General features: G+C 73.0%; 47 protein-coding genes, 1 tRNA gene and 3 pseudogenes (2 of these 51 only partly in view). 14 read left to right on the top strand and 37 right to left on the bottom strand.

Translation table 11 applies throughout. The annotated features are described in order from the left end of the window. The 5 genes from ACIQGZ_RS03070 to ACIQGZ_RS03050 all read right to left on the bottom strand — a co-directional run. On the bottom strand, window positions 1-921 hold the 5' portion of the coding sequence (locus ACIQGZ_RS03070) for an SbcC/MukB-like Walker B domain-containing protein (protein ID WP_402598967.1). The gene continues 18 nt to the left of window position 1, outside the view; 921 of the gene's 939 nt are visible here — the first part of the coding sequence; its start codon is at window positions 919-921; the stop codon falls past the left edge of the window. Window positions 922-957: 36 nt separating this feature from the next. Then, window positions 958-1149 (bottom strand): hypothetical protein, encoded by a 192-nt coding sequence (locus tag ACIQGZ_RS03065; protein ID WP_402598965.1) that lies wholly within the window; start codon window positions 1147-1149, stop codon window positions 958-960. Beyond that, complete coding sequence (locus ACIQGZ_RS03060; RefSeq protein WP_402598964.1) at window positions 1146-1724, bottom strand: hypothetical protein; 579 nt, start codon at window positions 1722-1724, stop codon at window positions 1146-1148. The genes ACIQGZ_RS03065 and ACIQGZ_RS03060 overlap by 4 nt, the downstream gene beginning before the upstream one ends. A 547-nt stretch (window positions 1725-2271) precedes the next feature. Continuing rightward, on the bottom strand, window positions 2272-3234 hold the full coding sequence (locus tag ACIQGZ_RS03055) for an ATP-binding protein (RefSeq protein ID WP_402599957.1): 963 nt from the start codon (window positions 3232-3234) through the stop codon (window positions 2272-2274). Between the two features lie 117 nt (window positions 3235-3351). Continuing rightward, window positions 3352-4932 (bottom strand): IS1182 family transposase, encoded by a 1581-nt coding sequence (locus ACIQGZ_RS03050; protein ID WP_402599956.1) that lies wholly within the window; start codon window positions 4930-4932, stop codon window positions 3352-3354. 109 nt (window positions 4933-5041) lie between these two features. Between ACIQGZ_RS03050 and ACIQGZ_RS03045 the strand changes: the two genes are divergently transcribed. After that, window positions 5042-5901, top strand: a protein-coding gene (locus ACIQGZ_RS03045; protein ID WP_402598963.1) for an IS5 family transposase whose coding sequence is annotated in 2 segments (ribosomal slippage) — window positions 5042-5402 and window positions 5402-5901 — 861 coding nt in all. Because the reading frame shifts where the segments join, the coding sequence is not laid out codon by codon here. Window positions 5902-5939: 38 nt separating this feature from the next. On the opposite strand, the pseudogene ACIQGZ_RS03040 reads toward ACIQGZ_RS03045, so the two are convergent. The 13 genes and pseudogenes from ACIQGZ_RS03040 to ACIQGZ_RS02980 form a co-directional block, all read right to left on the bottom strand. Next, window positions 5940-6919: pseudogene (locus ACIQGZ_RS03040) on the bottom strand (IS5 family transposase). Between the two features lie 185 nt (window positions 6920-7104). Continuing rightward, on the bottom strand, window positions 7105-7257 hold the full coding sequence (locus tag ACIQGZ_RS03035; protein ID WP_402598962.1) for a hypothetical protein: 153 nt from the start codon (window positions 7255-7257) through the stop codon (window positions 7105-7107). Next, a complete protein-coding gene (locus ACIQGZ_RS03030; RefSeq protein ID WP_402598961.1) occupies window positions 7248-7562 on the bottom strand; it encodes a DUF4194 domain-containing protein in 315 nt (104 codons plus the stop codon). Before ACIQGZ_RS03030 ends, ACIQGZ_RS03035 begins: the two co-directional genes overlap by 10 nt. Further along, a pseudogene (locus tag ACIQGZ_RS03025) lies at window positions 7559-9152 on the bottom strand (DUF3375 domain-containing protein). Before ACIQGZ_RS03025 ends, ACIQGZ_RS03030 begins: the two are co-directional and overlap by 4 nt. A gap of 394 nt (window positions 9153-9546) precedes the next feature. Further along, window positions 9547-9623: transfer RNA gene (locus tag ACIQGZ_RS03020), tRNA-Thr, on the bottom strand. A gap of 101 nt (window positions 9624-9724) precedes the next feature. Continuing rightward, window positions 9725-11365: an alpha/beta hydrolase gene (locus tag ACIQGZ_RS03015; protein WP_402598960.1), complete on the bottom strand. Its 1641-nt coding sequence runs from the start codon at window positions 11363-11365 to the stop codon at window positions 9725-9727. A gap of 105 nt (window positions 11366-11470) precedes the next feature. After that, window positions 11471-12601, bottom strand: a complete 1131-nt coding sequence (locus ACIQGZ_RS03010) for a hypothetical protein (protein WP_402598959.1) — start codon at window positions 12599-12601, stop codon at window positions 11471-11473. Between the two features lie 180 nt (window positions 12602-12781). Further along, window positions 12782-13996, bottom strand: a complete 1215-nt coding sequence (locus tag ACIQGZ_RS03005; RefSeq protein WP_402598958.1) for a DNA polymerase III subunit delta' — start codon at window positions 13994-13996, stop codon at window positions 12782-12784. A 508-nt stretch (window positions 13997-14504) separates the two neighbouring features. After that, window positions 14505-17660: a dTMP kinase gene (gene tmk / locus ACIQGZ_RS03000; protein WP_402598957.1), complete on the bottom strand. Its 3156-nt coding sequence runs from the start codon at window positions 17658-17660 to the stop codon at window positions 14505-14507. 153 nt (window positions 17661-17813) lie between these two features. Further along, complete coding sequence (gene topA / locus ACIQGZ_RS02995) at window positions 17814-20678, bottom strand: type I DNA topoisomerase (protein ID WP_402598956.1); 2865 nt, start codon at window positions 20676-20678, stop codon at window positions 17814-17816. A gap of 590 nt (window positions 20679-21268) precedes the next feature. After that, window positions 21269-22858, bottom strand: a complete 1590-nt coding sequence (locus tag ACIQGZ_RS02990; RefSeq protein WP_402598955.1) for a methyltransferase — start codon at window positions 22856-22858, stop codon at window positions 21269-21271. A 73-nt stretch (window positions 22859-22931) separates the two neighbouring features. Continuing rightward, complete coding sequence (locus tag ACIQGZ_RS02985) at window positions 22932-23621, bottom strand: small secreted protein (protein WP_402598953.1); 690 nt, start codon at window positions 23619-23621, stop codon at window positions 22932-22934. Between the two features lie 67 nt (window positions 23622-23688). Then, the gene (locus tag ACIQGZ_RS02980) at window positions 23689-24144 is read right to left on the bottom strand and encodes a GbsR/MarR family transcriptional regulator (protein WP_402598952.1); all 456 of its coding nucleotides are present in this window, start codon (window positions 24142-24144) and stop codon (window positions 23689-23691) included. Window positions 24145-24232: 88 nt separating this feature from the next. On the opposite strand from ACIQGZ_RS02980, the gene ACIQGZ_RS02975 reads away from it, so the two are divergent. Beyond that, the gene (locus ACIQGZ_RS02975) at window positions 24233-25165 is read left to right on the top strand and encodes an ABC transporter ATP-binding protein (RefSeq protein WP_402598951.1); all 933 of its coding nucleotides are present in this window, start codon (window positions 24233-24235) and stop codon (window positions 25163-25165) included. Then, complete coding sequence (locus ACIQGZ_RS02970; protein WP_402598950.1) at window positions 25146-25976, top strand: ABC transporter permease subunit; 831 nt, start codon at window positions 25146-25148, stop codon at window positions 25974-25976. Before ACIQGZ_RS02975 ends, ACIQGZ_RS02970 begins: the two co-directional genes overlap by 20 nt. A gap of 15 nt (window positions 25977-25991) precedes the next feature. Here the strand turns inward: ACIQGZ_RS02970 and ACIQGZ_RS02965 are convergent, their stop codons facing one another. The 3 genes from ACIQGZ_RS02965 to ACIQGZ_RS02955 form a co-directional block, all read right to left on the bottom strand. Next, window positions 25992-28496, bottom strand: a complete 2505-nt coding sequence (locus ACIQGZ_RS02965; protein ID WP_402598949.1) for a sodium-translocating pyrophosphatase — start codon at window positions 28494-28496, stop codon at window positions 25992-25994. Window positions 28497-28963: 467 nt separating this feature from the next. Continuing rightward, the gene (locus ACIQGZ_RS02960) at window positions 28964-29389 is read right to left on the bottom strand and encodes an ATP-binding protein (protein WP_402598948.1); all 426 of its coding nucleotides are present in this window, start codon (window positions 29387-29389) and stop codon (window positions 28964-28966) included. A 92-nt stretch (window positions 29390-29481) separates the two neighbouring features. Then, on the bottom strand, window positions 29482-29823 hold the full coding sequence (locus ACIQGZ_RS02955; protein WP_055586761.1) for an STAS domain-containing protein: 342 nt from the start codon (window positions 29821-29823) through the stop codon (window positions 29482-29484). A 70-nt stretch (window positions 29824-29893) separates the two neighbouring features. On the opposite strand from ACIQGZ_RS02955, the gene ACIQGZ_RS02950 reads away from it, so the two are divergent. Next, a complete protein-coding gene (locus ACIQGZ_RS02950; RefSeq protein ID WP_402598947.1) occupies window positions 29894-32296 on the top strand; it encodes a DEAD/DEAH box helicase in 2403 nt (800 codons plus the stop codon). 174 nt (window positions 32297-32470) lie between these two features. Here ACIQGZ_RS02950 and ACIQGZ_RS02945 read toward each other — a convergent pair. The 7 genes and pseudogenes from ACIQGZ_RS02945 to ssd all read right to left on the bottom strand — a co-directional run. After that, a pseudogene (locus ACIQGZ_RS02945) lies at window positions 32471-32842 on the bottom strand (Rv3654c family TadE-like protein); the annotation flags it as partial. Continuing rightward, complete coding sequence (locus tag ACIQGZ_RS02940) at window positions 32842-33264, bottom strand: TadE family type IV pilus minor pilin (protein WP_402598946.1); 423 nt, start codon at window positions 33262-33264, stop codon at window positions 32842-32844. The pseudogene ACIQGZ_RS02945 and the gene ACIQGZ_RS02940, both read right to left, overlap by 1 nt. Continuing rightward, window positions 33251-33427 (bottom strand): DUF4244 domain-containing protein, encoded by a 177-nt coding sequence (locus tag ACIQGZ_RS02935; RefSeq protein ID WP_402599955.1) that lies wholly within the window; start codon window positions 33425-33427, stop codon window positions 33251-33253. The genes ACIQGZ_RS02940 and ACIQGZ_RS02935 overlap by 14 nt, the downstream gene beginning before the upstream one ends. A 243-nt stretch (window positions 33428-33670) precedes the next feature. Beyond that, window positions 33671-34261 carry a type II secretion system F family protein gene (locus ACIQGZ_RS02930; RefSeq protein ID WP_402598945.1) on the bottom strand — a complete coding sequence of 197 codons (591 nt, stop codon included), beginning with the start codon at window positions 34259-34261 and terminating at the stop codon, window positions 33671-33673. 393 nt (window positions 34262-34654) lie between these two features. Next, on the bottom strand, window positions 34655-35563 hold the full coding sequence (locus ACIQGZ_RS02925; RefSeq protein ID WP_402598943.1) for a type II secretion system F family protein: 909 nt from the start codon (window positions 35561-35563) through the stop codon (window positions 34655-34657). Beyond that, window positions 35560-36840: a TadA family conjugal transfer-associated ATPase gene (locus ACIQGZ_RS02920; RefSeq protein ID WP_402598942.1), complete on the bottom strand. Its 1281-nt coding sequence runs from the start codon at window positions 36838-36840 to the stop codon at window positions 35560-35562. The genes ACIQGZ_RS02925 and ACIQGZ_RS02920 overlap by 4 nt, the downstream gene beginning before the upstream one ends. Beyond that, on the bottom strand, window positions 36837-37949 hold the full coding sequence (gene ssd, locus ACIQGZ_RS02915; protein ID WP_402598941.1) for a septum site-determining protein Ssd: 1113 nt from the start codon (window positions 37947-37949) through the stop codon (window positions 36837-36839). Before ssd ends, ACIQGZ_RS02920 begins: the two co-directional genes overlap by 4 nt. A 625-nt stretch (window positions 37950-38574) precedes the next feature. On the opposite strand from ssd, the gene ACIQGZ_RS02910 reads away from it, so the two are divergent. After that, on the top strand, window positions 38575-39447 hold the full coding sequence (locus ACIQGZ_RS02910; RefSeq protein ID WP_402599954.1) for an HAD family hydrolase: 873 nt from the start codon (window positions 38575-38577) through the stop codon (window positions 39445-39447). A 412-nt stretch (window positions 39448-39859) separates the two neighbouring features. Here the strand turns inward: ACIQGZ_RS02910 and ACIQGZ_RS02905 are convergent, their stop codons facing one another. Beyond that, window positions 39860-40804 (bottom strand): oxidoreductase, encoded by a 945-nt coding sequence (locus tag ACIQGZ_RS02905; protein ID WP_402598939.1) that lies wholly within the window; start codon window positions 40802-40804, stop codon window positions 39860-39862. 263 nt (window positions 40805-41067) lie between these two features. Here ACIQGZ_RS02905 and ACIQGZ_RS02900 point away from each other — a divergent pair, with 263 nt between their 5' ends. From ACIQGZ_RS02900 to ACIQGZ_RS02875, 6 genes are all read left to right on the top strand, one after another. Further along, the gene (locus ACIQGZ_RS02900; RefSeq protein ID WP_402598938.1) at window positions 41068-42063 is read left to right on the top strand and encodes an ATP-binding protein; all 996 of its coding nucleotides are present in this window, start codon (window positions 41068-41070) and stop codon (window positions 42061-42063) included. 376 nt (window positions 42064-42439) lie between these two features. After that, window positions 42440-44395 (top strand): acetate--CoA ligase, encoded by a 1956-nt coding sequence (gene acs, locus ACIQGZ_RS02895; RefSeq protein ID WP_402598937.1) that lies wholly within the window; start codon window positions 42440-42442, stop codon window positions 44393-44395. 186 nt (window positions 44396-44581) lie between these two features. Beyond that, a complete protein-coding gene (gene nhaA, locus ACIQGZ_RS02890; protein ID WP_402598936.1) occupies window positions 44582-45916 on the top strand; it encodes a Na+/H+ antiporter NhaA in 1335 nt (444 codons plus the stop codon). 166 nt (window positions 45917-46082) lie between these two features. Then, window positions 46083-46583, top strand: coding sequence for a phage holin family protein (locus ACIQGZ_RS02885; RefSeq protein WP_402598934.1), 501 nt, complete (start codon window positions 46083-46085; stop codon window positions 46581-46583). A 57-nt stretch (window positions 46584-46640) separates the two neighbouring features. After that, complete coding sequence (locus tag ACIQGZ_RS02880) at window positions 46641-47588, top strand: alpha/beta fold hydrolase (protein WP_402598932.1); 948 nt, start codon at window positions 46641-46643, stop codon at window positions 47586-47588. 90 nt (window positions 47589-47678) lie between these two features. Continuing rightward, a complete protein-coding gene (locus ACIQGZ_RS02875; RefSeq protein WP_402598930.1) occupies window positions 47679-47885 on the top strand; it encodes a hypothetical protein in 207 nt (68 codons plus the stop codon). A gap of 80 nt (window positions 47886-47965) precedes the next feature. Here the strand turns inward: ACIQGZ_RS02875 and ACIQGZ_RS02870 are convergent, their stop codons facing one another. After that, window positions 47966-48667, bottom strand: coding sequence for a metal-dependent hydrolase (locus ACIQGZ_RS02870; RefSeq protein WP_402598929.1), 702 nt, complete (start codon window positions 48665-48667; stop codon window positions 47966-47968). 115 nt (window positions 48668-48782) lie between these two features. Next, on the bottom strand, window positions 48783-49967 hold the full coding sequence (locus tag ACIQGZ_RS02865; protein ID WP_402598928.1) for a MarP family serine protease: 1185 nt from the start codon (window positions 49965-49967) through the stop codon (window positions 48783-48785). Window positions 49968-50128: 161 nt separating this feature from the next. On the opposite strand from ACIQGZ_RS02865, the gene ACIQGZ_RS02860 reads away from it, so the two are divergent. After that, window positions 50129-51688, top strand: a complete 1560-nt coding sequence (locus tag ACIQGZ_RS02860) for an MDR family MFS transporter (RefSeq protein WP_402598927.1) — start codon at window positions 50129-50131, stop codon at window positions 51686-51688. 42 nt (window positions 51689-51730) lie between these two features. Here ACIQGZ_RS02860 and ACIQGZ_RS02855 read toward each other — a convergent pair whose 3' ends face one another. Beyond that, a complete protein-coding gene (locus ACIQGZ_RS02855) occupies window positions 51731-52483 on the bottom strand; it encodes an NUDIX hydrolase (RefSeq protein WP_402598926.1) in 753 nt (250 codons plus the stop codon). Window positions 52484-52485: 2 nt separating this feature from the next. Next, on the bottom strand, window positions 52486-53310 hold the full coding sequence (gene nth, locus ACIQGZ_RS02850) for an endonuclease III (RefSeq protein ID WP_402598925.1): 825 nt from the start codon (window positions 53308-53310) through the stop codon (window positions 52486-52488). A gap of 244 nt (window positions 53311-53554) precedes the next feature. On the opposite strand from nth, the gene ACIQGZ_RS02845 reads away from it, so the two are divergent. After that, entirely contained in the window at window positions 53555-54229 is a 675-nt protein-coding gene (locus tag ACIQGZ_RS02845; protein ID WP_055586256.1) for a Crp/Fnr family transcriptional regulator, read from the top strand. A 70-nt stretch (window positions 54230-54299) separates the two neighbouring features. Here the strand turns inward: ACIQGZ_RS02845 and ACIQGZ_RS02840 are convergent, their stop codons facing one another. The 4 genes from ACIQGZ_RS02840 to ACIQGZ_RS02825 all read right to left on the bottom strand — a co-directional run bounded on the left by ACIQGZ_RS02840 (window position 54300) and on the right by ACIQGZ_RS02825 (window position 56703). Next, window positions 54300-55094 carry an MBL fold metallo-hydrolase gene (locus ACIQGZ_RS02840; RefSeq protein WP_402599953.1) on the bottom strand — a complete coding sequence of 265 codons (795 nt, stop codon included), beginning with the start codon at window positions 55092-55094 and terminating at the stop codon, window positions 54300-54302. Window positions 55095-55117: 23 nt separating this feature from the next. Further along, entirely contained in the window at window positions 55118-55999 is an 882-nt protein-coding gene (locus tag ACIQGZ_RS02835) for an NUDIX hydrolase (protein ID WP_402598924.1), read from the bottom strand. Between the two features lie 81 nt (window positions 56000-56080). Further along, window positions 56081-56548, bottom strand: coding sequence for a RidA family protein (locus ACIQGZ_RS02830; protein ID WP_402598923.1), 468 nt, complete (start codon window positions 56546-56548; stop codon window positions 56081-56083). Further along, complete coding sequence (locus ACIQGZ_RS02825; protein ID WP_402598921.1) at window positions 56545-56703, bottom strand: DUF4177 domain-containing protein; 159 nt, start codon at window positions 56701-56703, stop codon at window positions 56545-56547. Before ACIQGZ_RS02825 ends, ACIQGZ_RS02830 begins: the two co-directional genes overlap by 4 nt. A gap of 215 nt (window positions 56704-56918) precedes the next feature. On the opposite strand from ACIQGZ_RS02825, the gene ACIQGZ_RS02820 reads away from it, so the two are divergent. Beyond that, window positions 56919-57117, top strand: the 5' portion of a protein-coding gene (locus ACIQGZ_RS02820) for an ArsA-related P-loop ATPase (RefSeq protein ID WP_402598919.1). 866 nt of this gene lie beyond the right edge of the window; only the first 199 of its 1065 coding nucleotides appear in the window; it begins with the start codon at window positions 56919-56921; the stop codon falls past the right edge of the window.

Raw genomic sequence — 57117 nt, 5'->3', positions numbered from 1 at the left:
CTGCGCAGCCGGCTGGTGAATCGCTGCCTTCTGCTGGCGGTACTCTTCGATGGTGAGGGTGGTCATCCGGGAGTGGATCTCGTCGGGCTTGTAGACGTAGCCGACGCGGCTGACGTGGGGTTCGATCACGTGGAGCTTCTGCAGCGGGGTGACGACGAGGAGTTGGAGCCCGAGCCTGTGGAACAGTCCGAGGCCGAAGTGGGCGGCGCCGTCGTCGCCGCGTCCGAAGGCTTCGTCGATGACGACGAAGCGGAACGTCTTGTCGTTCTTCGCCTCGGGGTTGATGCGGAACTGGTAGGCCAGGGAGGCCGCCAGGATGGTGTAGGCGAGCTTCTCCTTCTGACCGCCGGACTTGCCGCTGGAGTCCGAGTAGACCTCGTGCTCGGTGTGGTCGGCGCTGCTGTACTCGCTGGCAGAGAAGGTGAACCACCGGCGGACGTCGGTGACGCGGGCGGTCCACTCGGCGTCCCTCTCGGCCTCGCCGGAGCGACCCTTGAATCGGTCGAGCAAGCGCTTGACCTGCAGGAACTTCTCCTCCGTGTAGGCACCGTCGGTCTCGGTGACGAGCGTGTCGGAGGTGCATTCGAGCAGGTCGCGGCGGAAGTCCCGGATCTCGACGTTGGCGGTGGGCACGGCGTTGAGGCACATGTACCGGCCCGGGGCGTAGTCGATCTCCTCCAGGGAGGCGTTGATGACGCCGATGCGTTCGCGGATCTCCTGTTCCTGGGCGCGCAGGCGGGCCTGGAAGGAGGCGAGGTCGCGGATGACGTTCGTGCGCAGGTACTGCTGGAACTTCTCCTGGAACCTGGGCAGGTCGTCGCCGACCAGCTGAGTGTGAAGCGCGCGGTAGTTCTTGGCCGAGCCTAGGGTGTTGTCGAGGTCGTTCGCGTCCTGCGGGTAGGCGGCACGGAAGGACGTCATCTTGGCGGTGGCGTCGCTGGCGGCGCTCTGCAGGGCCTACTGCTGGGTCTCGACGGTACGGCTGAGCTTGGCGACGGCCTGGGTCTCCGCCGTCTGCAGCTGCTCCAGGTACCGATCCCCCACAGCTGTAGCCGGCAGGAATGCTGCCAGGGCGTCGGTGTGGCCGGCCAGGGCGGCGAGGTCGGACTGTTCGAGGACTGCGGATGTCGCGGCGAGCTTGGCCGTCACTTTGCCGTGTTCGTTGCGGATGCCGCCGAGCTTCTCGCCGCCGGTACAGACAGCTGCTCGGCCGCGCTCGATCTCGGTGTTCGTGCGGGCGAGTTCCGCGGTGAGCTTGTCGAGCCGACCTCGGCGACGAGGTCCTTCTTCTGCTGCTCGACTTGCTCCAGCTCGGCGACCGAGGCGTGCCGGTCGGTGTAGGAGGAGACGGTTCCAAGGAGCGTCAGTGCCTCACCGACGCTGGCGCGCTTCTTCTGCTGCAGTGTGATCTCGCGGGTTCGCCCGGTGATGGCCGCGCTCTCCTTGGTGAGTTGGGTTGCCTTGGCGAGGAGCGCGTCCAGCTTCGCCTGGTTGGTCCAGCCGAGCACCCAGGAGCTGCGGTCGTCGATGCGGGATGTGTCGTTCTTCTCGTGCCGGCCGCCGCCGCCCTTGATCAGGCCCTGCTTCGTCACTGCAGGCCGGGCGGAGCGGGTGAAGGCGTCGAGGTCGGCCGCGCACACGTAGTCGGCGCGGGTCTTCGACTGTGCGGCGAGCCAGTCGTACGCCCAGGTGTCGTGCCGGACTTCGAGCTTGCCCGTCAACACGTCCCGGTCCTTGCGGCAGCTCTGCGGCCAGCACGTGGGCAGGCACCTTGTAGTAGACCAGCCGCAGTCCGAGGTGGCGTCCGTTCACCCACTCCGAGACCCGGGTGTAGTGGGCTTCGGGTACCAGGAGGGACAGTGCGAAGCCGCGAAGGACTCGTTCGGCTGCTCCGGCCCACACGGCTTCGTCGTCGCGGACCTGGATCAGTTCTCCTGCGAAGGGAAGGTCGTCGACGGAGACTTCTGTGGCGGCGGCGAGGTTCTGCCGCAATTCGAGGAGCTTGGCGGGGATGCTGGAGCGCTGGCTCTGCAGGCTGGTGATCTCGTGCTGGACCTCGCCGGTCTCTTTGGTGTTGTTGTGGCGGCCGACGGCCAGGGCGTCGAGTTCCTCGCGCTCCTGCTGTTCGAGCTGCTCGGCGTGCGCGCGGGCCTCGGCGATCTGGTGAGCGCGTTCACGGAACGACACCTTGTCGCCGACCGGCCAGACCGGCCGTGCCGAGCCAGCCCGCGTAGTCGCTGGCTCGGCTGCGGCGCCGGTCACGCTCGCCGCTCAGTTCGCCGATCCTTGCGTCCAGCCGGACCAGCTTTTCCCCGCCCGCGCCGTCGATCTGGCGCTGGAGGGTATCGGCACTCTGGCGGAGCTGTTCCAGGTCCGCCTCGCGCTGTTCCTGCTGCGCGGCGAGGTATTTGATGCGCTCCTCCAGTTCGGTGCTTTGCCGGCCCAGGGCGCGTCATGCCGGTGCTGGGCGAAGAAGGCGGGGAGCACGTCGCGTCGCTGCTTGAGCGTGTCGATGTCGCGCTGGATCTCATCGCACCTGTCGCACGCCTGCACGATTGGCCCGAGTGCGTCGATCACCGCCTTCGCCCGGACGACCTCGTCGTGGCTGGCGGTCAGCGCGGTGAAATGCGCGACGATCTTGGCGACCTCGGTCTTGGCGTCGAACGGTTCGAGCATCCGCTCGCGGACGAACTCGTCGAGGCTGCCGACGGCCTTCATCGACACCGTCTGATGAAACAGGTCCAGCGCCTGGTCGCTGGGGATACTGAGGCTGCGGCGCAGGGCCTTCGCGTAAGGCGGGTAGCTGTTGTGGATCGTCGCCTTGCTGCGCCGCAGTCGCTGGCGCAGGTCGTTGATGTCGCTGCCAAAGTCGGTGAAGTGCGCCTCGATGGACAGCGGGGCGTCGGCAGTGACGTAGAACCGGTCAGGCTGGCCGGTGTTGGCGTCGGGAACCCAGAACACCTGGGCGAGAGTGACGTGGATGCCGAGGGGGTAGTTGGTGAACACGCCCAGGATCACGCTTTGGGAGGAGGAGCCGCGCAGCGGGATGGGGCGGGTGCTGTTCGTCGCCTCGACCCGCTCAGTCTTGTAGTGACCGAGCACGTACGAGCGCAGGTTCCGCTCCTTCGCGTCGGCGCCCGCGGCCTTGTTGTAGGCGATCTTGTTGGCCGGCAGCGGCAGGGTGGTCATCGCGTCCACCAGCGTGGACTTACCGGAGCCGACTCCGCCGGTCAGCAGAGCGCTGCGGCCGTCGATCCCGAAGCTCCAGATGGTCCAGTGGAACGTGCCCTAGAAGACTCATGAAGATCTTGTTGGGGGCTGGCCAGCTGGAGGCCGGACAGTCCCCCCTGGTTATGCGTTGGCCGGGGCGAGTGTCCAGGTACCGCCGGTGCGGGTGAGTCCGAGGTTGATCAGTCGGCGGAGGTTGAGGGCGGCTGCTCGGGTGTGGAGCCAGGTGTCGTTCTTGATGGTGCCGAGGTAGCGGAGTCTGCGGTTGCCTCGGTGAACGATCCAGGCGACGGCGCGTTCGACCGGTGGCCGCCAGCGTCGGTAGTCGGCCTGCCAGTCGGGGTCGGTGGCGGCCTGGCGGCGGGCGGCAGTGAGCAGGTCGTGGTGCGAGCGGATGGTGAGGATGCGCCCTGCCTTGGCCTTGGTGCACCGCTCGCGCAGGGCGCATCCGGTGCACAGGTTCCCGAAGGTGGCCTTGCGCTGGTTGTGCTGCCCGCCGGGGTCTGCGAGGGGGACGGTGTGTCCGGCGGGGCGGGTCACGGTGGCGGCGGTGGTGTCGATGGCGAAGTCGTCGAGGGTGAAGCCGCCGGGGACGGCCGGCCGCAGCGGGGCGGGCTTGAAGAAGAGCTGTTGCCCTGCCTCTTCGAGGGCTTGGCGGGCGTCGCCGGTGGAGTAGGCGGTGTCCCCGGAGGCGTCCACCGGTTCGTCCTCGTCGGCGAGCAGTTCCAGGCCGACGGCGGCCTCGTGGTGCTCGGCGCCCGTGCCGGGTCGCAGGGCGACGGCGGTGTACAACCCGGTCTCGGGCTCGATGGCGAGGTGGGCCTTGAAGCCGTCCTGCTGGTGGGTGCGGGTCTTGTGCACGTGGCGCGTTTCGGGGTCGACGGTGGAGACCGTCCGGTCGTAGGCGGTGCCGCGGACGATGCGCCAGCGGCCGTCTCGGCCGTCGGAGTCCTCTGTGGGCTCGACGTCCTGGCCTGCGACCAGAGCCAGGATGCCGACCGCGCTCGCGGCCTTCTCCCCGAGCTGCTGCCCGGGCAGGTGGCCCAGCAGCCGCAGCGCGTCCCCGACCAGAGCGTCGACGAGGTCGGCCCGGGCCTGCTCGTCGTTCCAGGCGATGCGGGGCTTGCCCGGGTCGGCGTAGTCGTGGGCGGTGCACTGCGTCGCGGCCGCCTCGGCAGCCCCGGGGACCTCGCGGATCACCGCGCGGACCGCGGCGACGAGCTGGGTGACGGTGTCCTGGGTGGCGACCGCGTCATCCAGCACAGTGGAGTCCAGCGCCCGGCGATGCCTGCCTTTCAGGACACCGGTGGCGTTCACGACCTCGCGCACGGCCTCGAAGATGCGGTTCGGGCGGGCGGAGCGGGCCAGTCGACGGCGGAAGTAGGCCAGCAGCGACGGGTCGAACGCGGTGTCGTGCAGGCCGAGTCCACACGCGGCCTTCCACCGCAGGTCACAGCGCAGTTCCTGGACGGTCTCGAAGTCCGAAAGCCCGTGCAGGGACTGCAGGGTGATCGCGGCGGCCAGGATCTGCGGCGGCATACTCGAACGCCCGTTCGCCAACGGATACATGTCGGCGAACACCGCCGCCGGGAACAACGCCCCGCGATGCTCGGCCAGGAACGCGAACACGCTCGCCGCCGGGATCAACTCCCGACAGGTCTCCCACACATCCGGCCCAACCGTCTCCCCGGCCCATTCCCCCATCGACACGACAAACAGTCTGGCCCCACCGCTCCCACGGCGGGGCCAAAACCAAGATCTTCATGAGTCTTCTAGGCCGTGTCTCGTAGATCAGTTGGTCGTCTGATGTGATGTGGCGTATCGGGGTGGGTTGACGGATGCGGCGTGGGAGCGGATCAGGGATCTGCTGCCAGCCTATCCGCGGCAGGGTGCCAGGTGGCGGGACCACCGGCTGGTGATCGACGGTGTCGCGTGGAAGTACCGCACCGGATCCCCGTGGCGGGATCTGCCGGAGGACTTCGGGCCGTGGCAGACCGTCTACCTGCGCTTCCGCCGCTGGGCCCGCGACGGCACCTGGCACCGCATCCTCACGGCGCTCCAGACGCGTGCCGACGCCGCCGGCGACATCGACTGGCTGGTGTGCGTGGACTCCACCGTCGTCCGGGCCCACCAGCACGCCGCCGGCGCCCGTGAAAAGGGGGGCGCCCGCCGGGCGAACCGCACGACCACGCCCTCGGGCGGTCCCGCGGAGGGCTGAGCGCCAAGATCCACCTCGCCTCGGACGGCGGATGCCGGCCCCTGGCGCTGGTGCTCACCGCCGGGCAGGCTGGCGACGCACCGCAGTTCCCCGCGATCATGGACCGCATCCGGGTCCCCAGGCCCGACCCCGGCCGCCCCAGGACGCGGCCCGACCAGGTCTCCTGCGACAAGGCGTACTCCTCCTACGCCATCCGCTCCCACCTACGCCGACGCGGGATACGGGCAGTCATCCCGGAACCGGACGACCAGAAGGCTAACCGCAGGCGCCGCGGCCACCGGGGCGGAAGACCGCCGGCCCTCGACGCCACGGCCTACAAGCAGCGCAACACCGTCGAGCGGTGCATCAACCGCCTCAAGCAGTGGCGAGGCATCGCCATGCGCACCGACAAACTCGCCATCCACTACGAAGCCGCACTCCACCTCGCATCGATCTTCCTCTGGGCCAGACCCTGATCTACAAGACAGCTCCTAGGGCCTGTGTGATGTTGTGATCAGTTGGGTGGTCGCAGGAGGTCGTCGATCCAGATCATCGAGGCGCGGAGGTGGAGGCCTGCGAGATAGCTCTCGGGCGTCTTGTCGAAACGGGTGGCGATGCCTCGCCAGGCCTTCAGTTTGTTGACCAGGCGCTCGACGGTGTTCCGCTCTTTGTAGAGGTCGGTGTCGTAGTCGACAGGTCGACCACCCCTGCTGCCCCTCTTCCTGCGGTTGGCGGCTTGGTCCTTCTTCTCCGGGATGACTGCCTTGATACGGCGTTTGCGCGGGTAGGCGCGGTTGGCGCGGGACGAGTAGGCCTTGTCGGCGGCGACCGCGCCGGGCCGGGTGCGGGGGCGCCCGACGGGCAGGCGCACGCGGACCTCGGCGAGGACGGGGACGAACTGCGGACTGTCGCCGGCCTGCCCCGCGGTGAGGACGAGCGCGAGCGGGCGGCACCGTCGGTCGGCCGCGAGATGGACCTTGCTGGTCAGCCCACCCCGCGATCTGCCGAGCAGGGCCTGTGCCAGGCGGAGCCGGTGCCGCCGTCGGACGTCCCTGCGCTCGTCCTGTCCGTCCTGCTCCTGCGGTTCGCCCCTTTTTGCCGGGCTGTTTCCTGCTCGCGCGCGGCCTCCTCCAGGGCCTGCATGACCTCCTCGCCGACGAGCATCCCGGCGGCGTCGTGGTGAGCGCGGACGGTCGTGGAGTCGACGCTGACCAGCGAGAGGTCCGTCTTCCCTTCACGGGCGGCCTCAGCGATCAGGCCTTCGAGCAGGGCCGTGAACACGCCGGCGTCGCGCCAGACCCGGAACCGGCCGAAGACCGTGGACCAGGGGCCGAACTCGTCGGGCATCTCCCGCCACTGGGCACTGGAACGGAACCGCCAGATCACCCCCTCGAACTGGTCGCGAAGCCGCTCGGGGTACGGCCCGAACTTGCCGATCGGGAGATAGGGATCAATCAAGTGCCACTGGTCGTCAGTGAGTTGCCTGCGCGTCACACCCAACAGTTTCGCCGGGTTCTACCCGGGGCGGAACAGAACCCGAAGATTGATCACAACATCACACAGGCCCTAGTTGAGCACCTCCAGACGGGATAGGCGGAAGCCCGGGCCGACACCGAAAGTGCCGTCGGCGGGCCCTGACTGCTGGGGGATGAGGGCGGCTGCCGGTGCGGTGGTGGTGCTCATTCGTCGCCCTCCGGCGTGATGGTGTCGCGGTAGGTGGAAAGCAGGTCGTTGTAGTCGCTGAGGACCTGGGCGTCGACCAGGGCCTTTATGTGGCGACGCACCTCGTACAGGCCGGGCTGCTTGGTCTGGCGCAGCGCGTTCAGGCGCACAGCTTCTTGATGTTGCTGTCGATCTGGTCGATCAACTTCGCCTCGTTGCTGCGCGGCGGCAGGAAGCCGCGGACCATGTCGACGAGGTCGTCGCGGGACAGCAGCAGACGGGTGTCGCCGGAAGTCGCGTCGCTCTCCGCGAGGCGCCCGCGAAGGAGGACCAGCATCAGGCTGACACCGAAGGAGAGGCGGTGGCGCGGCACCAGCCGCAGCACCGTGGCACCGTCGTCGCGCGTCTCCGGGACGAGCTGCCGGGTGTAGGCGTAGCCCTCCGCGAGGTCGAGCACAACGTCCAGGCCGATCACCCGAAGGTAGTCGCGCCGATCGCTGTCTGATGCGCGGTAATCTGTTCCCAGACCGCCGGAGCGTCGCTCTGATACAGCACGCCCGCTTTCAGCAGGTGCACGATGGGCACCGACAGGGTGTCGCTCACGCCTGTTCCACCTCTCCGGCGGCCGAGCCGCCCTCGTTGCGCACGAAGGTCACCTGTGGCACCGTCGCCACGGTGTTCCGGTGAGTTGACGCGCTCGTACACCAGCTCACGGCAGCGCTCGGGGTCGATCACCACATCCAGCCCCGGTCGCTGCAACTGGAAGTACGTCAGCAGCTCGGCGAGCCCCAGCGTCAGCGGAAAGCGGTCAAGGACGGTCTCCAGGCTCGCCTGACCGCTCGGGCTCTCCGCGAGCAGCGCCAGCACATGTCCGGCCAGCGCCGCGTCGTCCACGTTCAGACCGGCGGACAGCTCCGAGACGTCCACGTCCGCCTCGTCGGTCGCTTCGTCCACCGCGCTGTCCAGTTCCGCGCGCTCGGGCGGCATGTACAGGCGCCGCTCCATCGGCAGGGCCAGGTTCACCTCCGGGACTTCCAGCTCGATACCCGGAAGGTCACGCCGGCCATCCAGCGCGGTGATGTGCCGCTGGATCGAGTGTGCCAGGGCCAGGACCCGGCGGTCCCCCTCCCGCTCCCGGTCAGCCAGGAACCGGCGCAGCTGCTCGGTGAGCTGCCGGACCGTGTCCTGAGTGCTCTCGGCCGCATAGAGCCACGCCCGCGGGATCTTGAGGAGGTTCTTGTTGATCTTGCCGTCGAGCTGCGGCAGCTGGTTCACCTCCTCCAGGAGCGCCAGCAGTTCCTCCTGACGCCGGGGCGAGAAGGTAGTCGAAGAACGCCTGGAAGCTCTGCCCCTGCTCCGAGTCGGCGATCATCTCCCGGTCCATGAGGAAGGCGGCCAGCAGCTCGCCCTTGCCACCCTCTGCGCTCGCCACGTCCTGCCGGAAGCGCCGGTCCAGCTCCCGCAGGTTCCCCTCCACCCCCCGGAAATCCCGCAACAGGTCCATGGCCATACTCTCCACCTGCTGGTACCGGTCGAGCAGGGCCACCGGCGTCAGCACCTCAAGCTCACCCGCCCGCAGCCGCGCGATCTGCGCATCGATCTCGTCCCGCTCACGGCTGAGTTCGTCGATGCGCGCCTGTGGGTCCATCTCCGTACCGAAGGCCATCTGCCGCAGCAGGTCGATGATGGTGCCGAGACGGGACTCCGTGCCGATGAACGAGCGCGCGGGCAGGGCTCGGACCCAGGCGACGGCCTTCTCCAAGGCGCTGGTCGCGTCGAAGTGCGGCTCGTCCTCACCCGGCGGGTAGTACTTGCGCAGTCAGCCCTTGTTGGTCCACTCCGTCAAGTACTCCGAAGCAGTCCGCGGGTACGACCCCAGCGCCCGCTCGTTCAGAGCGTACAGCTGGTCGTCCAAACGCGAGACCAGGACACCCTCGGGCACCCCCCGCTCGTTCTCGTCGACGAAGACCATGCCACAGAACGTCAGAACCAGCGGAGCGCTGTCGGCACGCAGCAGCTGCCACGCCGGGTGATTGACCAGGCCACTTACACCGTCGAAGTCCACGCATCCCTACCAGCGCCAGAACGGATCAGCACCACGCCGGACCGAACCCGGCTGGCTGCGCCCACCGTAAAGCCAGGTACCGACAAAGGCGGATAATCAGACATATTTTCGAATCTGCCCTGGCTCGGCAATGCGCTGAGCTGGGGCCACGACCGCAGCGCCCACTGCATCCCACGCGATGGCCCAGGCTCCCGCAGAAGCGTCACTCAGAGCAATTGACAAAGATGCAGGTGGACGGTCATTTGCCGAGAGATTTGCGGCCTGGAAATCACTCACTGCGACCAACAATCCGCGCATCTGGCATGCATTGGCTTGGCAGACAAATCGGACACTCGTTCCATGGTCAATGGAACGTAAAACCCCCAGGACATAGGCCTGACCTGGGGGTTTACCTTGGAGCCGCCTAAGGGAATCGAACCCTTGACCTACGCATTACGAGTGCGTCGCTCTGGCCAACTGAGCTAAGGCGGCAGTGCCAGTGAGGGCGTCGGGAGGACGGACCTGACGGGCAACGGGCGATAGTCTACACAGGTCTGGGGGGTGGTCCGGAACTGCGTGGGGGCGGGCAGGGGCTACTTGGTGCAGAGCTTGCCGTTCTGGGGGGCGGTGCCCTCCAGGAGGTAGAGGTTGACCGCCGTGTCGATGCAGTCGCTGCCGCCGCCGTACGCGGTGTGGCCGTCGCCCTGGAAGGTGAGGAGGCGGCCGGAGGAGAGCTGGGCGGCCAGGGACTTGGCCCAGGCGTAGGGGGTGGCCGGGTCGCGGGTGGTGCCGACGACGACGATCGGGGCGGCGCCGGCGGCGGCGATGGTGTGCGGGCGGCCGATCGGCTTGACCGGCCAGTAGGCGCAGTTCAGCGACATCCAGGCCATGGCCCGGCCGAAGTGCGGGGAGACCCGGACGAAGTCGGGGACGGCGGCGGCTGCCTGCTGCGGGGTGGTGAACGGGGCGGGCAGGTCGAGGCAGTTGACCGCGAGGTTGGCGTCCATCAGATTGGCGTACCGGCCGTTCTTGCCGCGCTCGTAGTAGGAGTCGGCCAGGGCGAGCAGTCCGGCGCCGTCGCCGTGCTCGGCGTCCGTGACGGCGGTGCGCAGTTGCGGCCAGAGGAAGCCGGCGTACATCGCCTGGATGACCCCGGTGATGGCCAGCGATTCGGTGAGGGGGCGGGCGGTGCCGGTGGGCAGCGGCTTGCGGTCGATGGATCGCAGCAGGTCGTCCAGCTTGCGGCCCGCCTCGGTGACGGTGGTGCCGAACGGGCAGCCGCTGCGGGAGACGCAGTCGCGGGCGAAGGACGACCAGGCGATCTCGAAGCCGCCGGCCTGGCCCAGGCCCGCCTGGCGGGAGTCGAGGGCGGGGTCGAGGGCGCCGTCCAGCACCATCCGGCCGACCCGGGTGGGGAAGAGGCCCGCGTAGGTGGCGCCCAGGAAGGTGCCGTACGACTTGCCGACGTAGTGCAGCTTGTCGTCGCCGAGCAGGGCGCGCAGCACGTCCATGTCGCGGGCGGCCTCGGTGGTGCCGACGTACGGCAGGATGCGCCCCGAGCCGCGCTCGCAGGCGGTGGCGTACTCGCGGTCCGCCTTGACCAGGGCGTTGACTTCGGCGGAGTCGTCGGGGGTGACGTCGGTGGCGGCGTAGGCGTCCATCCGGGGGCCGCTCAGGCAGTGCACGGGGCTGCTGCGGCCGACGCCGCGCGGGTCGAAGCCGACCAGGTCGTACCCGGCGCGTACCGCCGCCGGGTAGCTCGCGGCCACCGCCTCGACGTAGCCGACCGCCGATCCACCCGGGCCGCCGGGGTTGAGCAGCAGCGAGCCGATCCGGGGGTGTCCGGTGCCGGAGGCCTTCTTGCGGGCAACGGCGAGGGTGAGGTCGCCGCCGCCGGGGTGGGCGTAGTCCAGCGGCACCTTGAAGGTGGTGCACTCGAAGCCGCTGTCGCAGGCGTGCCAGGCGAGCTGCTGCCGGTAGTACGGGAGCAGCGCGGCCGGGGTGGCGGCCGGCAGCGGTTGCAGCGGGGTGGCGCCGGAGGCGGCCGGGGTGACGGAGTCGCCGCCGGTGGAGTCGGGCGCGGCCGTGCCGGACCCGGTGACCGGGAGCGCGGTGGGCCGGGGGCCGCCGGAGGAGCAGCCCGCCAGCAGCAGCCCGCAGGCCGCCAGCAGCACCGTGCCGCGCCGCAGCCTGCGCCTGTGTGGTGTGTCCTGGCCGCCTCGTACGCCGCTCATCGCCCGGTTCCTCCCGTTTCGACTTGCCTGCCGGGACAGAGCGTAGCCGTCACCCGGGCGGCTGCCGGTCCGCCACCTGGGAGGGGGCGTGTCGGCCGGCCGGGGTCAACGGGACTGCGGGGTACCGGTCTGAGGGGTGTCGGGCCGCGCGTCGGCCAGATATCGCACAGCCAGCCGTACCAGGCGAATCCGTTCGCGGTCGGCGTCGAAGTCCCGGGCCACCTCGGAGAGGCGTACCCGGGCGGTTCCGGCCCGGCCGTCGGCGCCGCGCAGGGCGTCGCGCAGCGTGCGGGCGGCGGACCGGCCCTCGGTGTCACGCCGGGCGGCGGCGAGCAGCAGCCGGGGCGCGGCGGGCCCGGTGCGGCCGTCCGCCGCCGCAGCGGTGAGGGCCTCGGTGTCGTACCGGCCGGAGAGGGCGGCGGCTGCCCCGTACAGGTCGGGGCGGGCCAGGCCGGCGGCTGCGGCGCAGGGGGCGGCGGCGCCCAGGCCGAGGGTCCGCCAGCCCTGTGGGCCGGGCGGCCGGGTGCGGAACCGGCTGCTGACCACGGCACGCAGCGCGGGGTCGTCCGGGACGGCCTCGGGGGCGGCGGTCAGCAGGTCACAGGGGTACTCGGTGCCGGGCGGGGCCTGCGGGGCGACCACGACGAACGGTACGGCGCGGGACTGCTCGGTGGCGGTGGCGAAGCCGTCGAAGACGTACGGCGCCTCGTCGTCGGCGGTGCTGCCCGGGGTGCCGGACTGGAGGACGACGACGGGGAAGCGGGCGCCGGTGTCCTCGGCGTACTGGGGTGGCAGCCAGATGTGGACGGTCCGCAGGGTGCCTGCGGCGTCGGGGAGGGACGCCTGGAGGAGTTCACCGCCGGCGGGGTGGCCGAGGATGGTGAAGGCCACCCGGGGTGCGCCGCCGGGTGCGGGCCCGGCGCCGGTCGCGGTCGGGGTCACCGCCGGGGACCGGACCTGGGGCGGGGCCTGGGTCGGGACCGGGCGGGTGGGCGTCGGCGCCTGGTGGGCGGCGGTACGGGTGGCGGTGCGCTCAAGGGCCACCAGGAGGGCTGCGGCGCAGAGGACGGCGACGACCGCGCCGCCGCCGTGCAGCAGCGATCTGCGGTGGTCGCCGGGCAGCCCGTACGGCTGGCCCGCCGACTGCTCGCGCCAGTGCGCGAGGCCGGAGCGGGCGAACCGGGCGGCGGCGGTGATGGCGGTGAGCAGCAGCAGGGCGAGGACCGGACGGACCATGGGCGCAGCACCTCCGGGACGGTGGCACCCCGGGTTCCGCGTTCCGCTGCGGCGGGGCGCACTGGCGTCTCACCCTGCGGGAGCGGCCGGTGGCAGGCCGGTGGCGGCCCCGGCCGGGTCGCCCGGATCACTCGTACGAGTGAATGCCGTACGGGCCTTCCGGCGGCGCCCCGGCCCGGCTCAGCCCGCGCGGAGGGCCAGGGTCATGGCCTCGACGGCGAGCAGCGGGTCGACGTTGCGGTCCAGCGCGGTGCGGCAGGCGAGGACGGCCTCGATCCGGCGCAGGGTGGACTCCGGCGGACCGGCGGCGGCGACCCGCTCCAGGGCGGGGCGCTGGTCCGCGTTGGCCAGGTCGCCGGTGCTGCCGAACTGGAGGGCGAGCACATCGCGGTAGAAGCCGAGCAGCTCGACCAGTGCCACGCCGAGGGTCTCGCGCCGGGTGCGGGTGGCGCGGCTCTTCTGGCGCTTCTCCAGCTCCTTGACCGCCCCCGCCATGCCCCGGGGAGCCCGGCCGCCGAGCCCCTCGGCGGCGCCGTACGCGGCCTTGAGGTCGCCGGTCTCCTTGGCGTCCCGGGTCTCGGCCAGTTGCTCGGCGTCCTGCTTGGCGGTGTCCACCAGGCGCTGGGCGGCGGTGAGGCAGCCGCCCACATCGGCGACCTCCAGCGGGATGCGCAGCACATCGGCGCGGCGGGCGCGGACCTGCTCGTCCAGCGCGAGCCGGCGGGCGCGGTCCAGGTCGCCCTGCGAGGCGCGGGCGGCGAGGTCGGCCAGACCGGGCTCGACGCCGTCGCGCCGCGTCAGCGTGTCCGCGATGGCGGCGGCGGGCGGGGTGCGCAGCACCAGCAGGCGGGAACGGGAGCGGATGGTGGGCAGGACGTCCTGCACGGAGGGTGCGCAGAGCAGCCAGACGGTACGGGGGGACGGCTCCTCGATGCCCTTGAGCAGCGCGTTTCCGGCCTGCTCGGTGAGGCGGTGGGCGTCGTCGAGCAGGATCACGGACCAGCGGCCGCCGGTGGGGTAGCTGGCGGCGCGCAGCACGAGTTCGCGCATGTCGCGGACGCCGATGGAGAGGCCGTCGTTGCGGACGGTCTTCACGTCGGCGTGGCTGCCGGCGAGCACGGTGTGGCAGCCGTCGCAGAAGCCGCAGCCCGGGGTGCCGCCCAGCTCCAGGTCGGGGCTGGTGCACTGGAGGGCGGCGGCGAAGGCGCGGGCGGCGGTGGCCTGGCCGGAGCCGGGCGGGCCGGTGAACAGCCAGGCATGGGTCATCGCCGACCCGGCCGTGGACCCGACGACGGCGTCACGCGCTTCGGTCACCACGGCCTGGGCGGCTCGGGCGGCGGTGGCCAGCTGCTCGACCGCCCGCTCCTGGCCGACCAGGTCGTCCCACACGCTCACGGGGCCATCTCTCCAGGCTTGATGCTTGCTTTCGTGCTGTCTCTGCCGCTGCCGAGCTTAGCCGGGCGGTCGGACAGGGCGGCGGGGTGGCGGCGGGGCGGGGCGCCTGTCGTCGGAGGTTGCTGCGCCGGACAACTCGCTGTGGCCGTGGGGGGTGCGTGGCTGATGGGCGTATGGAGTGTGCGGCTCGGTGGGGGGTTGGTCGAGCAGTTCCTCGCGCCCCTGGGGGGGTGCGTGGCTGATGGGCGTATGGAGTGTGCGGCTTCGGCGGGGGGTTGGTCGCGCAGTTCCTCGCGCCCCTGAGGAGGTGCATCGCTGAGGAACGTATGGAATGTGCGGCTCGGCGGGGGGTTGGTCGCGCAGTTCCTCGCGCCCCTGAGGAGGGGCATCGCTGAGGAACGTATGGAATGTGCGGCTCGGCGGGGGGGGGTTGGTCGCGCGGTTCCTCGCGCCGCTGAGGGGGGGGCCGCTCCCCGGGGGTGGGGCCCCCGGGGAGGTGCGTGGCGGGTCAGTTGCGGGGGTGGCGGCGGCCGCGGTGGGGGGTGGGGCCGTCGTCGGTGGGCTGGTCCCAGTCGTACCACTCGTCGCGGGGGCCGAGCAGGCGGTCGGTGAGGGTGGGGAGGTCGTCCAGCGGAGTCTCCTCGGCCCAGTCGGAGCGGGGACGCCCCGGGGCCGGGTCGACGGCGGGCATCTCCCGGGTCCGCTCGGCCGGCGGCTCACCGGCGCCCTGCTGCCCGGCCTCCGGCCGCCACACCCAGGAGGGCACCCGTGACTCCGGCGCGTCCGGTCCGGGCGCACCGGGCACCCGGGGCAGTACGGCGGTCTCGTCCGCCGGGGCGGCCGGGGTGCGGGGCAGCTTGGCCGTCTCCTCGGCGGCGGCGGCCGCCGCCACGGCGGCCTGGCGGTCCTCCTCCGAGATCTCGGTCGTCGCGCTGTCCGGGTCGCTGGACCCGGTGTCCGGCGCACCCTGCTGCGGCAGCTCCGTCGTGATGTCGTTGGCGGCGGCCGCAGCGGCCTCGGCCACCCGCAGCCGGGCCTGCTCCGCCCGCTGCAACGCCTCCTCGGCGCGGCGGCGCTGCTCGGCCCGCTGGGCCTCGCGCTGCCGTTCCAGCTCGGCCTGCCGCGCGGCCTCGGCCTCGATCCGGCGCCGCTCCTCCTCCTCGGCCTGCCGGCGGGCCTCCTGCTCGGCGGCACGGCGCGCCTCCTCCTCGGCCCGGCGCCTGGCCTCCTCCTCCGCGAGTCGGCGGGCGGCCTCGGCGGCCAGCCGCTCCTCCTCGGCCTTGCGCTGCCGCTCCTTCTCCTCCTCCTCGGCGCGCAGCCGGGCCAGCAGCTCCTGGCGGCGGCGCTCCTCCGCCTCGGCCTCGGCCTTGCGGCGGGCCTCCTCGGCGGCGCGCCGCGCGGCCTCCTCCTCGGCCAGCCGCTGCTGCTCGGCGCGCTGCGCCTTCTCCTGCTCGGAGAGCGGCAGCTCGCGGTCGAGCCGATGCCGGACGGCGGTGGTGACGGCCTCGGCCGGCCGGGACGCGTCCACCACCAGGTAGCGGGCGGGGTCGGCGGCGGCGAGCGCCAGGAATCCGGCCCGGACCCGCTGGTGGAACTCGCCGGGCTCGGACTCCATCCGGTCCAGCGCCTCGGTGAACCGCTCGCGGGCGGCTTCGGGGGCGACGTCCAGCAGCACGGTGAGGTCGGGCACCAGGCCGCCGGTGGCCCAGCGGGAGATCCGGGAGACCTCGGCGGCGGACAGGTCGCGTCCGGCGCCCTGGTAGGCGACGGAGGAGTCCATGTAACGGTCGGTGATCACCACGGCGCCGCGCTCCAGGGCGGGCAGGATGACGCTCTCGACGTGCTCGGCGCGGTCGGCGGCGTACAGCAGGGCCTCGGCGCGGTGCGAGATGCCGGTGTTGCCGACGTCCAGCAGCATCGAGCGCAGCCGCTGCCCGACCGGGCTGCCGCCGGGCTCGCGGGTGAGCACCACCTCGTGGCCCTTGCTGCGGATCCACTCGGCCAGGGCCTGCGCCTGGGTGGACTTCCCGGCGCCGTCGCCGCCCTCCAGGGCGATGAAGTAGCCGGTGCCGGCCCGGTGCGGGGCGCGGGGCGGGCTGCCGCGCAGGGCGGCCCACAGGTCGCCGCCCAGCGGTACGGTGCCGCGCCGGTCGTCGGTGCGCAGCAGGACGACCACCGCGAGGACCAGGGTCAGCAGTCCGCAGACGGCGAGGGCCAGCCCGGCGCCGCCCTGGCTGAACGAGAAGGTGCCGGTCGCGCCGGTGCCGTACTGCCGGGCGTCGATGCCGGCGGCGAGCAGCGGCACCACGACCAGCGCACCGGCGATCACCGCGCGCAGCACGGCGTGCAGGTGCTCGGTGACCAGGGGCTGCCTGGCCTCCTCGGTCTCCTGGTCGAGCAGCGCGCGGCCGGTGGTGATCGCGGTGCCGGCGGCGGTGCCGGCGAGCGCGGTGAGCAGCAGGACCAGCACGAAGTCGGGGGCGAGCCCGGTCAGTACCAGGGCGACGCCGAGCACGCCCAGCGCGAGGGCCAGCAGTCGGCGCCGGGAGAGGGTCGGCAGGGTCGCGCGGGCGGTGCGGATGCCCAGTGCGGGGGCGCCGGTGGCGGCGAGGACCAGCAGGCCGTAGCCGACCGGTCCGGCGCCCCGGTCGTGGGCGTGCAGCAATGCGACGGCGGCGACGCCCGTCATGGCGGCGTACGCGGCGGCGACGGCGAAGGTGAAAAACGGCGCGGAGCCGGTGCGGCCGCGCGACAGCGTGCGGCCGGTGGCGTCCGAGGGGGCGCGCAGGCCCTGCACCGGGGAGTGCGGGGCCGCGCCCGCGCCCCGCCGGGAGGACGGCAGCGTCTGGAGGTACAGCAGCACGGCGGAGACGGCGAAGAGCGCGGCGGCGCCGAGGGCGGCGCTGGTGGCCTGGTGGGCCCGCAGCCAGTCGGAGGCGGTGGCGACGACATTGCCGACCAGGGTGAGGGCGACCAGGACGGCGGCGGCCAGCGGCACGGTGGCCCAGCCGGTCGCCCGGTCCAGCGAGCGCACCGTCTCCGCCTGCGAGCCAGCTGCCCCGGGGCCGACCGGCGGGGTGTAGGGGGCGGGGGCGGGCAGCAGGGCGGACGCGGTGGCGCCCTTGGCTATCGTCCACACCCGTTCGGCGGCGCCGGCGACGAAGACGGTCACAAAGAGCCAGATCGCGGCGTTGCCGCCGGTCCAGACCACCCACCAGGGGGCGACGCCGACCAGGACGGCGCGCAGCACATCGCAGCCCAGCAGCGTCCAGCGGCGGTCCAGCCGCTCGGCGAGCAGGCTGTGCAGCGGGCCGAGCAGCAGCGCGCCGAGCAGCCCGGTGGCGGCCAGCCGGGCCGCGAACACGGCGGCCAGGGTGAGGGCCAGGCCCCGGTAGCCGCCGCCGAGCAGCTGTTCGGCGGCGGATGCCTGGAGGGTGAGCAGCGTCAGCACCAGCAGCGTGAGCCGGTCGGCGGTGCCGCCGATCAGCTGGGTCGTCCACAGTCGCCGGTACGGGCGGCTGCGGAGCAGTGCCCGGACCCGCTCGCCGACGGTTCCGGCGGGGCCCGGCGCCGGGGTGGGACCCGCCGCTGTCCGCGCTGACGTGGGCGGGGTCTTCACCCCCGCTGCCTCGGCCGTGGGCTGGGGCTGCTCGTCACGCGTCATGCGGCCAGCCTAACCGTCCGGCGGGGGTTGAAACGGGGGGTTGACCGCGCGGATGCGGGCTCATGACACGGTTGTGACCGACGGCGGGGCGGGCCGGTCGCACCGGCCCGCCCCGCTTCGCGGTCGTACGTGTCCGAAGCTGCCCGGACCCGATCAGACCTGCTCGGACACCGGCTGCTCGGCGGCGTCGGAGTCGGCGGGGGTCGCCGTCTTCCTGGCCGTCGTCTTCCTCGCGGCGGTCTTCTTCGCGGCGGTCTTCTCGGTGGCCGCCGTGGCCTTGGCGGCGGTCTTCTTGGCGGCGGTCTTCTTGGCGGGCGCCGCCTTCTTGGCAGCGGTCTTCTTCGCGGGGGCCTTCTTGGCGGTCTTCTTCACCGGCCCCTTGGCGCGCTTCTCCGCCAGCAGCTCGAAGCCCCGCTCCGGGGTCAGCGCCTCGACGTCGTCGTCCTTGCGCAGCGTCGCGTTGGTCTCGCCGTCGGTGACATACGGACCGAACCGGCCGTCCTTGACCACCACCGGCTGTCCGCTGACCGGGTCGGCGCCCAGCTCCTTCAGCGGCGGGGCGGCGGCGCGGCGGCCGCGCTGCTTGGGCTGGGCGTAGATCGCCAGCGCCTCGTCGAGGGTGATGGTGAACATCTGCTCCTCGGTCTCCAGCGACCGGGAGTCGGTGCCCTTCTTCAGGTACGGGCCGAAGCGGCCGTTCTGCGCGGTGATCTCCACGCCCTCGGCATCGGTGCCGACCACCCGGGGCAGGGTGAGCAGCCGCAGCGCGTCGTCCAGCGTCACGGTGTCCAGCGTCATCGACTTCAGCAGCGAGGCGGTGCGCGGCTTGACCGCGTTTTTGCCGGTCCTGGGGGTGTCCTCGGGCAGGATCTCGGTGACGTACGGGCCGTACCGGCCGTCCTTGGCCACGATCGGGTGGCCGCTGACCGGGTCGGTGCCCAGCTCGTAGTCGCCGCTGGGCTTGGCCAGCAGCTCCGCCGCGAACTCCACGGTCAGCTCGTCCGGCGGCAGGTCGTCGGGCACGTCGGCGCGCTGCTCGCCCCGCTCGACGTACGGGCCGTACCGGCCGACGCGCAGCACGATGCCGTCGCCGACCGGGAAGGAGCTGACCTCGCGGGCGTCGATGGCGCCCAGGTCGGTGACCAGCTCCTTGAGGCCGCCGAGGTGGTCGCCGTCGCCGTTGCCCGCGTGGGCGGCGGAGGCGGCGTCGACCTCGCCGTCCCCGAAGTAGAAGCGGCGCAGCCACGGCACCGACTTGGCCTCGCCGCGCGCGATGCGGTCGAGGTCGTCCTCCATCCGGGCGGTGAAGTCGTAGTCGACCAGCCGGCCGAAGTGCTTCTCCAGCAGGCCGACCACGGCGAAGGAGAGGAAGGAGGGAACCAGGGCCGTCCCCTTCTTGAAGACGTAGCCCCGGTCGAGGATGGTGCCCAGGATCGAGGCGTAGGTGGACGGGCGGCCGATCTCCCGCTCCTCCAGCTCCTTGACCAGCGACGCCTCGGTGTAGCGGGCCGGCGGCTTGGTGGCGTGGCCCTCGGGGGTGACCTGCTCGGCGCGGAGCGCGTCACCCTCGGTGACCTGCGGCAGCCGGCGCTCGCGGTCGTCCAGCTCGGCGTTGGGGTCGTCGGCGCCCTCGACGTACGCCTTGAGGAAGCCGTGGAAGGTGATGATCTTGCCGGACGCGGAGAACTCCACATCCCGGCCGTCGGCGGCCCGGCCGCCGACCTTGACGGTGACCGACTGGCCGACCGCGTCCTTCATCTGGGAGGCGACGGTGCGCATCCAGATCAGCTCGTAGAGCCGGAACTCGTCGCCGGAGAGCCGGGTCTCGGCAGGGGTGCGGAAGCGGTCGCCGGAGGGGCGGATCGCCTCGTGCGCCTCCTGGGCGTTCTTCACCTTGCTGGCGTAGGTGCGCGGCGCGTCCGGCAGGTACGACTCGCCGTACAGCTGCTTGACCTGCACCCGGGCCGCCGTCACCGCCGTCTCGGAGAGCGTGGTGGAGTCGGTACGCATGTAGGTGATGAAGCCGTTCTCGTACAGCTTCTGGGCGACCTGCATGGTGCGCTTGGCGCCGAAGCCCAGCTTGCGGCTGGCCTCCTGCTGGAGCGTGGTGGTGCGGAACGGCGCGTACGGGGAGCGCCGGTACGGCTTGGACTCCACGCTGCGCACCGCGAAGGCGGTGTCGGCCAGCGCGGCGGCCAGGCCGCGGGCGGTCTCCTCGTCCAGGTGCAGCACCTGCGCGGAGGCGGCCTTCAGCCGGCCGTCCGAGCCGAAGTCGCGGCCGGTGGCGACCCGGCGGCCGTCCACGGCGGCGAGCCGGGCGCCGAAGCTCTCCGGGTCGGCGGCGTCACCGGCCCGGCCGGTGGTGAAGGTGCCGACCAGGTCCCAGTACGAGGCGGAGCGGAAGGCCATCCGCTCCCGCTCGCGCTCCACGACCAGCCGGGTGGCCACCGACTGCACCCGGCCGGCGGAGAGGCCGCGGGCGACCTTCTTCCACAGCACCGGGGAGACCTCGTAGCCGTAGAGCCGGTCCAGGATGCGGCGGGTCTCCTGGGCGTCGACCAGACGCTGGTTGAGGTCGCGGGGGTTGCGGACGGCCTCCTGGATGGCGTCCTTGGTGATCTCGTGGAACACCATGCGGCGCACCGGCACCTTGGGCTTGAGGACCTCCTGAAGGTGCCAGGCGATGGCCTCGCCCTCGCGGTCCTCATCGGTGGCGAGCAGGAGTTCGTCGGCGTCCGCCAGGAGCGACTTGAGCTTGGCGACCTGGCTCTTCTTGTCGGCGTTGACGACATAGACGGGCTCGAAGTCGTGCTCGACGTCGACGCCCAGGCGGCGCACCTCGCCGGTGTACTTGGCGGGCACCTCGGCGGCGCCGCTGGGGAGGTCACGGATGTGCCCGACGCTCGCCTCGACGACGTATCCGGGGCCCAGATAGCCCTTGATCGTCTTCGCCTTGGCCGGCGACTCGACGATGACGAGTCGACGTCCGTCGCGCGCGGTCTCGCTGGTCGGGGACACCTTCTGCTCTTCTCTCCCGGTCGTGGGTGACGGCCGGCCCGGGGGCGGGCGGCTGCTGTGTCGGGCGCGCCGTTCGACCCGGCCTTCGCCGGGGTTCGCCGCGCTGTACGACGCACCCCAACTGCGGAGTGTGACCGTACCCCGGCCACCCTTGTCAAACGGGCCGAACCCGCTTTTTCACCGGCGGGACCGACCGACGCCACTCGAACGGTAACCCGACGCGAGGGGTTCCCGCCGCGCGGATCGGCTCCGAAGCCGTTTCAGGAGGGGTATCTTGGCATGTCCTTTACGTCCGGGGTACTGCTTTGACTCCTCACCCTGCGTGGTGCGGCGCAGGCGGCGGGCGGTGGCGGGCGCCGACGGCGGGCCGGGCGGGCGGCCCGAGGGTTGACGGGAATCGTCCGGAAAATACCGCTGGGCCCGGTTCGTGGACCGGGCGGCGGAGCGTGGTCCGGTACCGGCGTGGGCGCACCCCGACGGGCGCACCTGCGGCGCGGTGCGCCCGTCGGACCGCCCCGCCCGCCGGGTGGCCAAAGGGGCCGCAGGCGGGCGGGGCCGCAGACGGGCGGGGTGGCTGACGGGGGTCGGCGTCAGCCGGCGACCGGGTCGACGAAGCCCTGCTCGACCAGCAGCCGCAGCGACTCCGGGACGCGGTCGCGCAGCACCACCCGGTCCTCCCCCAGCAGCTGGGCGATGGCGTCCACGATGTCCCCGGCGGCCAAGGTGCCGTCGCAGACCCCGGTGAACCCGGCGCCGACCGTGTCGACCTTGGTGGCGCGCCGCATGCCCCGGTTCTGCCGCAGGATGACATGCTCCGGGTCCTCCGCGCCGGGCGCGCCGACCTGCTCCTGCACCACCTCGGCGGCCAGCCGGTAGCGGGCGGCGAGCAGCGCGGCGTCGTCGCGCGACCGCAGGAAGTCCTGCCGGGCGAACCAGCGCTCGATGTGCGGGCCGAGCGGCTGCTCCACCGGGTGCGGCCACTCCTCGATGTGCACGGCGGGCTGCTCGGCGCCGGACGCCCGCAGCGTGATCCAGCCGAAGCCGACGCCCTCGACCCCGGCCGCCTCGAAGGCGTCCAGCCACTCCTCGTAGCGGGCGTCATAGCGGGCGCGGGCCGCCTCGGCGGTCTCGGCGCCCTCGGCGCCGGGCCGGTGGTCGCCCGCGTCGCGCAGCCACAGCTCCGCGTACTGGGCGACGTCCTGCACCTCCCGCTGCACCACCCAGGCGTCCAGCCCGGTGCCGGCCACCCACTCGGCCAGCCGGTCGTGCCAGTCCTCACCGCGTACGTGCTGCCAGTTGGCGAGCAGCTGGCAGTAGCCGCCGGGCTCCAGATGGGCCGCCGCCTCCCGTACCAGCCGCCGACAGAGCGCGTCGCCGGGCATCCCGCCGTCCCGGTAGGTGAACCGGCCGCCGGGCGAGATCACAAACGGCGGGTTGGAGACGACCAGGTCGAACCGCCGCTCCCCGACCGGCTCGAAGAGGCTGCCCTCGGCCGTCTCCACATTGCCGAAGCCGGAGAGCGCCAGCGTGAGCCGGGTGAAGTGCAGCGCACGCGGATTGACGTCGGTGGCGGTGACCCGGGCCGCGTGCCGGGCCGCGTGCAGCGCCTGTACGCCGGAGCCGGTGCCCAGGTCCAGGACCTCGCGCACCGGGCGGCGTACGGTGAGGCCGGCCAGCGTGGTGGACGCCCCGCCGACGCCCAGCACCAGGTCACGGCGGGCCACCCCGGCGGCCGTGCCCGCCGCGCCGATGCCGCCGGCGCCGCCGACCGCGCAGCCCAGGTCGGAGACCACCCAGGCGTCGGCGCTCTCGGCGCCGGCCACCTCGTTGGCGTACGGGCGTACGTCGACCGTGGCGCGCACCTGGTCGCCATCGCGCAGCAGCCAGCCGTCGGCCAGGCAGTCCGCGACCGGCAGGGCCGCTGCGGCGCGCTGGTACGGCACCGGCTGCTGGAGCAGGAAGAGCCGCACCAGGGTCTCCAGCGGGCCGTCGCCCCGGGTGGCCCGCAGGGCGGGCACGGTCTCGCTGCGGGCCAGGGCGGCGTACGCGGTGGCGCCCAGCAGGTCCAGGCAGCCGTCGGCGGTGAAGTCCGCGTGCCGCAGGGCCTCGCGCAGCCGGGCGATCCGGTCGGGGTCGAGGGCCGGGCGGTGCGGGTCTGGGTGGGCTGGGCTCGTCGTCACGGGCCCATTGTCCCCGGCGGCGCGGTGGGGGTTCACCTCCCGCGCTGGCCGCCGCCGGGGGCGGGGGGCCGGGTCAGCTGTCGGCCGGGGTGGTGGGCGACTTCGAGGTCTTCGGCGCCTTCTGCGTCGCGGTGGGCCCGGTGCTGGCACCGGCAGCGGGCTCCGATGCGGCGGGGCCCGAGCCGGCCGGGGTCGAGTCGGCGGCGGTCGGGTCGCCGGGGCTCGGGGAGGCGGTGCGGCAGCCGGGCTGCTTGGCGATGGCCTGGCCCAGGTCGCCGGTCTGCAGCTTGGCGATGGCGGAGCTGGACAGCTCGGCCAGCTGCTGCACCTGGTCACCGACGCTCTTCAGCCCGTCCGCGAACCTGGCCTGGTCGTCGGTGGGCAGCGCGTCCACCTTCCGCTGGACGTCCTGGTAACCGGTGGCGGCCTTGCCCAGCTCGGCCACGGCCTGCTGCTGGAGGCCGGCGCCTCCGTCGACCTTGGGCGCCCCGGCCTTGTCGACGGAGGCGGCGATCTGCTGGTTGGCGCGGCCGAGCACGGCAATGTCCCCGGAGAGCCGCTTGCGCAGCTGCGCCGGGCTCTCGCCCTGCTGGACCCGGCCGGTGTCGGCGAGCGCGGAGTTGGCCTGGGCGATCGGGTCCTGCGCGGCGTCGCAGACGGACTTGGCCCAGGCGTCCAGCTGCTCGCTGTTGTCGCTGCACGCCGCCGCGCCGAATGCGAGGAGGGCGCCCGCGACGGGCAGGGCCAGCAGCTTGATCTTCACCGGAGAGGTCCCCTTCGGTACGGCGGTCGGTCTGGTGCACCGCCTGGGAACCTACACGCCGCGCCGGTCAGCGTGCCGGTCGCTGCTGATGCCAGCGGTCGATCAGGGCGGGCAGCTCGCGCTGCATATAAGCGTAGAAGTCGCGCATCTCACTCAGCCGCCGACCGGCCACGCTCTGCTCACCGGCCGCCGCCATCCCCTCCTCGGCCGAACTGCGCATCACGTCCAGGAGGCGGTTCTGGCTGGACATCATGATCGCCCAGCCGTCCGCGCGCAGCCGGTAGTGGTCGCGCCGGTCGCCGGGGGCGGGCACCCGCTCCACCAGGTCCAGCGACATCAGCGTCTTCAGTGCGCCGGAGACCCCGCCCGCGCTGGCGCCGAGCTGCGCGCACAGCTCCCCGGCGGTGGTGGTCTCCTGCTCGGAGTAGAGCAGCCCGCAGAGCACCCGGGCCGCCATCCGCTGCATGCCCGCCTGGGTGAGCACCAGCGCGAGCTGTTCGGCGGTCGTGGATGTGTCCGCCATGGTGCACCCTCCTCCGGTTCGATCCGCTTCGGAAATCCTATCGTTTCGAACATTCACGTATTACTGAAAGTTCAGTACTCTCCTATGTATGGAGAAGGCGATCCAGCTGGAGCAGCTGGCGAAGACCTACGGCCGCCGCCGCGGCCTGGTCGATCTCACCCTGGACGTCGACCGGGGCGAGGTCTTCGGGTTTCTGGGCCCCAACGGGGCGGGCAAGTCCACCGCCATCCGGCTGCTGCTCGACCTGATCCGGCCCACCGGCGGCCGGGCCCGGGTGCTGGGGCTCGACCCGCGCACCGACGCCGTCGAGCTGCACCGGCGGGTCGGCTACCTCGCGGGCGACTTCACCGTCGACGGGCGGCAGACCGTACGGGAGTGCCTGGCCTTCCTGGCGGCGCTGCGCGGCGGCGTACCGGAGCGCCGGATCACCGGGCTGGCGGAGCGGCTCGGGCTGGAGCCGGAGCCCCGAATCCGCTCGCTGTCCAAGGGCAACCGGCAGAAGGTCGGGCTGGTGCAGGCATTCATGCACGAACCCGAGCTGCTGATCCTGGACGAGCCCACCTCCGGCCTCGACCCGCTGGTGCAGCGGGTCTTCCTGGAGCTGGTCCGGGAGGCCAGGGCGGACGGCCGGACGGTCTTCATGTCCTCGCATGCGCTGAGCGAGGTGCAGGCCGCCGCCGACCGGGTGGCGATCATCCGCGACGGTCTGCTGGTCACCGTGGACACCGTGGCGGCGCTGCGGGAGCGCGCGGTGCGGACGGTCGAGCTGCACTTCGACGGGCCGGTGGCGGCCGAGGAGTTCCACCGGCTGCCCGGGGTCGCGGAGGTCGCCGTCCAGACCACCGCCACCGGCAGCCTGCTGCGCTGCCGACTGGCCGGCAGCCCGGACGCGCTGGTCAAGGCCGCCGCCCGCCACACCGTCACCGGGCTGCTCTGCGAGGAACCCGACCTGGAGCAGCTGTTCTTCGCCTACTACCGGGAGCAGCGGGACGGAGCCGGCCATGACCGCGTCGCCGCCTGAGGCCCTGCCACGGCGCGGGCTGCTGCCGCGCACCGTCTGGAGCCAGGCGCTGCGCGACGGCCGGCGTCCGCTGATCGCCTGGACGGTCGGCACCGCGCTCGCCGGAGCCCTGTACGCCGGCTTCTACCCGCAGCTCGGCGGGGCCGCCGGGGACCTCTACCGGAGCTTCCCGGCCGGGCTGAGGCAGGCGTTCGGCCTGGACGACATGTCCACCGCCGCCGGGTATCTCGGCTCCACGCCGTTCGGGATGGTGGTCCCGCTGCTGGTGCTGTTCCACGGCGCCGCGACCGGCACCCGGGCCGTCGCGGGCGACGAGGAGTCCGGCTACCTGGACCTGCTGCTGGCCCACCCGGTCGGCCGGGCGCGGCTGGTGCTGCACCGGTACGCGGCGCTGGCCACTGGCTCGGCGGTGGTCGCGGCCGGGGTGCTGCTGATGATGCTGGCGATCCGGGGCCCGGCCCGGCTCGGCAGCGTCTCGCCCGCCGAGTTCGCCGCGCAGTGCCTCGACCTGGCGCTGCTGGGCGCGTTCTTCGGCGCGCTGGCGCTCTGCGTCGGCTGCCTGCTGCCCCGGCGCGGGCTGGTCTTCGGTGTGGCGGCGGCGGTGGGGGTGGTGTCGTACGCGCTGAACGCCTTCGGCCCGCAGATCGGCCTCGGCTGGGCCCGCCGCCTGTCGGCCTTCCACTACTACGCGGGCGGCGAGCCGCTGAAGCACGGGTTCCGGTGGGCCGACGCCGGGGTGCTGGCTGCCGCCTGCGCGGTGCTCACGGCAGTGGGTGTCTGGGCCTTCAGGCGGCGGGACATCGGCGTCTGATCCGGTACGGGCGCCTCAGGGGACCGCCGCCGGGTCCGGTGACCGGGTGGTCTCGCCCCGGCCGTCCCCGTCGTCGTCACCGACCGCGACCCGGCGGCGCTTGGAGACGTACACCGCCGCCACGATCACGGCCAGTGCCAGCAGCGCCACGCCGATCCGCAGGCCGAGGCTGGCGTGCGCGCCGAAGCTGAACCGCACGATGGCCGGGGCGATCAGCAGCGACACCAGGTTCATCACCTTGAGCAGCGGGTTGATGGCCGGCCCCGCGGTGTCCTTGAACGGGTCACCGACGGTGTCACCGATGACGGTGGCCGCATGGGCCTCGCTGCCCTTGCCGCCGAAGTGGCCGTCCTCGACCAGCTTCTTGGCGTTGTCCCAGGCGCCACCGGAGTTGGCCAGGAAGACCGCCATCAGGGTGCCCGCCCCGATGGCGCCCGCCAGGAACGAGCCGAGCGAGCCGACGCCCAGCGCGAAGCCCACCGCGATCGGGGCCAGCACCGCCAGCAGGCCGGGCGTGGCGAGCTCCCGCAGCGCGTCCTTGGTGCAGATGTCGACCACCCGGCCGTACTCGGGCGTCTCGGTGCCGTCCATGATCCCCGGATGTTCGCGGAACTGGCGGCGGACCTCGAAGACCACCGCGCCGGCCGAGCGGGAGACGGCGCTGATGGCCAGGCCGGAGAAGAGGAACACCACGGCCGCGCCCAGCAACAGCCCGACCAGGTTGTTGGGCTGCGAGATGTCCAGGCTGAGCGTGTTCCCGTGGGCGGCGGGGCCCACATCGGCGGCGGCGGTGTGGATGGCGTCGGTGAACGAGCCGAACAGCGCGGTGGCGGCCAGTACGGCGGTGGCGATGGCGATGCCCTTGGTGATCGCCTTGGTGGTGTTGCCCACCGCGTCCAGCTCGGTGAGCACCTGGGCGCCGGCGCCCCGCACGTCGCCGGACATCTCCGCGATGCCCTGCGCGTTGTCGGACACCGGGCCGAAGGTGTCCATCGCCACGATCACGCCCACCGTGGTCAGCAGGCCGGTGCCGGCCAGGGCCACCGCGAACAGCGCCAGCACGATGGAACCGCCGCCCAGCAGATACGCGCCGTAGACGGCGGCGCCGATCACCACTGCGGAGTAGACCGCCGACTCCAGGCCGAGCGAGATCCCGGAGAGGACCACGGTCGCGGGGCCGGTGAGGGACGTCCGGCCGACGTCCCGCACCGGGCGGCGGGTGGTCTCGGTGAAGTAGCCGGTGAGCTGCTGAATGACCGCCGCCAGCACGATGCCGACGGCGACCGAGGCGAGCGCGAACAGGCGCGGGTCGCCGCCGTGCCCGCTGATCGACGCCGGTACGTTCCGCAGCCGGGCGAAGCTGGACGGCAGGAAGGCGAAGACCGCCGCGACCACCAGCAGCAGCGAGATCACCGCCGAGATGAAGAAGCCCCGGTTGATGGCGGTCATACCGCTGCGGTCCCTGGCCCGGGGGGAGACCGCGAAGATGCCGATCACCGCTGTGACGACGCCGATCGCCGGGACGACCAGCGGGAAGGCCAGGCCGTCGTCGCCGAAGGCGGCGCTGCCGAGGATCAACGCGGCCACCAGGGTGACGGCATAGGACTCGAACAGGTCGGCGGCCATCCCGGCGCAGTCACCGACGTTGTCGCCCACGTTGTCCGCGATGGTGGCGGCATTGCGCGGGTCGTCCTCGGGGATGCCCTGCTCCACCTTGCCGACCAGGTCGGCGCCCACATCGGCGGCCTTGGTGAAGATCCCGCCGCCCACCCGCATGAACATCGCCAGCAGCGCCGCGCCGAAGCCGAAGCCCTCCAGCACCCGGGGCGCGTCCGCGCGGTAGAGCAGCACCACCACGGCCGCGCCCAGCAGGCCGAGGCCCACGGTGCACATGCCGACCACGCCGCCGGTGCGGAAGGCGATCCGCATCGCCCGGTGGGAGACCAGCCGGACGTCGGGCGCGGAGCTGGGGCCGCCCTCGGTGGGGGTGATCGCGGGGGCGGGGGCGGGAGTGGCGGCGCGGGCGGCGGCGGCGACCCTGACGTTGCTGCGGACCGCGAGCCACATGCCCAGATAGCCGGTGGCGGCCGAGAAACCGGCTCCGACCAGGAAGAACCCCGATCTGCCGATGCGCTGGCCCCAGCCGTCCGCAGGCAGCAGCATCAGCAGGAAGAACACCGCGACCGCGAAGAAGGCAAGGGTGCGCAGCTGTCGGGCGAGATAGGCGTTGGCGCCTTCCTGGACGGCGGCGGCGATCTGCTTCATGCGCTCGGTGCCCTGTTCGTGGGCGAGCACCTGGCGGATCAGGATCGCGGCCACGCCCAGCGCGGCGAGGGCGATGACGCCGACGACGACCACCAGGGTCAGGTTCTGACCGGTGAGGGCCGCCCGGACGCCCGAGGAGGCTGCCGCGAGGGGTGGGTGGAGGGTGGTGGCCGCCGGATTCGGGCTTGCCGGGTGCGTGCTTGCCAGGTGTGTGCTTGCCAGGTGCGTGCTTGCCGGATGGATGAGCCCCGCCATCGGTCCTCCTTGACGTCTGGCATGTCGGCGCCGCAGGCCGCGTCGGGCCGGGAGGTCGGGGCGGAACCGCAGAAACAGCCGCGACCTGAGCGGTGCGCACATATCTGCTCGGCAGTGCGGGCGTTGCAACGCATCGGGCCGGGCCTCGCGGTACCGGCCGGATGCCGAGGATTGTAGGGACCAAGCCTTGATCAAAACAGACCAGGAGCAACAATCAGGCGGTCATGGGCAGCTATCGCCACGACCCAGGGCAATTGTCCAACGACCGGACGCACCCGGCACGTTGGGCGGCGGCCGTTCACACCGCAGGCGCAACGGGTGACGGCGTGGCGCGGCCCGGAGGGCGGGGCGGGGCGGGGCCGGAAAGCCGGTTTCCGGGAGCCGGGCCGGGACGCGCCGAGGGGCGCCCCGGATGGGGGCGCCCCTCGGCGTACATCTGTGCGGTGGGTACATCTGTGCGACTGCGGTCAGACGGCGACCTCGTGCACCGCCACCGGCCAGCTCATCCGGATCACTCCGCCGAGGTCGTCGCTGCCGACAGCGAGATCGTCGACCAGGCCGCTGATCACGGCCAAGCCCATCGCGTCCTCGGTCGAGTCGTCGGCGTCACCGGAGGCGGCGGGCGCGTCGGGGGCCGACTCATGGCCGACGCCGTCCCCGACCTCGATGAAAAACCGCTTCTCCTGCTCGACCAGCGTCACCCGTACGGGTTCCTCCACCCCGGAGCGGTGGTGCAGACCCACTGCCCGTGAGCACGCCTCACCCACCGCCAGCCGCACCTCGTCCAGTACGGACTCGTCGACCCCGGCGCGGCGCGCGACCGCCGCGGCCACCAGCCGGGCGGTACGCACATGCTCGGGGAGCGCACTGAATCGGAGTTCGACGGTTGCCATGGCTTCCCCTCGGATCGTTGCGGTGTGCCGTGGAGCCGCGCGCCCCCGGGTCCTCCGCACGCCGGGTGCGGAGGACCCGGGGGCGCCTCGGCTCAGTCGGTCGCCGCGACGGCCTCGTCCACCGTGTTGTGGATGGGGAACACCTTGGTGAGACCGGTGATCCGGAAGATCTTCAGAATGCGCTCCTGGTTGCAGACCAGGCGGAGCGAGCCCTCGTGCGCACGCACTCGCTTGAGACCGCCGACGAGGACACCCAGACCGGTCGAGTCCAGGAAGTCCACGCCTTCCATATCGACGATCAGGTGGTAGTGACCCTCGTTGACCAGCTCGACGAGCTGCTCACGCAGCTTCGGGGCGGTGTACACATCGATCTCGCCGCCCACCTCGACGACCGTGCGGTCGTCGACGGTACGGGTCGACAGGGACAGGTCCACGGAACCTCCAGCACCTTGCCTTGCTTCGTTGCGATCCTCGACCGCCCGGGACGGGCGGTCGCCACCCGCCATGGCATTCAACCACCTGCGACCAGGGCAGCACGACGCCTTGCGGCGATTCTCCGTCAGGCCGGTGACACACTGGGTCCTTATGCCGCCCAGCAGCCGCCCGCCCGCCGCCGCACTCACCAGGCTGTCCAGCACTCGCGGACGGCAAGATCGCCTCACCCATACGGAGCACCTGCCCGCCCGCCCAGGCAGCCATGCGGAGTGGCCGTCCGGAATCCGTACGGAGGTGGTCGAGGCCGCGCGCGCCCTCGGCATGGAGCGGCCGTGGACCCACCAGGCCAGGGCCATGGAACTGGCCCTGGCGGGCACCAGTACGGTGATCGCCACCGGTACCGCCTCCGGCAAGTCGCTCGGCTACCTCGCCCCGGTGCTCAGCACGCTGCTGGACGGCACCGAGGCGCCGAACGGCCGGGGCGCCACCGCGCTCTACCTCGCGCCGACCAAGGCGCTCGCCGCCGACCAGCGCCGGCGCACCGCCGAACTGGCCCCGCCCCGGGTACGCGCCGCGCTGTACGACGGCGACACTCCGGTGGAGGAGCGCGAATGGGTGAGGCAGTACGCCTCCTATGTGCTCACCAACCCGGACATGCTGCACCGGGGCATCCTGCCGGCACACACCCGGTGGGCCGCGTTCCTGAAGGCGCTGCGGTACGTGGTGGTGGACGAGTGCCACACCTACCGGGGTGTCTTCGGCTCCCATGTCGCGCAGGTGCTGCGGCGGCTGCGCCGGATCTGCGCCCGCTACGGCGCCGATCCGGTCTTCCTGCTCGCGTCGGCCACCTCGGCCGAGCCGGGAGCCTCCGCCGGCCGCCTGACCGGGCTGCCGGTCGCCGAGGTGACCGACGACGCCTCCCCGCGTGGCGACCTGGTCTTCGCCCTCTGGGAACCACCCCTCACCGAACTGGTGGGCGAGCAGGGCGCACCCGTCCGCCGCACCGCCACCGCCGAGGCCGCCGACCTGCTCACCGACCTGGTGCTGGACGCGACCCGCACGGTGGTGTTCGTCCGCTCCCGGCGTGGCGCCGAGGTGGTGGCGCTCCAGGCCCAGGACCGGCTGGCCGAGGTGGACCGCGCCCTGGCCGGGCGGGTCGCGGCCTACCGGGGCGGCTATCTGGCCGAGGAGCGCCGGGGGCTGGAGCGGGATCTGCACTCGGGTCGGCTGCTCGGTGTGGCATCGACCTCCGCCCTGGAACTGGGGATGGATGTCTCCGGTCTGGACGCGGTACTGCTGGCCGGCTACCCCGGCACCCGGGCCTCGCTGTGGCAGCAGGCAGGCCGGGCCGGGCGGGCCGGGCAGGGTGCGCTGGCCGTGCTGATCGCCCGGGACGACCCGCTGGACACCTATCTGGTCCACCACCCGGAGGCGCTGTTCCAGCAGCCGGTGGAGTCCACCGTGCTGGACCCGGACAACCCGCACGTCCTGGCCCCGCACCTGTGCGCGGCTGCGGCGGAACTGCCGCTCGGCCCGGCGGACCTGGAGCTGTTCGGCCCGTCCGCCGGGCCGCTGCTGCCCCAGTTGGAGCGGCGCGGGCTGCTGCGGCGGCGGGCCGGCGGCTGGTACTGGACCCGCCGGGAGCGGCCGGCGGACGGGGTGGACATCCGGGGCGGCGGCGGGTCCCCGGTGCAGATCGTGGAGGAGGACACCGGACGGCTGCTGGGCACGGTCGACGCGGCGGCCTCCCACACCACCGTGCACACCGGGGCCGTCCATCTGCACCGGGGGCGCAGCTACCTGGTGCAGGACCTGGACCTTGAGACCTCGGTGGCCCTGGTCCGGGAGGCGGACCCGCCCTACACCACCGTCGCCAGGGACACTACTGCCATCAGCGTGCTGGCCACGGACACCACCGTGAAGTGGGGGGACGCCCTGCTGAGCTTCGGCTCGGTGGAGGTGGTCAACCAGGTCGTCTCCTTCCTGCGGCGAAAGATCGCCACCGGTGAGGTGCTGGGCGAGACCAAGCTCGACCTGCCGCCGCGTACGCTGCGCACCCGCGCCGTGTGGTGGTCGGTGACGGAGGACCAGTTGATCGACGCGGACATCGCCCCGGACCAGCTGCCCGGTGCGGCACACGCCGCCGAGCACGCCTCCATCGGTCTGCTGCCGCTCTTCGCCACCTGCGACCGCTGGGACATCGGCGGCGTTTCGGTGCCGCTGCACCCCGACACCGGGCTGCCCACCGTGTTCGTGTACGACGGCCACTCGGGCGGCGCCGGCTTCGCCGAGCGGGGCTTCGGCCGCGCGGCGGAGTGGCTGGCCGCGACCCGGGAGGCCATCGCCGTCTGCGAGTGCGACCGGGGCTGCCCGTCCTGCATCCAGTCCCCCAAGTGCGGCAACGGCAACGACCCGCTGGACAAGGCGGCAGCGGTGCGGCTGCTGGACATACTGCTGGCAGCCGCCGCCTGACGTCCGGCCCGACGCCGCCGAAGCCGGAGTGGCGGGGTGAGGTGCAACAGGGTCGAGTCCGTCAGGTGAGGGCGCGGCCGGGGCGGGGGTGACCGTGTCGGGTGCGGCGTCGGCGGGATCAGGTCCGCCGGGGTCGGCTGGGTCGGGTCCGTCGGCCCAGAGGGGACCGGCCCGTGCTCGGGCACTGGCGGGCGGCAGCAGGCTCGGCAGGCCGCGCGGGATCACCTCGACCCGTACCGCCACGCTGTCGTCGCCGATCTCGCACTCGGCCAGATGCGCGTGGTGGGCCTCGACGATCGCCGCCGCCCGTGCGCAGGCCCGGTCCGGCTCCAGCAGCAGCCGCTGGGCTCCGGCCAGCGCGGCCAGGTCGGCGGCCGACTCCGCCCGGTGGCGGGCCGCCACCGCGGCCCCCAGGCCGAGCGCGGCCGCGAAGGCGCAGCAACCGAGCATCACCAGGGCCAGCAGCCACACCACGGCCGAACCCTGATCGTCGGCCGCTGCCGCCCGCAGCGCCACGGCGACGCGGCTCCGGTACCTCGGTCCCATCACTCCGCAGCCCCCGGCAGCGCATCGGGCAGCACGTCCTCCCGGGCCGCCACCGCTTCGGCGGCGACCCGCACCGACAGCCCCCGTGTCAGCACCCCGGGCCCGCCGAACAGCGCCGCGACGGCCACCCGCACCGTGTCCGGGCCGCGCACGACGCTGACCTCGGCGCCGTCAGGGGCGGCCCGTCGGACGGCGGTGAGCACCGCCGCGTCGGCCTCGCCCCGGGCGGCGGCCCTGGCCCCCACCCGGGCCGCATCCACACAGCGGATCTGGGCGGTGGTCGCCAGCAAGCCCCAGATGAGCATCATGACGGCCAGGACCAGGGTGGGGAGCGCGACCGCCGTCTCGGCTGTGACGTACCCGGCGTCCCCGCGCCGCCGCCGGCCCCCGTGCCGGGCACGGCAGCGGTCAGAAGCCCACATCGAGTGCCCTCTCGACCAGCTTGGCAATCGCACCGCTGACGGCCTCACTGGTCACCACCTTGTAGAGCACGGCGGCGAACCCGCAGGCGGCGACGGTGCCCACCGCGTACTCGGCGGTGGTCATCCCGGCGTCCGGGCAGGCCGCGAACCGGCGGACCGGCAGCCTGCCGAGCCGGGTCGGCCGGGGTAGCCGGGCGAGCCTCCGGCGGAGCAGCAGGGCGAGCAGGCGCAGCAGTTCCAGCAGCCGTCGCAAGGTCGGCCCGAAGAACCGCGGCATCGCGGGGCGCACTGCGGCCCGGCGTCGGTTGGTGGCCAAGGGGGGCTCCTCACAGAGTGGGTTGGTGGTCGAGGTCGGTGGTCAGGGAGGCCGGTGGTCAGGGAGGCCGGTGGTCAGGGAGGCCGGTGGTCAGGGATGGCCCAGGAAGCCCGAGGCGAGCCCGGTGACAACGGGGACGATGCCGATCAGGACGAAGGCCGGCAGGAAGCACCCGCCCAGCGGGGCGGTGGCGATCACCCCGGCACGGTTGCAGCGGGTGGTGGCGGCTCGGGCCGCAGCGCCACGCTGCTCCTCCGCGAGCCGGGACAGAGTGGCGGCGGGTGGTGCACCGCTGGTGTCCGCCCGCGCCAGGCAGTGGGCCAGGGGCGCGAGCGCCGGGCAGGCCGCCCCCAGCCGCTCCCAGCACTCGGCCGGATCGGCGCCCAGGCGCAGTTCTGCGGCCACGGTCGCCAGCCGCTCCCGCATCGGGGAGCCGACCGCGCGTGACACGGCAGCTGCGGCGTCGGACGGCGGCCCTGCGGCACCGAGGCAGGCGGCCAGCAGATCGGCGGCGAGCGGCAGTTGCGATTCGAGGCGGGGGTCGACGCCCGGCGGGTCGGCCGTGGCGGTCAGGCGGAGCAACCCGCGACGCAGGGCGAGGGCCACCAGCGGGCCCACCAGCAGGCCGGGCACCCCGCCGATCAGCAGTGCCGCTCCGCTGCCCGCCGCCCAGGGGGCCAACCGCCGTGCCCACCGGCCATAAGCGGCCGCTGACCCGCCGGGCACCTGAGGCAGCCGGGCCCATTCGCGCGGCCGGGGCGGTCCGACCACCCCGAGCGTCGCTGCCCTGTGTCGCGAGGCCCGTCGGAGTCCCCATCGCACGACCGACCGGGTCACCGCCCACGTCACTGCTGCCACCGCCGGGCCGGCCAGCATCTGCTGCACCGCCGTACTCCTCCCGTCCTGGCGAGCCGGCCCGACCCGCCGTCCCCGTGATCACTCCGGCCACCGCCAGCCCACCCCCTGCCACGGCCTCCCCCACGCCGTCCACACCGGCCCGGCCACCAGGCAAGCGAGCCCGGCGGACACGCACAGCAGCACGACGAACGGGCCGCCAGTCGACCCACCCCGCCCTCAGCACGGCCGCAGCCTCTCGGCCCCACGCACGATCCGCGCCGTCCACACCAGCCCGGCCGCCTCCAGCGCCACGCCCGCCGCCAGGCAACCGAGCCCGGACGGCGTATGCAGCAGCACCTGGAACGGGTCGGCCCCCAGGGCCGCGCCCATCAGCAGACCGGGGGCCGGCAACAGCGCCAGCACCACCGCTGTGGTCCGGGGACCGGCCAGCTCGCCGCGTACGGCCTCCCGGAGGGCGCGGTCGGCGCGCAGCGCCTCGGCGACCCGGTCGAGCCCGGCGGCCAGACCGGCCCCGCTGTCCGCCGCCACCTGCCAGCAGGCGGCAAGGGCGGCGGTCCCGGACGCGCCGGGAAGGGCGGCCGTGTGCCGCAGTGCCCCGGGCACGTCCCCGGCGAAGCGGGCGGCTGCCAGCAGCGCGGTCGTGTCGATGCCGCTGCGGTGCAACGTGTCGGCGGCGGGACCGCCCGGTGCGAGCACGGCCTCCAGCGCACGGACCGGGACGGCCCCGGTGCGCAGCTCGGCCGCGAGGGCAGTGCACAGCTCGGCCACGGCCGTCTCCCGCTGCTGCTGCTCGCCCCGGGCCCGCCGGGCCAGCCGCCACCGCCGCAGCGGCCGTACGGCGAGAGCGGCGGCCAGCACCGGGACGGGTGACCGCAGCGGCCAGCAGATCAGCAGCCCCGCCGGGACGAGCAGCAGTTCCGGTACGGCCCAGCGGGGCGGGCGGACGCACGGCAGCAGCACGCCGACCCGGTGCCGCAGCAGAGGAAGCAGGCCGTCCGACCTCGGGTCAGCGCCCAGCCGCCGACGGCGTCGTACCCGGCCGCCGTGCTGTGCGGCGGCCCATGCCCAGACCGCCAGCGCCATCAGCGGCAGCGCCCGGAGCACCCCACCCGCACCCGCGCTCACCGGGAACCCACCCCACCGGCCCCAGCCAGGTCCACCCCGGCCAGGTCCACCCCGCGCGCGGCGCACCGCTCCGCCAGGCACCGCCACCCCGGCCCGGGTCGGCAGCCGCCGTCCGGGTCGAGCACGGCGGCCGGCGTGGTGGCCGTGAGCCCGGCGCCGTCCCGTACCAGGACCCGGACCTCCGCCACCCGCCGCCGACCGGTGCCCGGATGGCGCACCAGGTGCACCACCGCGTCCAGTGCCGAGCCGAGCTGGCTGTGCAGCGCGGTGCGGTCCAGGCCCGCCATCGAGCCCAGGGCCTCCAACCGGGCCGGGACGTCGGCTGCGGAGTTGGCGTGCACCGTCCCGCAGCCGCCCTCGTGGCCGGTGTTGAGCGCCGCCAGCAGATCCAGCACCTCGGGCCCCCGGACCTCGCCCACCACCAGCCGGTCGGGCCGCATCCGCAGCGCCTGGCGCACCAGGTCTCGCAGGTCGATCCGGCCGAGCCCCTCCTGGTTGGGTGGCCGGGCCTCCAGCCGGACGACATGCGGGTGGGCGGGCCGCAGTTCTGCGGAGTCCTCGGCGAGCACGATGCGCTCCGCCGGGTCCACCAGCCCGAGCAGCGCCGCGAGCAGGGTGGTCTTACCGCTGCCGGTGCCGCCGCTGACCAGGAAGGACAGCCGGGCCGTGACCAGCGAGCGCAGCAGTTGCGCGCCGGGCGGCGACAGGGCGCCGATCGCCGTCAGCTCCTCCAGGGTGAAGGCGCGCGGGCGGGCCACCCGCAGCGAGATGTGGGTGCAGCCCACCGCCACCGGCGGCAGTACGGCGTGCAACCGGGTGCCGTCGGGCAACCGGGCGTCGACCCACGGCCGGGCGTCGTCCAGCCGCCGCCCGGCGGCGGTGGCCAGCCGCTGTGCCAGCCGCCGAACCGCCGCCGCGTCCGGGAAGCGGACCCCGGCCACCCGGGCCAGCCCGGCGCCACGGTCGACCCAGAGCTGGTCGGGGGCGTTGACCAGCACATCCGTGACGTCCGGATCGGCCAGCAGCAGGTCCAGTGGTCCGGCGCCGACGATCTCCGAGCGCAGGGCGTGCACGGTCTCCAGGACGTCGCCGCCGCCGAGCGGTGGCCGCTCGGCCCGCAGCGCGGCCGCGACCGAGGCCGTGGTGGGCTCCGCGCCCAGCTCGGCGAGGCGCAGCCGTACGGCGTCGACCAGAGCGGTGGGTCCTCCCGCTGCCCCGCCGCCCGCACCGGCACCGACTGCCGCCCCGAATGGACGGCGCCCGCCGCGCGCGGTCATACGGCGGCTCCCCGCCCGGTGGCCGGCGGTACGGCGCGGGCCAGGAAGGCGGAGCAGAACCGGGCGAGCGGTCCGGTGTCGCGCAGCCCCGGCGGGGTGCCCCGCTCCACGTCCGTCGTCAGACCGGGCTCGCCCACCAGCTCTCCGGCCAGGGGCAGCCGCAGCCCCCGGGCGATCTCCTCGGCGCCGAGCCCGGCGCAGCCCGGCCCCCGGACCACGGCCCGCAGGTCGGACAGCCGCATCCGGACCGCCGCCGCGACCCGCCCGGCGGCGGCCATGGCCCGCAGTTCCGCCGGGACGACCAGCAGTCCGGTGTCGGCCTGCTCCAACGCCTCGGCCGCCGCCGGGTCGAGGTGGCGCGGCAGGTCGATGACGACCAGGCCGCCACGGCGGCGGGCGGCGGCCAGCACCGAGCGCATCGCCTCCGGCGGGATGGTGAGGGTGTCGCTGCGATCCCAGGAGAGCGCGGTCATCCGGTGCAGGCTGGGCAGTGCCTTCTCCAGCTCATTGCCGTTCACCCGGCCCCTGGACCCTGCGAGGTCCGGCCAGCGCAGCCCGGTCGCCCCCTCGGCACCCAGCAGTACGTCCAGGCCGCCGCCGAGCGGGTCGCCGTCGATGAGCATCGTGCGGTGGCCCTCCCGGGCAGCGGTGACGGCCAGGGCGCAGGCCAGGGTGGACGCCCCGGCGCCGCCCCGGCCGCCGACGACGGCGACGGTCAGCGCGTGCGCGCCGACGCCCTCGGCGGTGTCGGCGATGCGGTCCAGCAGCCAGGATTCGGCGTCCGGCAGGAAGAGCACATGGTCGGCGCCGATGCCGACGGCCCGCATCCACACCTCGCAGTCGTCGAGGTCGCGGCCGATGAGCAGGACACCACCGCGACGCGGCAGGTCGGTGCAGCGGTCGGCCAGGTCGTCACCGACCACCACCAGCGGGGCGCTCTCCCACTGTGCCCGAGCCGGTGGGGTGCCCCGCTGGATGCAGGGCTCGGCGCCGGCCCCTGCGCAGAGCCGGAGCAGGCGCTCGATCAGCTCCTCGTCTCCGCTGACGATCAGCGGTCCGGCGACCGGCGAGGCCCCGGAGGGTCCGTGTTCCGTCGATGGTTCGGCCATGGCCGTTCTCCCCGTGTGCGACTCCTCGCGGACCGTCCGGACCGCGAGGGCTCCACGGTGGGCGGCTCGGGCGGTCGTCGCCAGCAGGAGCCCAAAGCCTGTGGAAAAACCCGGGGTGTGGATAACTCGGTTCACCCGCACGAGGGACCTTCGGATCATCGCGAGGACTTCGGGAACCGATCGCGGCGCCGCTACGTCCTCACCGGTCGACAGGCGGAGCAGGCAGGCTCCGGGGCCGGGAGCAGGCCACCACCAGGCAGAAGGCGAGGCGGATGACGGAGGCGACAGCACAGCGTCGGCAGCTGAGGCGCTGAACACGCTCGGTGATCGATGACGCAGGGTCACCGAGTACGGCGGAGGTCATCGCCCACGCGGGTCGGCAGCCGTGCGGAGAAGCACCCCCAGGTGCCGCACGGCGGTCAGGGATCTCCGGAAAACGGCCCTGGACGTGCGACGACCCCCGCCGGGGGGGAGAGCGGGGGTCGTCATCCACGATCCGACTCGGGGGGGGGAGGAGCCGGATCGGGTTAGCACGGTCGCGAACGATCCGTGACTTCCATGGTGTACCCGAGGGCCCTGAAACACAAACCCGCGCGCCAGGGGGTACACCGAATGGCGGGCGCCTATCCTCGACCTCGTGGAGAACCAGGCCGAACCTTCAGAACGGCCGGAGGAGCAGCCCTTCCGGACGCCCCGCCCGACCCGCACCGCAGCCTTCTTCGATCTCGACAAGACCATCATCGCCAAGTCCAGTGCCCTCGCCTTCAGTCGGCCGCTCTACCGAGGCGGCCTGATCAACCGCCGGGCCGTACTGAAGAGTGCCTACGCCCAGTTCGTCTTCCTGGTGGGCGGCGCCGACCACGACCAGATGGAGAAGATGCGCGAGTACCTCTCCGCGCTCTGCCGGGGTTGGAACGTCCAGCAGGTGCGGGAGATCGTCGCCGAGACCCTGCACGGTCTGATCGACCCGCTGATCTACGACGAGGCCGCCTCCCTCATCGAGGAGCACCATGCGGCCGGCCGCGACGTGGTCATCGTCAGCAGCTCCGGCTCGGAGCTGGTCGAGCCGATCGGGGAGATGCTGGGCGCCGACCATGTCATCGCCACCCGGCTGGAGGCCCGGGACGGCTGCTACACCGGGGAGATCGCCTACTACGCGTACGGCGAGAACAAGGCGGCGGCCATCAAGGACCTCGCCCGCAGCGAGGACTACGACCTCGACCGCAGCTACGCCTACAGCGACTCGGTGACCGATCTGCCGCTGCTGGAGACCGTGGGACACCCCTACGCGGTCAACCCCGACCGGGGGCTGCGCCGCGAGGCGGTGGCGCGGAACTGGCCGGTGCTGGCCTTCAGCCGACCGGTGCAGCTGCGGCAGCGCATTCCGTCCTTCCGGGTGCCGAGCGCCCCCGTGCTGGCCGCCGCCGCGATCGGTGCTGCGGCCACTGCGGCCGGCCTCGTCTGGTACAGCTCCCGGCGCCGCGCGGCGACCGCCTGACCTGCGCCGGACCCCCGCCACAGACCGCCACTGATCACCCGACAAAACGCTCGGAACAACCGAAAGGTAAAGAAATCCCTCGTTAGGGTTCCCTTCCCTCGCGAAGCGAGCTACAAAGGAATCAACGGCCCGCGAGACCCGACGGAACCGCTAAGGAACCGTTGAAGACGCAGGAGAGGCCCCACGGACCGCGCACAGCAGCCGGGCACCCACGTGCAGCCGACCCGCTAACCGGGCCGCCGCACCAGGCAGAGGGCGAAGATCCCAGCCTGATGGGCATGAGAAAAGGTGCACGCATGGTCACCCGGCGGCTGTGACGACGGCGGCACCTCCTCACAAAAGGTGCCGCCGCCTTTTGCTGCCTGGGTTCGGGCCCCGCCCACCGGTACGACCGCAGGCCGCAGACCGGGCGTCAGACCATGCCTCGCTGCATCGCCTCGCAGACCGCCGTGCTCTCCCGGACACCCAGCCGCAGCGCCCGCCCGCAGTGGTCGATCCAGGCGGCCACCCCTTCCGGCGTCCCCGAGGCATAGCCGGCCAGCGCGGCGCGGTAGGCGTCCGTACCTAGTTCGGCGAGGCCCACCTCCGCCGCGCAGATGGCCTTCGGGTCCAGGCCCTCCGCGATCAGTACGATCCGCTGCGCCGCCCGCGCGACCAGGCCGTTTCCCGAGCCGAACGGCCGGAGCACCAGCAGCTCGCCGTGCACCACCGCAGCCACCACCAGCGCGGGCGCGGCCTTGGCGTTCGGCCCGGCGCCGCCACGGTCGGCACGGGCCGCCAGCAGCCCGGCCAACTGGTCCAGCCGGGCGGCCACCTCGTCGGCGCCGGGAGCCGGCGGCAGCTCGAAGGAGCCCAGGGGCAGATCACCGGCCGGCTCGGTAGCCGCCACCGCGCCGGGGAACAGCTCGGCGGCCGGCTCACCGGACCGCCGGGGCCGGCCGACGGCGTCCCCGCCGTCCCCACCGTCCCCGGCGGCCAGCAGGTGCAGCCGGGCCAGCACCTGGAGCGGCGAGGTGCGCCAGACACTCAGCAACCGCCCCGCCTCGGAGGACAGCCGCAGCGCGCCACCGACCGTGCGGGCCTGCGGGTCGGCACTGAAGTCGGTGCGGCGGCGCACCTCCTCCAGCGGCCAGTCGGCGCCGTCCAGCGCGGCGGAGGCGCGGGCCCCGCGCAGGGCCGCCTCCGAGGTGACCTCGGCGGCGCGGCGCCGCATCACCCGGTGCCCGTAGAGCCGGTCGACGGCTCGGCGGACCTCGGTGACGGCCTGCGGCACGCCGGGCAGTTCGGCCAGCGGGGCGAGGGGGTCGGTTGCGGTGCTCACCCGACCGAGCGTACGGACCGGCCCGCCGGAGGGCATCGCCGGGTCCGGCGGCGCGGAAGGGCCCCGGCGGGGGCCCATCAGGGACCCAGCAAGGACCCAGACCCGGCGAGTCCGCCACGCGCCCGCCAAGCCCGGCGTCACCCGTTCGAGCCAATCGGATGCGCTTTGATCACGGCACGCCACAGCACCGCTACCATGTGCCCTATCGGTGACGATAACTATTGTCGTCTGTGCGAGCCCGCGCAGCTGCGGGCACCGCCGCGCCACCTCCCCGAACCTCCCACCCGGAAGCCCGCACCATGAAGATCGCCTTCGTCGGCAAGGGGGGCAGCGGCAAGACCACGCTGTCCTCGCTGTTCATCCGCCACCTGGCCGCCGCCGGCCGGCCCGTCGTCGCCGTGGACGCCGACATCAACCAGCACCTCGGCCCGGCCCTCGGGCTGGACGAGGAGCAGGCCGCCGCCCTCCCCGCGATGGGCGCCGAACTGCCGCTCATCAAGGAGTACCTGCGCGGCGGCAACCAGCGGATCGGCTCCGCCGACGAGATGATCAAGACCACGCCGCCCGGCCACGGCTCCCGGCTGCTGAGCGTCACCGGGGACAACCCGGTGTACGACCGGTGCGCCCACCGGGTCGACCTGGACGAGGGCTCGGTGCGGCTGATGGCCACCGGTGCCTTCACCGAGGACGACCTCGGGGTGGCCTGCTACCACTCCAAGGTCGGCGCGGTGGAGCTGTATCTGAACCACCTGGTGGACGGCCCCGGCGAGTACGTGGTGGTGGACATGACCGCCGGTTCGGACTCCTTCGCCTCCGGCCTGTTCACCCGCTTCGACCTCACCTTCCTGGTGGCCGAGCCGACCCGGAAGGGCATCTCCGTCTACCGGCAGTACAAGGAGTACGCCCGCGACTACGGCATCGCGCTGCGCGTGGTCGGCAACAAGGTGCAGGGCCCGGACGACCTGGCGTACCTGCGCCGCGAGGCGGGCGAGGACCTGCTCACCGCCTTCGGCCACTCCGACTGGGTGCGGCGGCTGGAGCAGGGCGCCGAGCCGCGCTTCGCCGAGCTGGAGGAGGGCAACCGGCGCGTCCTCCAACAGCTGCACCGGGCGGTCGACGCCGCCCATGGGTCGCGGGACTGGGAGCGCTACACCCGCCAGATGGTCCACTTCCATCTGCGCAACGCGGAGAGCTGGGGCAACGCCAGGACGGGCGTCGACCTCGCGGCCCAGGTCGACCCGGGCTTCGTCCTGGGCGAGCAGCGCCTGCCCGCCGGCAGCAGCGCCGCTCGCTGATCCGGCCGCGTCACCGAGAGCGCAGGCACCGCGCCCCCCTCAAGCGCGCCCCCTCAACCGCACCCCGGTCGGAGGGGGCGCTGCCGTACCCGGGGGCGCTGCCCTGTCCCAGGGGGCGCGGCGGCGCTCCGTACGCCCTCGTACTGCGGTTCGCCCTCGCCATGCGCCCTGGTCCGGCGCGAGGCACCCTGCAAGAGTGGGCGGAGGACACCCGACCGGGAAGCCGGCGGTGCCGTCCGGATCACCGGGCTGTCCGAATCAGATAAGAGGTCTACACCAATTACAGGTTCCCCCTTGTCAGCATGGGTATTGGCCTGGTGAGGTAGGTCACGGGACGATGGGACCTTCCCGCGATCATCTCGATGAGGAGTGCGCGTTGAGCAACGAGAGCCTGGCCAACCTGCTCAAGGAGGAGCGTCGCTTCGCACCGCCCGCAGCGCTGGCCGCAGCCGCCAACGTCACCGCCGCCGCGTACGAGCAGGCCGCGGCCGACCGACTCGGCTTCTGGGCGGAGCAGGCACGCCGGCTGAGCTGGGCGGTGGAACCGGCCGAGACCCTGGACTGGTCCAACCCGCCGTTCGCCAAGTGGTTCGCCGACGGCAAGCTCAACGTCGCCTACAACTGCGTGGACCGCCATGTCGAGGCCGGCCACGGCGACCGGGTCGCGATCCACTTCGAGGGCGAGCCCGGCGACAGCCGCGCCATCACCTACGCCCAGCTCAAGGACGAGGTCTCCCAGGCCGCCAACGCCCTGCGGGAGCTGGGCGTCGCCACCGGCGACCGGGTCGCGATCTACCTGCCGATGATCCCCGAGGCCGTGGTCGCCATGCTGGCCTGCGCCCGAATAGGAGCCGCCCACTCGGTGGTCTTCGGCGGCTTCTCCGCCGACGCCGTCGCCTCCCGCATCCAGGACGCCGACGCCAAGGTGGTGATCACCGCCGACGGCGGCTGGCGCCGTGGCAAGCCCAGCGCCCTCAAGCCGGCCATCGACGAGGCCGTGGTGAAGTGCCCGGACGTGGAGCACGTCCTGGTGGTGCGCCGCACCGGCCAGGAGACCGCCTGGACCGAGGGCCGCGACCTGTGGTGGCACGAGACCGTCGGCCGCCAGTCCACCGAGCACACCCCGGAGGCGTTCGACGCGGAGCAGCCGCTCTTCATCCTGTACACCTCCGGCACCACCGGGAAGCCCAAGGGCATCCTGCACACCTCCGGCGGCTACCTCACCCAGGCCGCCTACACCCACCACGCGGTCTTCGACCTCAAGCCGGAGAGCGACGTCTACTGGTGCACCGCCGACATCGGCTGGGTCACCGGGCACTCGTACATCGTCTACGGGCCGCTCGCCAACGGCGCCACCCAGGTCATCTACGAGGGCACCCCGGACAGCCCGCACCAGGGCCGCTTCTGGGAGATCGTGCAGAAGTACGGCGTCACCATCCTCTACACGGCCCCCACCGCGATCCGCACCTTCATGAAGTGGGGCGACGACATCCCGGCCAAGTTCGACCTCTCCAGCCTGCGGGTGCTGGGCAGCGTCGGCGAGCCGATCAACCCGGAGGCGTGGATCTGGTACCGGGAGCACATCGGCGGCGGCCGCTGCCCGATCGTGGACACCTGGTGGCAGACCGAGACCGGCGCCATGATGATCAGCCCGCTGCCGGGCGTCACCGAGACCAAGCCCGGCTCGGCGCAGACGCCGCTGCCCGGCATCGCCGCCACAGTGGTGGACGACGAGGCCAGCGAGGTGCCCAACGGCTCCGGCGGCTACCTGGTGCTCACCGAGCCGTGGCCGTCCATGCTGCGCACCATCTGGGGCGACGACCAGCGCTATGTGGACACCTACTGGTCGCGCTTCCCCGGCCGATACTTCGCCGGTGACGGAGCCAAGAAGGACGAGGACGGCGACATCTGGCTGCTCGGCCGGGTCGACGACGTGATGCTGGTCTCCGGCCACAACATCTCCACCACCGAGGTGGAGTCGGCCCTGGTCTCGCACCCCAAGGTCGCGGAGTCGGCCGTGGTCGGCGCCGCCGACGCCACCACCGGGCAGGCCATCGTCGCCTTTGTGATCCTGCGCGGCAGCGCGTCCGACAGCGAGGAGCTGGTCGCGGAGCTGCGCGACCACGTCGGCCGCACCCTCGGCCCGATCGCCAAGCCCAAGCGGGTGCTGATCGTGGGCGAGCTGCCCAAGACCCGGTCCGGCAAGATCATGCGGCGGCTGCTGCGCGATGTCGCCGAGAACCGCACGCTGGGCGACGTCACCACCCTCACCGACTCCTCGGTGATGGACCTGATCCAGTCCAAGCTGCCCAGCGCGGCCACCGAGGACTGAGCCCGCCCGCCCGCACCGCCACGCGGGCCGTCTCCGGCAGACCTTCGCCGGGACGGCCCGCGTGCGCCGTCCAGCGGGTAGGGTGACGGAAAAACAGAGCGATACCTCAAGGGCGCGCCGGGAAGTCTGGTCGGCACTGCACTACCCGTGCATCCAGATCCCGCCGACCGCCCAGGAGGTCCCCGCGTGGCCACCGTGCCGCCCAGCCCCGCCAAGCCCCGCCGCCGACTGCTCGGCCGGCTGTCGCTGCCCGAGCGCGCCCACCTCGCGGACGCGCTGCGCACCGAGACCGTGGGCGGCGTCCTGCTGCTGGGCGCCGCGCTGGTGGCGCTCGTCTGGGCGAACGTCTGGCCGCACGCGTACGAGAGCGTCCGCGACTTCACGGTGGGCCCCGCCGAGCCGCTGCATCTGCGGCTGCCGCTGGAGGCGTGGGCCAAGGACGGCCTGCTGACGGTCTTCTTCTTCGTCGCCGGGCTCGAACTGAAGCGCGAGCTGGTCGTCGGTGACCTGCGCGACCGCCGGGCGGCCGCGCTGCCGGTGATCGCCGCCGTGTGCGGCATGGCGGCCCCCGCGCTGGTCTACACGGCCGTCAACCTCGGTGGCGGCCTGGGCACCGGCGTGCTGGGGAGCAGCGGCGACCTGGGCGGCTGGGCGATCCCCACCGCCACCGACATCGCCTTCGCGCTGGGCGTACTGGCGGTGGTCGGCACCCATCTGCCGTCCGCGCTGCGCGCCTTTCTGCTCACCCTGGCCGTGGTCGACGACCTGGGCGCCATCCTGGTGATCGCCCTCTTCTACACCGCCGCGATCAAGGTCTGGGCGCTGCTGGCGGCCCTCGCCGGGCTGGCGCTCTTCTATCTGCTGCAACGGTGCCGGGTGCGCGGCTGGTACCTCTACCTGCCGCTGGCCGTGGTGGTGTGGGCGCTGATGCACGAGAGCGGGGTGCACGCCACCGTGGCCGGGGTGGCGATGGGGCTGATGCTGCGCTGCACCGAGGACGCGGGCGAGGACCAGGCTCCCGCCGAGCGGATCGCGCACCGGCTGCGTCCCTTCTCGGCGGGGTTCGCTGTCCCGGTGTTCGCGCTCTTCGCCGCCGGGGTGGCGGTCTCCCCCGGTGCGCTGCGCCAGGTCTTCACCGAGGCGGCGCCGTTGGGCGTGGTGCTCGGGCTCCTCGTCGGCAAGTCGGTCGGCGTCTTCGGCGGCACCTGGCTGGCCGCCCGCTTCACCCGGGCCGAGCTGGACCCCTCCCTGCGGTGGTCCGACCTGTACGCGTTGGCGACCCTGGCCGGCATCGGCTTCACCGTGTCCCTGCTGATCAGCGAACTGGCCTTCCCCGGCGACCCGGAGTCGGCCGCCCGCGCCAAGGCCGCCGTCCTGGTCGGCTCGGTGCTCTGCGCGCTGCTGGCGAGCGTGCTGCTGCGGCTGCGCAACCGGCACTACCGGCAGCTCTGGGAGCGGGAGCGGCGCGAGGACGACCAGGAAGCCACGATGGTTCAGCCCGAAGGAATTCAGCCCGAATGATTTGAGCCGGATGATGCAGCCCGGATGGCCCAACTCCGGTGGCCGATCCACGCGCCGCCCGAGTGACAGCCCGCCGCGCGGGCAGGGGTCGAGTGGTGACCGGAGTGCCGCTACAGGCATGATCTGAGGGCGTATCGCACGCGCCTGAACAACGAGGAGGAACGCGATGTCCGCAGCAGCCGACGGCCTGTCCGCGACCGGGAGTGCCAGCCGGCCCGTGAGCGGGAGCACCGCGATCCACGACGGCGGGGAGCGCTCGCTCGGCCAGCTGTTCTCGTCCGCGACCGCCGACCTCTCCTCGCTGGTGCACGACGAGATCGCGCTCGCCAAGGCGGAGCTCTGGGCCGACGCCAAGCGCGGTCTGCGGGGCAGCGGCGCGCTGTTGATCGCCGGGGTGGTGGCACTGGCCGCGATCCCGATGCTGAGCTTCGCCGCCGCGTACGGCATCCATGCGCTGGGCATCACGCTCGGCTGGTCGTTCCTGATCGTGGCCGGTGCCTATCTGGTGCTGGCGGCGCTGCTGGGGCTGCTGGCGCTGCGCTGGTTCAAGAAGCTGGAGAAGCCGCAGCGCACCATCGACGGCGCCAAGGCGACCGCCGACGTGCTGAAGAAGGCCAAGCCGCGCCCGGCCACGACCGCCGAGAAGCGCGCGGTGCTGGAGCGCTGACGCCCCACCCGTCCCCGGCGGCGGCAAGCGGGGTGCCGGGTGTGACACGCTCTCGGTATGCCGCTCGACGACTCCTCCGCCCGGCCCCCCGCCGCCAACTCCTGGAACGTCCACCTCGACGGCCCCTGGACGCACCGGGATGTGGCCGCCAACGGCGCCCGCTTCCACATCGCCGAACTCGGCGAGGGCCCGCTGGTGCTGCTGGTGCACGGCTGGCCGCAGTTCTGGTGGGCCTGGCGGCACCAACTGGTGGCGCTGGCCGACGCCGGGTTCCGGGCGGTGGCGATGGACGTACGCGGTGTCGGCGGCAGCGACCGCACCCCGCGCGGCTACGACCCGGCCAATCTGGCGCTGGACATCACCGGGGTGATCCGCTCGCTGGGCGAGCGGGACGCCGCCCTGGTCGGCCATGACACCGGCGGCTTCCTGGCCTGGGTGGCGGCGGTGATGCGTCCCTCGCTGGTCCGGCGGCTCGCGGTGGTCTCCGCCGCCCACCCGCGCCGACTGCGCCGGGCGCTGCTCACCGACCGCCACCAGCTGGCCGCGTACGACCATGTGCTGGGCTTCCAGCGGCCCTGGGTGCCCGAGCGGCAGCTGGTCGCGGACGACGCGGAGCTGACCGCCCACTATCTGCGCAGCTGGACGGGGGCGGTGGCGCCCGACGAGAAGTCCGAGGCGCACTACCGGCAGGCGATGCAGATCCCGAGCACCGCGCACTGCTCGATCGAGCCGTACCGCTGGCTGCTGCGGTCGATGGCCCGCCCGGACGGCTTCCAGTTCTCCCGGCGGATGAAGCGCCCGGTGCGGGTGCCGACGCTCCACCTGCACGGGGAGCTGGACCCGGTGCTGCTGACCGCCACGGCGGTCGGCGCGGACGAGTACGTCGAGGCGCCGTACCGCTGGCGGCTGCTGGACGGGGTCGGGCACTTCCCGCATGAGGAGGACCCGGTGGGCCTCAGCGCCGAGCTGGTGGAGTGGCTGCGGGACGACTCGCTGGACCGCTGAACTGACCGTTGGTTAATAGGCCAGGGGCATAGGCCGATTGGTCCCGTCCCGGGGTGATTACCCCGCCGGTCCCCCGGGCATGGGTTCTGTATGACCTGGATGCACGAGCGTGCCCACGCGTCCCGGACCCGCCGCCGCGCGAGCGGATCGGCGCCCGTCTTCGACCCGGCCGACGCCACCGACCCGAGTGCGGCCGGCCCGTACTCGGGGGAGGGCGGACGGCTGGGCATCCCGCACATCCTCGGCCGGCGCGCCCGCTGGATGACCGCCCGGCTGCGCCAGGGCGCCCGCGCCTGACTCACCCCACCGGGCGCGGCCGATCAGCAGCCGGTACCACCGGAGCGGCGGCTCGGCCGCCGCTCCGGGCCCCGGGACCGTCAGCCGGCCACCGAGGGGGCGAGCGCCGTGAACCAGAGCAGCGCCACGGTGGCCACGCTCATCAGCGGGACCAGCACCTTGGTCTCCACCTTGTTGCCGGTGTGCTTGATCAGCACGATCTCGTACCGCTGCTTGTGCGGCCAGAACAGCGGCGTGCCCTGCTTGGTCAGGCTGTCCCCGAGCAGGTGGGCCACGCAGCCCAGCCCCACGGCGTACGGCAGCCAGCCCGGCGCGTTGGGCATCCAGCGGTCGATGCCGGCGGTGCCCAGCACGGCCAGGCCCACCACCGTGATCCACGCCGACACGCCCTCGCCGGGCGGGCACAGGTGCAGCGCCCGGATGGCCAGCGCCAGCAGGAAGAAGGTGAGGCCCAGGGTGAACCACCGGCCGACGAACTCCACGCCCGCCCAGGTGCCGGCCGACATCAGCGCGACGAAGAGCAGCGAGTGGGTGGCGTGCCGGTGGCCGCCGGAGATCAGGGCGACCAGGCGGCAGAGCATCTTGGACAGCGGGCCCAGGAAGTTGGCGATGGTGCCGTCGTGGTGGTCCAGGTCCGGCAGCAGGGCCGCGCCGGCGCAGAGCACCGTGCCCATCATGATGTCGCTGGGCGCGAGGTGGGTGTGCAGCAGCAGCGGCGGCAGGAAGGGGGCTGACGCCGCGTACAGCATCGCCCCGCTGACCGCGTGCGAATGACCCATCATGCCGTCCGGCCCTCCCCTGACCACTCTGTGGACGCGTGCCCGTTCCGGGGCACTGCGCCGACCGGGTGAGCGCCGCTGACGCTATCAGCCCACCCGGTTCACGGGCCGCCCCGGTTCAGAGGGCGCACCCCTGACTGTCCACCCTGGTGGTGGCGGTGACGCCCTGTTCGACATCCGGCCGCACCTCGGCGGCGGTGAGCGCGTAGCCGGTGTCCGAGCTGTCCAGCGACTTGGCGAAGACCACTCCATACACCTGGCCGTCGGGGGTGAGCAGCGGGCCGCCGGAGTTGCCCTGGCGGACCAGCGAGCGCACCGAGTAGACGTCCCGGACGACCTGGCCGCGGTGGTAGATGTCGGGGCCGTTGGCCTGGATGCGGCCGCGCACCCGGGCGGCCTGGACATTGAAGGAGCCGTTCTCCGGGAAGCCGGCCACGATGGCGCTGTCGTTGGTGTCGGCCTGGCCGGCGAAGCTCAGCGGGCGGGCCTGGAGCCGGGGGACGTCCAGTACGGCGATGTCCCGCTGCCAGTCGTAGAGGACCACGGTGGCGTCGTACAGCGGGCCGGTGCCGCCGATCTGCACGGTGGGCTCGCTCACCCCGCCGACGACGTGGGCGTTGGTCATCACCCGGTGCGGCGCGAAGACGAATCCGCTGCCCTCCAGGGTCTTGCCGCAGCCGGTGGCGGTGCCGACCACCTTGACGATGCTCTGCCGCGCCCTGACCACGGCGGGGCTGCCGGCCAGCGCGGGGTCGGGCGGGTCCACCTCGGTGATCGGCTCGTTCTCGAACGGGTTGAAGACCTGCGGGAAGCCGTTGCGGGCCAGCGCCGAGCTGAAGTCGGAGAACCAGTTGGGCGCGTCGGCGGGCAGTGCCTGCTGGACGCCGCCGAGCACGGTGGAGGTGCGGACCTGCTTGGAGATGGTGGGCAGCGAGGTGCCGGCGAGCGCGGAGCCGATCAGCCAGGCCACCAGCAGCATCGCGGTCACATTGACGACCGCGCCGCCCGCCGCGTCCACCACCTGGCCGGGCCGTCTGCCGATCCGGCCGCGCAGCTTCCAGCCGAAGTGGGTGGTGACGGCCTGGCCGATCGAGGCGAGGACGATCACCACCACCACGGCGACGATGGAGGAGGCCGTGCCTGGGCTCACATGCTCCAGTACCAGCGGCAGCAGCCGCACCGCCACCAGGCCGCCGCCGAGGAACCCGACCACCGAGAGGACCGCGACCACGAACCCCTGCCGGTAGCCCGACACGGCGAAGCCGAGAGCGGCGGCGATCAGCAGCACATCCAGGACGTTCACCCGGACACCCTCCCACGGTCGGGGCCGCCGGGTGGGCGTTGGGCCCGGAGACCGGCCATGAGCTGGAGAAGTTGCTCCAAGCAACTAAATATGATAGAAATGAAATGGTGCGAGAAGACTCGATACTCCCCGCTGATGCCCCTGCGGAAAAATCAGCCCCGATGACCCACCGCCAGATCATGGTGGTGATGATCGGTCTCATGCTCGGCATGTTCCTGGCCGCGCTGGACCAGAGCATCGTCGGCACTGCCATGCCCAAGATCGTCAGCCAGTTCAACGGCCTGGACCACATGTCCTGGACGGTGACCGCCTATCTGCTGACCTCCACCGCGTCCGTCCCGCTGTACGGCAAGATCTCCGACCAGATCGGCCGCCGGCCCGTCTACCTCTTCGCCATCGTCATCTTCCTGATCGGCTCCGCGCTGGCCGGCATGTCGCAGAGCATGAGCGAACTGATCGGCTTCCGAGCCGTCCAGGGCCTCGGCGGCGGCGGTCTGATGTCGCTGTCGCTGGCGATCATCGGCGATGTCATCCCGCCCCGGGACCGGGGCCGCTACCAGGGCATGTTCGGTGCGGTCTTCGCCGTGTCCAGCGTGGCCGGACCGCTGCTCGGCGGCTTCTTCACCGACCACCTGAGCTGGCGGTGGATCTTCTACATCAACCTGCCGGTGGGTGTGGTGGCGCTCTTCGTCGCGGCGACCGTGCTCAAGGTCCAGCAGCAGAAGCAGAAGCACACCATCGACTGGACCGGAGCCGCGCTGCTGGTCGGCGGCGTCACCGCGCTGCTGCTCGTCACCTCCTGGAGCGGCACCGCCAACGGCTGGGGCTCGGCCACCACGCTGGGCCTGGGCGCGGCCGGTGTGATCGCCCTGGTGGTCTTCGCCCTGGTGGAGCGGCGCGCCGCCGAGCCGATCATGCCGCCGCACCTGTTCCGCAACCACACCTTCTCGCTGACCAGCGGGATCGGCTTCGTGGTCGGCCTGGCGATGTTCGGCGCCATCATCTACCTGCCGATCTACCTCCAGGTGGTGCGCGGCGACACGCCCACCGGCTCCGGGCTGCGCATGATCCCGATGATGATCGGCCTGCTGGGCGCCTCGATCATCTCGGGCCGGGTGATCAGCAAAACCGGCAAGTACAAGATCTGGCCCATCCTGGGCACCGCGATCACCGTCGTCGGCCTGGCCCTGCTCTCCCGGGTCCGGCTGGACACCTCGATGTGGCTGCTGGCCGCCTTCATGGTGCTGATGGGCATCGGGCTGGGCTGCGTGATGCAGGTGCTGGTCCTCGCCGTGCAGAACTCCGTCGAGATGAAGGACATGGGCACGGCCACCGCCGGGTCGACGTTCTTCCGCTCCATCGGCGGCGCCTTCGGTACGGCGATCTTCGGCACCGTGCTGACCAGCCGGCTGAACCACCACATCAGCGAGGGCGTCGCCGCGGCCGGTCTCAAGGGCTCGGGCGCGGGCGCACCGGGGCTGGGCGGCGGCGAGCAGCTGACCTCGGGCGGCCGGGCCGCGATCGAGAAGCTGCCGACCCAGGTCCAGGACATCGTGCTGACCGGCTTCGTGAAGGCGCTGGACGACCTCTTCCTGGTCGGCATCCCGTTCGTCGCGGTGGCGCTGCTGCTGTCGTTCTTCATCCGCGAGGTGCCGCTGCGCGGCCAGAACGGACCGGGCGCGGAGAAGTCCGAGCAGGTCGCCATGCCGGTGATGGAGTAGCGGACGGCCCTGGTGGGCGGGGGTCCGCCCCGCCCACCGGGGTCAGCTGCCGGCCGTACGATCCGCCGTACCGGAGGCGGCCGTACCGGAGGAGTCGGCCAGGCCGCCGCGCTCCCGCCGCGCCAGGTCGAAGGCGTCCTCGGAGAGCTCCACCACCCGGGAGGTGTCCCAGGGCCGCTCCAGGCCGCCGAAGTGCAGCACCCGGTCGATCACCCCGGCGGTGAACCCCCACACCACCTGGCCCGCCACCAGGAAGGCCGGCCCGGTGAAGCCGCTGGGATGCCGCAGCCGGGCCCGGTTGGCCGGGTCGGTCAGCTCGGCCACCGGCACCCGGAAGACCGCCGCCACCTCGGCCGGGTCCACCGGCCCGACCGGGGACGGCGCCCGCCACCAGCCGAGCACCGGCGTCACCACGAAGTCGCTGACCGGGATGTAGAGGTCCGGCAGCACCCCGAAGACCTGCACCCCCGCCGGGTCGAGCCCGGTCTCCTCCCACGCCTCGCGCAGCGCGGCGTTGACCGGCCCCTCCCGCAGCGGATCGCCGTCCTCCGGGTCCAGCGCGCCGCCCGGGAACGACGGCTGGCCGGCATGCGAACGCAGGCTGCGCGCCCGCTCGATCAGCAGGACGTCAGGGCCGTGGCCGCCCTCCCCGAACAGCATCAGCACCGCCGAGCGCCGCCCGCCGACCGGCGGCGGCAGAAACCGGCTCAGCTGGCCCGGCCGCACCCGCTCGGCCGCGTCCCGCACCGGCAGCAGCCAGCCGGGCAACCCGTCCCGTTCGACCGCGCCGCCCATCCTCAGGAGTCCTCCGCCGACACCCGCCGGGCCGACGCCTCGCCGGGGTAGTCCGCAGGCGGCTTCAGCCGCTGCCCCGGCTGCCCGCCCATCTCGTACTTCAGCAGCTTCTTCGCCTTCTCCGGATCGGTCTCGCCCTCGCCGTACGAGGGGCAGAGCGGCGCGATCGGGCAGGCCCCGCAGGCCGGTTTGCGGGAGTGGCAGATCCGCCGGCCGTGGAAGATCACCCGGTGCGAGAGCATCGTCCACTCGCTCGCCGGGAAGATCTCGCCGACCGCCTTCTCGATCCGCTCCGGCTCGGTCTCCTGCGTCCAGCCGAAGCGGCGCACCAGCCGGGCGAAGTGGGTGTCCACCGTGATCCCGGGGACGCCGAAGGCGTTGCCCAGCACCACATTGGCGGTCTTGCGGCCCACCCCCGGCAGCGTCACCAGGTCCTCCAGCCGGCCCGGCACCTCGCCGCCGAAGCGGTCGCGCAGCGCGGCGGACAGCCCCAGCAGCGACTTGGCCTTGGCCCGGAAGAAGCCGGTCGGCCGGATCAGCTGCTCCAACTCCTCCGGATCGGCGGCGGCCAGGTCCTCCGGCGCCGGATAGCGGGCGAAGAGGGCGGGGGTGGTCATGTTCACCCGCAGATCGGTGGTCTGGGCGGACAGCACCGTGGCGACCAGCAGTTGGAAGGCGTTCTCGAAGTCCAGCTCGGGATGCGCGTACGGATACGCCTCGGCCAGCTCACGGTTGATCTTCCGCGCCCGCCGCACCATCGCCAGCTGCGACTCCGGCTTCCTCGGCTTCGCCGTGGGAGCCCCCTGCTGCGTCTTGGTCTCTGCCATGCCCGAAGGCTACGCCGGACGGCCGCCACCGGGTGCGGGATCAGCGCCGTCGTCCCCGGTCGGGGTCGGGTACCTGTGCGTATGAGAGGGGCCCACCGGAGCCGATCCGGGGTGGATGACACCCCCGGACCACCCCCCTCCTCATATGATCGGTACTGAATGCGTCATCCTTGTGATTGATCGCACTGTTTCTCCGTCGTGCATGATGGGGAGCCGGACGAACCGGCCGAACAGGAGGAAGCTCGTGGACGATGTCCTGCGGCGCGCCCCACTTTTCGCGGCACTCGACGACGAGCAGTCGGCGGAGCTGCGCGCCTCGATGACCGAGGTGACCCTCGCGCGCGGCGAGTCGCTGTTCCACGAGGGCGACCCCGGCGACCGCCTTTATGTGGTGGTCGAGGGCAAGATCAAGCTGCACCGCGCCTCGCCCGACGGCCGCGAGAACATGCTCGCCGTGCTCGGGCCCAGCGAGATGATCGGCGAGCTGTCCCTCTTCGACCCGGGACCGCGCACCGCCACCGCCACCGCGCTGACCGAGGTCAAGATGCTCGGCCTGGGCCACGGCGACCTGCAGCCGTGGCTGCACGCCCGGCCCGAGGTCGCCATGTCGCTGCTGCGGGCCATCGCCCGCCGGCTGCGCCGGACCAACGACAACATGTCGGACCTGGTCTTCTCCGATGTGCCCGGCCGGGTCGCCAAGGCGCTGCTCGACCTCTCCCGCCGCTTCGGCGTGCAGTCGGAGGAGGGCATCCACGTGGTGCACGACCTCACCCAGGAAGAGCTGGCCCAGCTGGTCGGCGCCTCCCGGGAGACGGTCAACAAGGCGCTGGCCGACTTCGCCGGCCGTGGCTGGCTGCGGCTGGAGGCCCGCGCGGTGATCCTGCTCGACGTGGAACGGCTGGCCCGCCGCTCCCGCTGAGCGCCGAACCGTACGACCCCCGCCGGGGCCGGACACCGCACGGTGTCCGGCCCCGGCGCCGTCTCCGGCGTCAGATCAGCCCGTGCTCCTCCAGGTACTCCAGCTGCGCCCGCACCGACAGCTCGGCGGCCGGCCACAGCGCCCGGTCCACATCGGCGTACACCTGCGCGACCACCGCCGCCGCACTGCGGTGCCCGGCCTCCACGGCGGTCTCCACCTGGGCGAGCCGGTGCGCCCGGTGCGCCAGGTAGTACTCCACCGCGCCCAGCGCGTCGCCCAGCACCGGGCCGTGGCCGGGCAGCACCGTCCCCACCCCGTACTCGGACGCCAGCGCGCGCAGCCGGCGCAGCGAGTCCAGATAGTCCCCGAGCCGCCCGTCCGGGTGGGCGACCATGGTCGTCCCCCGGCCGAGCACGGTGTCGCCGGTGAGCACCGCGCCGTCGGCGGGCAGGTGGAAGGAGAGCGAGTCGGAGGTGTGGCCGGGAGTGCCGACCACCCGCAGCTCCAGCCCGCCGACGCCGATCACCTCGCCCGGCCGCAGGCCCTCGCCGCCCAGCCGCTGCGCCGGGTCCAGCGCCCGGACGGCGGTGCCGGTCAGCTCCGCGAAGCGGGCGGCGCCCTCGGCGTGGTCGGCGTGGCCGTGGGTGAGCAGCGTCAGTGCGATCCGCTTGCCGTGCTGCTCGGCGGTACGGAGCACGGCGCGCAGATGCCCGTCGTCCAGCGGCCCGGGGTCGACCACCACCGCGAGGTCGGAGTCCGGCTCGGAGAGCAGCCAGGTGTTGGTGCCGTCCAGGGTCATCGGGGACGGGTTGGGGGCCAGTACGCACAGCGCCCGCGCGGTCGCCGGGCCGCCGACCTGGGCCATCGGCGCGCCGGGGGGTGTCTCCGTCACCGTCCACCCCCCGTGTCCGCCGGGAAGAACCCGTCCACCGTGAGCTGCTCGTACCCCGGCCAGCGCACCGTCACCCGGTCGCCGTCCAGCCGGGTCTGGGCCAGCACCGGGGCCAGGCTGCGGCCGGCGCAGGCCGCCAGGGCCGCCTGCGGGGTGGCGAGCGGGGCCAGCTCGCGCAGCACGGTCACGGTGGGCGGCAGCATCTCCAGCCGGCCCGCCTCGAACCCGGCGACCGCCTCCGCCGCGTCCAGCCACACCACCCGGTCGGCCTCCCCGGTGGTGTCGGCGGTCCGCTGGCCGGTCGGCAGTACGGCGACGAAGAACCAGGTGTCGTACCGCCGCTCCTCGAACTCCGGCGTGATCCAGCGCGCCCAGGCGCCGAGCAGATCGCTGCGCAGCACCAGGCCGCGCGCCCGGAGGAACTCCGCGAAGGACAGCTCATGGGCCTCCAGCGCCGCCCGGTCGGCCTGCCAGGGCTGCCCGGAAGTGTCGCCGACCACCGAGTCGCCGTCCGGTCCGGCCAGCAGTACCCCGGACTCCTCGAAGGTCTCCCGGACCGCCGCGCAGACCACCGCCTGGGCGGTGGCCGGGTCGGTGCCCAGCCGCCGCGCCCACTCCTGCGGCGGCGGACCGGCCCAGCCGACGTGCTGTTCGGCGTCGCGCGGGTCGACGGCACCGCCCGGATAGGCGTACATCCCGGCGGCGAACGCCATGGTGGCCCGGCGGCGCAGCAGATACGCCCGCACCCCGGGGGCGCCCTGGCGCAGCAGCACCACGGTGGCGGCCCGGCGCGGGCGCGGCGGGTCGTACTCGCCGGCGGCCAGGGCCCTGATCCGGGCCGGCCAGGTCGGCGGCATGGCACTGCGCTGATCACCCATGGGCGGATGCTACGGCCCCGCGCCCGGAAAGCGAACGGGTCGCTCCGGGGCGCGGGGCCGGGGACGGACGGCGGCGGGGGCTCAGCCCGCCGAGACGCGGACCTGGATCTCCACCTCGACGGGGGCGTCCAGCGGCAGTACGGCGACGCCGACCGCGCTGCGGGCGTGCACTCCGGCGTCGCCCAGCACCTCGCCCAGCAGCTCGCTGGCGCCGTTGACCACGCCGGGCTGGCCGGTGAAGTCGGGCGCGGAGGCGACGAACCCGACGACCTTGACCACCTGCTCGATCCGGTCCAGGTCACCGAGCACGGACTTCACGGCCGCCAGCGCGTTGAGCGCGCAGAGCCGGGCCTGCTCCTTGGCCTGCTCGGCGGTGACCTCACCGCCGACCTTGCCGGTGTGCTCCAGCTTCCCGGCGACCAGCGGCAGCTGCCCGGAGGTGAAGACGTACTCGCCGGAGCGGACGGCGGGGACGTAGGCCGCCAGCGGCGGTACGACCTCCGGCAGGGTCAGGCCGAGCTCGGCGAGGCGGCTCTCGACCTTGCTCATGCCTGCTTCTCCCGCTTGAGGTAGGCCACCAGCTGCTCGGGGTTCGGTCCGGGCACGACCTGGACGAGCTCCCAGCCGTCCTCGCCCCAGCTGTCCAGGATCTGCTTGGTCGCGTGCACCAGCAGCGGCACGGTCACGTATTCCCACTTGGTCATGGGGCGACTCTAACGGCTGCGGCGGCACCCGGCCGGAGCATCCCGGCCGCCCCTGTGAGGTCCGACACAAAAGGCCGCAAATCCCCCTTGTCTCCGGACCCCTCCCCGCATCCGTCCGGTCGGCTGGTTACGCTCGCGGCGTGGACAGGCGCCTGTTCGGGCAGGTGTTCACCAGGCAGACGAGCGGACGGAGCCGGTGCGGGATGAGGTCGACTATGGCGCGCACGCCCGACGGCGGTCCGGGCGGTCCGCACTGGGACGGCGTCCGGCTGCACGTGGTCAGCGGCAAGGGCGGCACCGGCAAGACCACGGTGGCGGCGGCGCTGGCCATGGCGCTGGCCGCCGAGGGCCGCCGCACCCTGCTGATCGAGGTGGAGGGGCGGCAGGGCATCTCCGAACTCTTCGGCACCGCCG

Source organism: Streptomyces sp. NPDC092296 (assembly GCF_044755465.1).
GTDB lineage: Bacteria > Actinomycetota > Actinomycetes > Streptomycetales > Streptomycetaceae > Peterkaempfera.
The sequence above is the reverse complement of the archived record's forward strand: the minus strand, read 5'-3'. Positions and strand labels throughout refer to the sequence as shown.

Excerpts from the sequence above, each read along its gene's own strand:
- ACIQGZ_RS02980 (WP_402598952.1), bottom strand. The coding sequence starts at position 24,144 with ATGGCGGACACATCCACGACCGCCGAACAGCTCGCGCTGGTGCTCACC.
- ACIQGZ_RS02855 (WP_402598926.1), bottom strand. The coding sequence starts at position 52,483 with ATGGGCGGCGCGGTCGAACGGGACGGGTTGCCCGGCTGGCTGCTGCCG.
- ACIQGZ_RS02880 (WP_402598932.1), top strand. The coding sequence starts at position 46,641 with ATGCCGCTCGACGACTCCTCCGCCCGGCCCCCCGCCGCCAACTCCTGG.
- ACIQGZ_RS02900 (WP_402598938.1), top strand. The coding sequence starts at position 41,068 with ATGAAGATCGCCTTCGTCGGCAAGGGGGGCAGCGGCAAGACCACGCTG.
- ACIQGZ_RS02905 (WP_402598939.1), bottom strand. The coding sequence starts at position 40,804 with ATGCCCTCCGGCGGGCCGGTCCGTACGCTCGGTCGGGTGAGCACCGCA.
- ACIQGZ_RS02835 (WP_402598924.1), bottom strand. The coding sequence starts at position 55,999 with ATGGGTGATCAGCGCAGTGCCATGCCGCCGACCTGGCCGGCCCGGATC.
- ACIQGZ_RS02825 (WP_402598921.1), bottom strand. The coding sequence starts at position 56,703 with ATGACCAAGTGGGAATACGTGACCGTGCCGCTGCTGGTGCACGCGACC.
- ACIQGZ_RS02885 (WP_402598934.1), top strand. The coding sequence starts at position 46,083 with ATGTCCGCAGCAGCCGACGGCCTGTCCGCGACCGGGAGTGCCAGCCGG.
- ACIQGZ_RS02860 (WP_402598927.1), top strand. The coding sequence starts at position 50,129 with ATGACCCACCGCCAGATCATGGTGGTGATGATCGGTCTCATGCTCGGC.
- ACIQGZ_RS02960 (WP_402598948.1), bottom strand. The coding sequence starts at position 29,389 with ATGGCAACCGTCGAACTCCGATTCAGTGCGCTCCCCGAGCATGTGCGT.
- ACIQGZ_RS02840 (WP_402599953.1), bottom strand. The coding sequence starts at position 55,094 with ATGGCCCAGGTCGGCGGCCCGGCGACCGCGCGGGCGCTGTGCGTACTG.
- ACIQGZ_RS03015 (WP_402598960.1), bottom strand. The coding sequence starts at position 11,365 with ATGAGCGGCGTACGAGGCGGCCAGGACACACCACACAGGCGCAGGCTG.
- nth (WP_402598925.1), bottom strand. The coding sequence starts at position 53,310 with ATGGCAGAGACCAAGACGCAGCAGGGGGCTCCCACGGCGAAGCCGAGG.
- ACIQGZ_RS02940 (WP_402598946.1), bottom strand. The coding sequence starts at position 33,264 with ATGTGGGCTTCTGACCGCTGCCGTGCCCGGCACGGGGGCCGGCGGCGG.
- ssd (WP_402598941.1), bottom strand. The coding sequence starts at position 37,949 with ATGGCCGAACCATCGACGGAACACGGACCCTCCGGGGCCTCGCCGGTC.
- ACIQGZ_RS02920 (WP_402598942.1), bottom strand. The coding sequence starts at position 36,840 with ATGACCGCGCGCGGCGGGCGCCGTCCATTCGGGGCGGCAGTCGGTGCC.
- ACIQGZ_RS02965 (WP_402598949.1), bottom strand. The coding sequence starts at position 28,496 with ATGGCGGGGCTCATCCATCCGGCAAGCACGCACCTGGCAAGCACACAC.
- ACIQGZ_RS02830 (WP_402598923.1), bottom strand. The coding sequence starts at position 56,548 with ATGAGCAAGGTCGAGAGCCGCCTCGCCGAGCTCGGCCTGACCCTGCCG.
- ACIQGZ_RS02875 (WP_402598930.1), top strand. The coding sequence starts at position 47,679 with ATGACCTGGATGCACGAGCGTGCCCACGCGTCCCGGACCCGCCGCCGC.
- ACIQGZ_RS02970 (WP_402598950.1), top strand. The coding sequence starts at position 25,146 with ATGACCGCGTCGCCGCCTGAGGCCCTGCCACGGCGCGGGCTGCTGCCG.
- ACIQGZ_RS03050 (WP_402599956.1), bottom strand. The coding sequence starts at position 4,932 with ATGGGGGAATGGGCCGGGGAGACGGTTGGGCCGGATGTGTGGGAGACC.
- ACIQGZ_RS02870 (WP_402598929.1), bottom strand. The coding sequence starts at position 48,667 with ATGATGGGTCATTCGCACGCGGTCAGCGGGGCGATGCTGTACGCGGCG.
- tmk (WP_402598957.1), bottom strand. The coding sequence starts at position 17,660 with ATGACGCGTGACGAGCAGCCCCAGCCCACGGCCGAGGCAGCGGGGGTG.
- ACIQGZ_RS03010 (WP_402598959.1), bottom strand. The coding sequence starts at position 12,601 with ATGGTCCGTCCGGTCCTCGCCCTGCTGCTGCTCACCGCCATCACCGCC.
- ACIQGZ_RS02950 (WP_402598947.1), top strand. The coding sequence starts at position 29,894 with ATGGCATTCAACCACCTGCGACCAGGGCAGCACGACGCCTTGCGGCGA.
- ACIQGZ_RS02975 (WP_402598951.1), top strand. The coding sequence starts at position 24,233 with ATGGAGAAGGCGATCCAGCTGGAGCAGCTGGCGAAGACCTACGGCCGC.